At 40.2% G+C, this 56,135-nt stretch carries 60 protein-coding genes and 3 pseudogenes (2 of these 63 cut by a window edge); 30 read left to right on the top strand and 33 right to left on the bottom strand.

Features of this window, described 5'->3' with window-relative positions:
* The 4 genes from UYK_RS0107460 to UYK_RS27165 all read left to right on the top strand — a co-directional run.
* On the top strand, positions 1–335 hold the end of the coding sequence (locus UYK_RS0107460) for an ABC transporter ATP-binding protein (RefSeq protein ID WP_009458337.1). 685 nt of this gene lie to the left of the window's left edge; only the last 335 of its 1,020 coding nucleotides appear in the window; the start codon falls outside the window, past its left edge; it ends in the stop codon at positions 333–335.
* A gap of 95 nt (positions 336–430) precedes the next feature.
* On the top strand, positions 431–1,327 hold the full coding sequence (locus UYK_RS0107450; protein WP_009458335.1) for an ABC transporter permease: 897 nt from the start codon (positions 431–433) through the stop codon (positions 1,325–1,327).
* A 92-nt stretch (positions 1,328–1,419) separates the two neighbouring features.
* On the top strand, positions 1,420–1,680 hold the full coding sequence (locus tag UYK_RS0107445; RefSeq protein WP_009458334.1) for a hypothetical protein: 261 nt from the start codon (positions 1,420–1,422) through the stop codon (positions 1,678–1,680).
* Between the two features lie 539 nt (positions 1,681–2,219).
* Positions 2,220–2,447: a tRNA ligase subunit PheS family protein gene (locus tag UYK_RS27165; RefSeq protein ID WP_258002561.1), complete on the top strand. Its 228-nt coding sequence runs from the start codon at positions 2,220–2,222 to the stop codon at positions 2,445–2,447.
* On the opposite strand, the gene UYK_RS0107440 is transcribed toward UYK_RS27165, so the two are convergent.
* Positions 2,418–3,674, bottom strand: coding sequence for an FGGY-family carbohydrate kinase (locus UYK_RS0107440; RefSeq protein WP_009458333.1), 1,257 nt, complete (start codon positions 3,672–3,674; stop codon positions 2,418–2,420). The two genes, UYK_RS27165 and UYK_RS0107440, sit on opposite strands and share 30 nt — an antisense overlap.
* 164 nt (positions 3,675–3,838) lie before the next feature.
* On the opposite strand from UYK_RS0107440, the gene psaM reads away from it, so the two are divergent.
* Positions 3,839–3,934, top strand: a complete 96-nt coding sequence (psaM, locus tag UYK_RS0107435) for a photosystem I reaction center subunit XII (RefSeq protein ID WP_009458331.1) — start codon at positions 3,839–3,841, stop codon at positions 3,932–3,934.
* Positions 3,935–4,325: 391 nt separating this feature from the next.
* Positions 4,326–4,736, top strand: a complete 411-nt coding sequence (locus UYK_RS0107430; RefSeq protein ID WP_009458328.1) for a slr1601 family putative cell division protein — start codon at positions 4,326–4,328, stop codon at positions 4,734–4,736.
* 283 nt (positions 4,737–5,019) lie between these two features.
* Here the strand turns inward: UYK_RS0107430 and UYK_RS0107425 are convergent, their stop codons facing one another.
* The 4 genes and pseudogenes from UYK_RS0107425 to UYK_RS27750 all read right to left on the bottom strand — a co-directional run.
* The gene (locus UYK_RS0107425; RefSeq protein ID WP_009458327.1) at positions 5,020–5,733 is read right to left on the bottom strand and encodes a tetratricopeptide repeat protein; all 714 of its coding nucleotides are present in this window, start codon (positions 5,731–5,733) and stop codon (positions 5,020–5,022) included.
* A 551-nt stretch (positions 5,734–6,284) separates the two neighbouring features.
* Positions 6,285–6,566 (bottom strand): annotated as a pseudogene (locus tag UYK_RS0107415) (DUF2330 domain-containing protein); the annotation flags it as partial.
* Positions 6,567–6,684: 118 nt separating this feature from the next.
* On the bottom strand, positions 6,685–7,260 hold the full coding sequence (locus tag UYK_RS24100) for a hypothetical protein (RefSeq protein ID WP_009458325.1): 576 nt from the start codon (positions 7,258–7,260) through the stop codon (positions 6,685–6,687).
* Between the two features lie 35 nt (positions 7,261–7,295).
* Positions 7,296–7,450 (bottom strand): annotated as a pseudogene (locus tag UYK_RS27750) (serine/threonine protein kinase); the annotation flags it as partial.
* 217 nt (positions 7,451–7,667) lie between these two features.
* Here UYK_RS27750 and UYK_RS0107405 point away from each other — a divergent pair.
* Complete coding sequence (locus tag UYK_RS0107405) at positions 7,668–8,441, top strand: MotA/TolQ/ExbB proton channel family protein (RefSeq protein WP_009458324.1); 774 nt, start codon at positions 7,668–7,670, stop codon at positions 8,439–8,441.
* A gap of 121 nt (positions 8,442–8,562) precedes the next feature.
* Positions 8,563–9,225, top strand: coding sequence for an ExbD/TolR family protein (locus UYK_RS0107400; RefSeq protein WP_009458323.1), 663 nt, complete (start codon positions 8,563–8,565; stop codon positions 9,223–9,225).
* 131 nt (positions 9,226–9,356) lie between these two features.
* On the opposite strand, the gene UYK_RS0107395 is transcribed toward UYK_RS0107400, so the two are convergent.
* The 3 genes from UYK_RS0107395 to leuC form a co-directional block, all read right to left on the bottom strand.
* Positions 9,357–9,854: a gluconokinase gene (locus tag UYK_RS0107395; protein WP_009458321.1), complete on the bottom strand. Its 498-nt coding sequence runs from the start codon at positions 9,852–9,854 to the stop codon at positions 9,357–9,359.
* A 142-nt stretch (positions 9,855–9,996) separates the two neighbouring features.
* Positions 9,997–10,605, bottom strand: a complete 609-nt coding sequence (leuD, locus tag UYK_RS0107390) for a 3-isopropylmalate dehydratase small subunit (RefSeq protein ID WP_009458316.1) — start codon at positions 10,603–10,605, stop codon at positions 9,997–9,999.
* Between the two features lie 108 nt (positions 10,606–10,713).
* A complete protein-coding gene (gene leuC, locus UYK_RS0107385; RefSeq protein WP_009458315.1) occupies positions 10,714–12,120 on the bottom strand; it encodes a 3-isopropylmalate dehydratase large subunit in 1,407 nt (468 codons plus the stop codon).
* A gap of 392 nt (positions 12,121–12,512) precedes the next feature.
* Here leuC and UYK_RS0107380 point away from each other — a divergent pair, with 392 nt between their 5' ends.
* Entirely contained in the window at positions 12,513–13,181 is a 669-nt protein-coding gene (locus UYK_RS0107380) for a 2OG-Fe dioxygenase family protein (protein ID WP_016871187.1), read from the top strand.
* A 60-nt stretch (positions 13,182–13,241) separates the two neighbouring features.
* Here the strand turns inward: UYK_RS0107380 and UYK_RS0107375 are convergent, their stop codons facing one another.
* From UYK_RS0107375 to queA, 3 genes are all read right to left on the bottom strand, one after another.
* Positions 13,242–14,393 (bottom strand): DUF711 family protein, encoded by a 1,152-nt coding sequence (locus UYK_RS0107375; RefSeq protein ID WP_016871186.1) that lies wholly within the window; start codon positions 14,391–14,393, stop codon positions 13,242–13,244.
* A 465-nt stretch (positions 14,394–14,858) separates the two neighbouring features.
* Positions 14,859–15,815 carry a lysophospholipid acyltransferase family protein gene (locus tag UYK_RS0107370; RefSeq protein WP_016871185.1) on the bottom strand — a complete coding sequence of 319 codons (957 nt, stop codon included), beginning with the start codon at positions 15,813–15,815 and terminating at the stop codon, positions 14,859–14,861.
* 787 nt (positions 15,816–16,602) lie between these two features.
* On the bottom strand, positions 16,603–17,829 hold the full coding sequence (gene queA / locus UYK_RS0107365) for a tRNA preQ1(34) S-adenosylmethionine ribosyltransferase-isomerase QueA (RefSeq protein WP_009458311.1): 1,227 nt from the start codon (positions 17,827–17,829) through the stop codon (positions 16,603–16,605).
* A gap of 242 nt (positions 17,830–18,071) precedes the next feature.
* Here queA and UYK_RS0107360 point away from each other — a divergent pair, with 242 nt between their 5' ends.
* Positions 18,072–18,461, top strand: a complete 390-nt coding sequence (locus UYK_RS0107360; RefSeq protein ID WP_009458310.1) for a hypothetical protein — start codon at positions 18,072–18,074, stop codon at positions 18,459–18,461.
* A gap of 180 nt (positions 18,462–18,641) precedes the next feature.
* Here the strand turns inward: UYK_RS0107360 and UYK_RS0107355 are convergent, their stop codons facing one another.
* Positions 18,642–19,289, bottom strand: coding sequence for a YraN family protein (locus UYK_RS0107355; RefSeq protein WP_009458309.1), 648 nt, complete (start codon positions 19,287–19,289; stop codon positions 18,642–18,644).
* 15 nt (positions 19,290–19,304) lie between these two features.
* On the opposite strand from UYK_RS0107355, the gene UYK_RS0107350 reads away from it, so the two are divergent.
* Complete coding sequence (locus tag UYK_RS0107350) at positions 19,305–19,814, top strand: pentapeptide repeat-containing protein (RefSeq protein WP_009458308.1); 510 nt, start codon at positions 19,305–19,307, stop codon at positions 19,812–19,814.
* Between the two features lie 92 nt (positions 19,815–19,906).
* Here UYK_RS0107350 and UYK_RS24880 read toward each other — a convergent pair whose 3' ends face one another.
* Complete coding sequence (locus UYK_RS24880; protein ID WP_235182311.1) at positions 19,907–20,119, bottom strand: penicillin acylase family protein; 213 nt, start codon at positions 20,117–20,119, stop codon at positions 19,907–19,909.
* Positions 20,120–20,153: 34 nt separating this feature from the next.
* Positions 20,154–20,423, bottom strand: a complete 270-nt coding sequence (locus UYK_RS27160; protein ID WP_009458306.1) for a penicillin acylase family protein — start codon at positions 20,421–20,423, stop codon at positions 20,154–20,156.
* Positions 20,424–21,396: 973 nt separating this feature from the next.
* On the opposite strand from UYK_RS27160, the gene UYK_RS0107335 reads away from it, so the two are divergent.
* The gene (locus UYK_RS0107335; RefSeq protein ID WP_026086393.1) at positions 21,397–21,720 is read left to right on the top strand and encodes a slr1957 family protein; all 324 of its coding nucleotides are present in this window, start codon (positions 21,397–21,399) and stop codon (positions 21,718–21,720) included.
* A gap of 310 nt (positions 21,721–22,030) precedes the next feature.
* Here UYK_RS0107335 and UYK_RS0107330 read toward each other — a convergent pair whose 3' ends face one another.
* Positions 22,031–24,190 (bottom strand): serine/threonine-protein kinase, encoded by a 2,160-nt coding sequence (locus UYK_RS0107330; protein ID WP_026086392.1) that lies wholly within the window; start codon positions 24,188–24,190, stop codon positions 22,031–22,033.
* A 126-nt stretch (positions 24,191–24,316) separates the two neighbouring features.
* Here UYK_RS0107330 and UYK_RS0107325 point away from each other — a divergent pair, with 126 nt between their 5' ends.
* Positions 24,317–25,027, top strand: coding sequence for a rhomboid family intramembrane serine protease (locus UYK_RS0107325; protein WP_009458303.1), 711 nt, complete (start codon positions 24,317–24,319; stop codon positions 25,025–25,027).
* 102 nt (positions 25,028–25,129) lie between these two features.
* Here UYK_RS0107325 and UYK_RS0107320 read toward each other — a convergent pair whose 3' ends face one another.
* Complete coding sequence (locus UYK_RS0107320) at positions 25,130–26,749, bottom strand: tetratricopeptide repeat protein (RefSeq protein ID WP_026086391.1); 1,620 nt, start codon at positions 26,747–26,749, stop codon at positions 25,130–25,132.
* A 91-nt stretch (positions 26,750–26,840) separates the two neighbouring features.
* The gene (locus UYK_RS0107315; RefSeq protein ID WP_016871180.1) at positions 26,841–27,950 is read right to left on the bottom strand and encodes an S-(hydroxymethyl)glutathione dehydrogenase/class III alcohol dehydrogenase; all 1,110 of its coding nucleotides are present in this window, start codon (positions 27,948–27,950) and stop codon (positions 26,841–26,843) included.
* A 214-nt stretch (positions 27,951–28,164) separates the two neighbouring features.
* Here UYK_RS0107315 and rimM point away from each other — a divergent pair, with 214 nt between their 5' ends.
* Together rimM and UYK_RS0107305 are read left to right on the top strand one after the other, a co-directional pair.
* Positions 28,165–28,722 (top strand): ribosome maturation factor RimM, encoded by a 558-nt coding sequence (gene rimM / locus UYK_RS0107310; protein WP_009458300.1) that lies wholly within the window; start codon positions 28,165–28,167, stop codon positions 28,720–28,722.
* A gap of 369 nt (positions 28,723–29,091) precedes the next feature.
* Positions 29,092–29,430 carry a winged helix-turn-helix transcriptional regulator gene (locus tag UYK_RS0107305; RefSeq protein ID WP_009458299.1) on the top strand — a complete coding sequence of 113 codons (339 nt, stop codon included), beginning with the start codon at positions 29,092–29,094 and terminating at the stop codon, positions 29,428–29,430.
* Positions 29,431–29,473: 43 nt separating this feature from the next.
* Here UYK_RS0107305 and UYK_RS0107300 read toward each other — a convergent pair whose 3' ends face one another.
* The 4 genes from UYK_RS0107300 to UYK_RS27530 form a co-directional block, all read right to left on the bottom strand.
* Positions 29,474–29,878 (bottom strand): salt stress protein, Slr1339 family, encoded by a 405-nt coding sequence (locus tag UYK_RS0107300; RefSeq protein ID WP_009458298.1) that lies wholly within the window; start codon positions 29,876–29,878, stop codon positions 29,474–29,476.
* Between the two features lie 331 nt (positions 29,879–30,209).
* On the bottom strand, positions 30,210–30,815 hold the full coding sequence (locus UYK_RS0107295; protein WP_016871179.1) for a vWA domain-containing protein: 606 nt from the start codon (positions 30,813–30,815) through the stop codon (positions 30,210–30,212).
* Between the two features lie 88 nt (positions 30,816–30,903).
* Positions 30,904–31,509 (bottom strand): vWA domain-containing protein, encoded by a 606-nt coding sequence (locus UYK_RS0107290; RefSeq protein ID WP_009458296.1) that lies wholly within the window; start codon positions 31,507–31,509, stop codon positions 30,904–30,906.
* 270 nt (positions 31,510–31,779) lie between these two features.
* On the bottom strand, positions 31,780–31,905 hold the full coding sequence (locus tag UYK_RS27530) for a hypothetical protein (protein ID WP_258002487.1): 126 nt from the start codon (positions 31,903–31,905) through the stop codon (positions 31,780–31,782).
* Between the two features lie 25 nt (positions 31,906–31,930).
* Between UYK_RS27530 and UYK_RS0107285 the strand changes: the two genes are divergently transcribed.
* Positions 31,931–32,176, top strand: a complete 246-nt coding sequence (locus UYK_RS0107285) for a hypothetical protein (protein ID WP_009458295.1) — start codon at positions 31,931–31,933, stop codon at positions 32,174–32,176.
* Positions 32,157–32,450, top strand: a complete 294-nt coding sequence (locus UYK_RS0107280; RefSeq protein ID WP_009458294.1) for a hypothetical protein — start codon at positions 32,157–32,159, stop codon at positions 32,448–32,450. The genes UYK_RS0107285 and UYK_RS0107280 overlap by 20 nt, the downstream gene beginning before the upstream one ends.
* Before the next feature lie 224 nt (positions 32,451–32,674).
* Here UYK_RS0107280 and panB read toward each other — a convergent pair whose 3' ends face one another.
* Positions 32,675–33,451 carry a 3-methyl-2-oxobutanoate hydroxymethyltransferase gene (gene panB, locus UYK_RS0107275; RefSeq protein ID WP_026086389.1) on the bottom strand — a complete coding sequence of 259 codons (777 nt, stop codon included), beginning with the start codon at positions 33,449–33,451 and terminating at the stop codon, positions 32,675–32,677.
* Positions 33,452–33,544: 93 nt separating this feature from the next.
* Positions 33,545–34,690 (bottom strand): ligand-binding sensor domain-containing protein, encoded by a 1,146-nt coding sequence (locus UYK_RS0107270; protein WP_009458290.1) that lies wholly within the window; start codon positions 34,688–34,690, stop codon positions 33,545–33,547.
* Positions 34,691–35,339: 649 nt separating this feature from the next.
* Here UYK_RS0107270 and UYK_RS0107265 point away from each other — a divergent pair.
* The 3 genes from UYK_RS0107265 to UYK_RS0107255 all read left to right on the top strand — a co-directional run bounded on the left by UYK_RS0107265 (position 35,340) and on the right by UYK_RS0107255 (position 37,659).
* Entirely contained in the window at positions 35,340–36,770 is a 1,431-nt protein-coding gene (locus tag UYK_RS0107265) for a form I ribulose bisphosphate carboxylase large subunit (protein ID WP_009458288.1), read from the top strand.
* Positions 36,771–36,855: 85 nt separating this feature from the next.
* Complete coding sequence (gene rcbX / locus UYK_RS0107260) at positions 36,856–37,257, top strand: RuBisCO chaperone RbcX (protein WP_009458286.1); 402 nt, start codon at positions 36,856–36,858, stop codon at positions 37,255–37,257.
* A 72-nt stretch (positions 37,258–37,329) separates the two neighbouring features.
* Positions 37,330–37,659 carry a ribulose bisphosphate carboxylase small subunit gene (locus tag UYK_RS0107255; RefSeq protein WP_009458284.1) on the top strand — a complete coding sequence of 110 codons (330 nt, stop codon included), beginning with the start codon at positions 37,330–37,332 and terminating at the stop codon, positions 37,657–37,659.
* Between the two features lie 138 nt (positions 37,660–37,797).
* Here the strand turns inward: UYK_RS0107255 and UYK_RS0107250 are convergent.
* Positions 37,798–38,614, bottom strand: a pseudogene (locus UYK_RS0107250) (Rpn family recombination-promoting nuclease/putative transposase).
* A gap of 123 nt (positions 38,615–38,737) precedes the next feature.
* On the opposite strand from UYK_RS0107250, the gene UYK_RS0107245 reads away from it, so the two are divergent.
* Positions 38,738–39,985, top strand: coding sequence for a RuBisCO small subunit-like domain-containing protein (locus UYK_RS0107245; RefSeq protein ID WP_009458280.1), 1,248 nt, complete (start codon positions 38,738–38,740; stop codon positions 39,983–39,985).
* Positions 39,986–40,058: 73 nt separating this feature from the next.
* On the opposite strand, the gene UYK_RS0107240 is transcribed toward UYK_RS0107245, so the two are convergent.
* Together UYK_RS0107240 and ruvB are read right to left on the bottom strand one after the other, a co-directional pair.
* Positions 40,059–40,862, bottom strand: a complete 804-nt coding sequence (locus UYK_RS0107240; RefSeq protein ID WP_016871177.1) for a tetratricopeptide repeat protein — start codon at positions 40,860–40,862, stop codon at positions 40,059–40,061.
* A 138-nt stretch (positions 40,863–41,000) separates the two neighbouring features.
* A complete protein-coding gene (ruvB, locus tag UYK_RS0107235) occupies positions 41,001–42,104 on the bottom strand; it encodes a Holliday junction branch migration DNA helicase RuvB (protein ID WP_009458278.1) in 1,104 nt (367 codons plus the stop codon).
* A gap of 154 nt (positions 42,105–42,258) precedes the next feature.
* Between ruvB and hisF the strand changes: the two genes are divergently transcribed.
* From hisF to UYK_RS0107220, 3 genes are all read left to right on the top strand, one after another.
* Positions 42,259–43,032 (top strand): imidazole glycerol phosphate synthase subunit HisF, encoded by a 774-nt coding sequence (gene hisF, locus UYK_RS0107230; RefSeq protein ID WP_009458277.1) that lies wholly within the window; start codon positions 42,259–42,261, stop codon positions 43,030–43,032.
* Positions 43,033–43,132: 100 nt separating this feature from the next.
* Positions 43,133–43,324 carry a hypothetical protein gene (locus tag UYK_RS0107225; protein WP_009458276.1) on the top strand — a complete coding sequence of 64 codons (192 nt, stop codon included), beginning with the start codon at positions 43,133–43,135 and terminating at the stop codon, positions 43,322–43,324.
* 372 nt (positions 43,325–43,696) lie between these two features.
* A complete protein-coding gene (locus tag UYK_RS0107220; protein ID WP_009458275.1) occupies positions 43,697–44,095 on the top strand; it encodes a hypothetical protein in 399 nt (132 codons plus the stop codon).
* Positions 44,096–44,344: 249 nt separating this feature from the next.
* Here the strand turns inward: UYK_RS0107220 and UYK_RS0107215 are convergent, their stop codons facing one another.
* The gene (locus tag UYK_RS0107215) at positions 44,345–44,782 is read right to left on the bottom strand and encodes a peroxiredoxin (protein WP_009458274.1); all 438 of its coding nucleotides are present in this window, start codon (positions 44,780–44,782) and stop codon (positions 44,345–44,347) included.
* A 98-nt stretch (positions 44,783–44,880) separates the two neighbouring features.
* Here UYK_RS0107215 and UYK_RS0107210 point away from each other — a divergent pair, with 98 nt between their 5' ends.
* From UYK_RS0107210 to UYK_RS0107200, 3 genes are all read left to right on the top strand, one after another.
* Positions 44,881–45,285: an Npun_F0494 family protein gene (locus UYK_RS0107210; RefSeq protein WP_009458273.1), complete on the top strand. Its 405-nt coding sequence runs from the start codon at positions 44,881–44,883 to the stop codon at positions 45,283–45,285.
* A 356-nt stretch (positions 45,286–45,641) separates the two neighbouring features.
* Entirely contained in the window at positions 45,642–47,120 is a 1,479-nt protein-coding gene (cobQ, locus tag UYK_RS0107205) for a cobyric acid synthase CobQ (protein WP_016871176.1), read from the top strand.
* Between the two features lie 13 nt (positions 47,121–47,133).
* The gene (locus UYK_RS0107200; protein WP_009458271.1) at positions 47,134–47,373 is read left to right on the top strand and encodes a 2Fe-2S iron-sulfur cluster-binding protein; all 240 of its coding nucleotides are present in this window, start codon (positions 47,134–47,136) and stop codon (positions 47,371–47,373) included.
* Between the two features lie 51 nt (positions 47,374–47,424).
* Here UYK_RS0107200 and UYK_RS0107195 read toward each other — a convergent pair whose 3' ends face one another.
* The 5 genes from UYK_RS0107195 to UYK_RS0107170 all read right to left on the bottom strand — a co-directional run bounded on the left by UYK_RS0107195 (position 47,425) and on the right by UYK_RS0107170 (position 53,900).
* Entirely contained in the window at positions 47,425–47,871 is a 447-nt protein-coding gene (locus UYK_RS0107195) for an SRPBCC family protein (protein WP_009458270.1), read from the bottom strand.
* A gap of 47 nt (positions 47,872–47,918) precedes the next feature.
* On the bottom strand, positions 47,919–49,358 hold the full coding sequence (gene zds, locus UYK_RS0107190) for a 9,9'-di-cis-zeta-carotene desaturase (RefSeq protein WP_009458269.1): 1,440 nt from the start codon (positions 49,356–49,358) through the stop codon (positions 47,919–47,921).
* Positions 49,359–49,574: 216 nt separating this feature from the next.
* A complete protein-coding gene (locus UYK_RS0107180) occupies positions 49,575–49,745 on the bottom strand; it encodes a ribbon-helix-helix domain-containing protein (RefSeq protein WP_016867699.1) in 171 nt (56 codons plus the stop codon).
* 337 nt (positions 49,746–50,082) lie between these two features.
* Complete coding sequence (locus tag UYK_RS0107175; RefSeq protein ID WP_016871174.1) at positions 50,083–51,210, bottom strand: hypothetical protein; 1,128 nt, start codon at positions 51,208–51,210, stop codon at positions 50,083–50,085.
* Between the two features lie 1,043 nt (positions 51,211–52,253).
* Positions 52,254–53,900: a DUF6930 domain-containing protein gene (locus UYK_RS0107170; protein ID WP_016871173.1), complete on the bottom strand. Its 1,647-nt coding sequence runs from the start codon at positions 53,898–53,900 to the stop codon at positions 52,254–52,256.
* Between the two features lie 388 nt (positions 53,901–54,288).
* On the opposite strand from UYK_RS0107170, the gene UYK_RS0107160 reads away from it, so the two are divergent.
* The 3 genes from UYK_RS0107160 (at position 54,289) to UYK_RS0107150 (ending at position 55,512) form a co-directional block, all read left to right on the top strand.
* On the top strand, positions 54,289–54,648 hold the full coding sequence (locus UYK_RS0107160) for a HesB/IscA family protein (RefSeq protein WP_009458267.1): 360 nt from the start codon (positions 54,289–54,291) through the stop codon (positions 54,646–54,648).
* 112 nt (positions 54,649–54,760) lie between these two features.
* Positions 54,761–55,183 carry a tetratricopeptide repeat protein gene (locus UYK_RS0107155; RefSeq protein ID WP_016871171.1) on the top strand — a complete coding sequence of 141 codons (423 nt, stop codon included), beginning with the start codon at positions 54,761–54,763 and terminating at the stop codon, positions 55,181–55,183.
* A gap of 86 nt (positions 55,184–55,269) precedes the next feature.
* Positions 55,270–55,512 carry a hypothetical protein gene (locus UYK_RS0107150; protein ID WP_026086387.1) on the top strand — a complete coding sequence of 81 codons (243 nt, stop codon included), beginning with the start codon at positions 55,270–55,272 and terminating at the stop codon, positions 55,510–55,512.
* A gap of 81 nt (positions 55,513–55,593) precedes the next feature.
* On the opposite strand, the gene thyD is transcribed toward UYK_RS0107150, so the two are convergent.
* A protein-coding gene (gene thyD, locus UYK_RS0107145) for a thylakoid membrane protein ThyD (protein WP_009458264.1) crosses the window boundary here: on the bottom strand, positions 55,594–56,135 show its 3' portion. Its footprint extends 379 nt past the window's final position; the window shows 542 of its 921 coding nt (coding positions 380–921); its start codon lies off the right edge, out of view; the stop codon is at positions 55,594–55,596.

Genomic DNA, 56,135 nt, shown 5'->3' with positions numbered 1-56,135 from the left:
ATCGCATCACCCTGCGTATCCGCGAGTTTACACCCACAGAAGAAGCAGAAAAAGCCAAAAACTTACTTACACCTCTGGCATTTGTGCAAGAAGTAATCATCAACAGCGCTCAAGGAAATTCTCTAAACTTAGTGGTAACACCACAAAATGATGCTTTGATAACCATCCAACAAGCGCTAAATCATGCCGGATTACCCGTATTTGGGATTGCCCAATCTCGTCCTAGTTTAGACGACGTTTACCTCACCGCCACAGGACGCACCCTCATGGATGCAGAACTAGCAGCCCTGGGAAACCGTGACCCCAAAGCAGAGAAAAAGCAAAATATGAGATGAAGGTAATGGGTAATGGGTAATAGGAAAGAAAACCACCAATTACCAATTACCAATTACCAATTACCAATTATCAATTACCAACAACCAAAATAGATATGAGTGGTACTGTTATACCTCCCAAATCAGAAATTAACTGGCAGCAAGTGGCTGCACCACAAGTTTACGCTGATACAGCTCCTAATTTTGTTGGTGAGCTAGTTCAAGAAACCGTGGCTTTGACACGCCGCTTATTTATTCAATTGCAGCGCCGTCCTTCCACCTTAGTTGCAGGTATTATTCAACCTGTAATGTGGTTAGTGTTATTTGGCGCTTTATTTCAAAACGCACCCAAAGGAATTTTTGGCAGTACAACAAATTACGCCCAATTTCTCAGTGCTGGTATTATTGTTTTTACTGCCTTTGGTGGAGCGTTAAATGCCGGTTTACCAGTCATGTTTGACCGTGAATTCGGCTTTTTGAATCGGCTGTTAGTTGCTCCTCTGGCATCACGATATTCAATTGTATTGGCTTCTGCCATATTTATCATTAGCCAAAGTTTGCTGCAATCAGCCGTGATAGTAGCAGCAGCAGGGTTTCTCGGTGCAGGGGTACCCGATATAGCTGGTTTGGCAACTATTGCTTTGATTGTCTTTCTTCTAGCTTTGGGTGTAACAGCCCTCAGCTTAGGTTTGGCTTTTACCCTACCCGGACACATCGAGCTCATAGCAGTAATTTTTGTTACAAACCTGCCTCTATTATTTGCCAGCACAGCTTTAGCTCCATTATCGTTTATGCCCCAGTGGTTGCAGGTTGTAGCTACCCTTAATCCTCTTAGCTACGCCATCGAACCGATTCGCTATCTTTACACCCATCAAGATTGGGGCTTAAAGAGCGTGGTGATGCACGCCTTTTGGGGTGACGTTACCTTTGGTAGCGCCCTAGCTGTATTGTTAGGCTTTGCTCTTGTTGCTTTGTTAATCATTCAACCCCGACTGCGGCGGACTCTTTCGTAAAAGGGGTGAGAGGGTAATGCTTTTGTAGTTGGCGCTTTAGCGCTAACTACGAACATAAATTCTAAAATAATTTGGATTTAGCAGGTATAAAAATGAGAGTTTGGCTAGCTTGCTTTGTAGTGCTGTTTGCCCTAGCACAGTTATTTGATTGGGTACAAGGATTGCAATTACCGCTACCCATTTATATTTTGGGTGGAGCATTCTTAGCGGTTGCATCCAACTATGAAAAACTGTTTGGTACATATTTTAGTGATGTCACTGATACCAGCATGGAAGCATCAGTGGAACAATTTCAGTTAGACTCTCAAGGCGAAGCCACTGGTTCGATGATTTCTCCTGCAACTGAAGATTAGTACAAATCTGGTATTGCTGAATAATGCGATGATTTAGGCTGACACCCAGACGCGGTTATTATTTTTGATGCAAATTCTCAAATCACCCCGCAAATATGCAACGCCAAAAATATTAACAGAAATCGAACACCCTATAAAGTGATGAACTTGTAGAAAAATCGGTGTTCATCTGTGTTCATCTGTGTTCGTTTTTCCTCCACCAGAATTCATCGCAAACCACTATATCTTGGGTGAATCTAACACCGATACACACCGATAAACACAGATGACACAGATGGATTTTCCGTCGGTGGTTAGACGGTAGGCTACTTAGAACTCACACCACAGCGATGATGCCGGAGTTACTTTATAAAGTGATGAACTTGTAGAAAAATCGGTGTTCATCTGTGTTCATCTGTGTTCGTTTTTCCTCCACCAGAATTCATCACAAACCACTATATCTTGGGTAAATCTAACACCGATACACACCGATAAACACAGATGACACAGATGGATTTTCCGTCGGTGGTTAGACGGTAGGCTACGTTGATGGCAAATGGATTGAAGTAGGAGAATGTGGGGAAGTTCATCTTGATTTGTTGCGATCGCATTCTAGCGGTTTAGCATCAGGATGGGGACTAGATCGTTTGGTAATGCTGGTAAAGGGAATAGATGATATTCGCTTATTACGAAGTACCCTTATTTTAAAGAAAGGAGATAAACCAACATATATATTATTATCGGGTGTAAAAAGCAGTTCATTCTCTCATTCTTCGCATTGCCAATAAAGCTGTTCCATAAGCTGCTTCTGTATTCATAGAACGCATCACCGGGACTTGTAAATACCGCCCCCTAATTGTCGTCCAAGTGTCATTTGCTGCACCACCGCCGGCTGTATAAACACGAGTTAACTTATCTGCTCCCAATTCTTGCAATAACTCATATCCGCGTGTCTCAATTCTGGCAATACTTTCTAATAACCCATGTAGAAATTCCACAGGATTATCTGGACGTGGTTCTAGTCGTGGCTGTAAATTGGGGTCATTAATCGGAAAGCGTTCGCCCGGTTTCAACAAGGGATAATAATCCAAAACACTTGCTTGGCTAGTATCAATTTCCTGGCTCAAACTTTCTAATTCGGTGTTAGTAAAAAATTGCCGCAGCACAGCACCACCAGTATTAGAAGCACCTCCAGTTAGCCATAAATCCCCCAAACGATGGCTATAAATACCATATCTGACATCTTCTACACGGGTACGGCTTAAAAGCTTCAGTACGAGTGTGGAACCAACAGAAGTCACTGCTTCTCCTGGTGACTCTGCACCACTAGCAAGAAATGCTGCAATACTGTCTGTTGTACCTGCACACACCAAGCAATCTTTGGGGAAATTATATTTAGCAGCAATCTCTGGGCGTAGTTCTGCGATGGCACTACCAGGAGTTACTACTTTAGGTAGATGAATAGAAATTTGCAGTTGATCCAACCATTGTGGATATTGCAAAGTTTCTACGTCATAACCCAGTTTTAAAGCATTATGGTAATCGCTAATACCCAATTGCCCATGCAACAGAAATGCTAGCCAATCTGCTTGATGCAGAAAATATTTAGCTTGGGTGAAAAAAGCTTGCTGTGACATCCACAAAAGTTTTGCCAGGCTTGAGGTTGTACTTAAAACAGTATGATTTGGGGGTGCTGCACTCTTTAACCTATCCATCACCACAGCACCCCGTCCATCGTTGTACAGCAAGGGTGCATCTACAGGATTGCCAACAGCGTCGCACAACAAGACAGTTGAAGAGGTACCATTGATAGCGATCGCTCTAATTTCTCGCCTCAATTCCCCAGAAATTTGCTCTAGCAGGCTAAACAAAGCCATCTGCCAAATATTTCCTAAGTCAACGCGAGGGGACATCTCAAACGGGTATATCACCCGTTGTTGCATAATCCCTACTTCATCAATCACCATACCTCGTGCGCCAGATGTCCCAAAATCAATACCCAGATAAAAACCCATATTCACATCAAAATTTTCTTAACAATCCTTTATTAACAACTAACCACGAACAACCAATCCATTTGTTTTGTTTCATCTTGTAACAACCTATTCCCCATTCTTGGCAAAACAAGGAAAAGTAGTAAACGTAATCAAAATTTGTTGAGATTAGGAGGTTTGAAACCATGAGTATATCTGATACTCAAGTCTACATCGCTTTGGTTGTGGCTCTGGTTCCAGGTTTTCTGGCTTGGCGCTTAGCAACAGAACTTTATAAATAAACCATTGCAATAACCAAAACAAGTCGAAATTGGCGAGCAGCAATTCGGATAATCCTTTATTCTGAGTTTTGCCCGCCTGATTTCGATTTGTTGTATAGTTTGCACAGATTCCCCTGACAATAGCTGCCTTCTGACTTCTTCATGTACTTTTAAAATCGCATATAAAAGCCAATAAACCTGGCAATACGGGTGCATTTGCCGAAGGCTGACGGTTGGAACCGTAGTACTTGGTGTGCAGTTACGTACGTATACCAGGTTTATTTTTGACTAACTGCATACGTGTAGCAATTTCCAAAAAATGAAGTAATATGACAGCTAAATAAAACCGTAAACAGCGCCGGAGCATTGTTTACGGTGCATAAATTTCATCAGCGAGGTTCTTTTAATTATTATGAATGCGATTCAACCATCCAGACCCCCGCTACAACCAATACCAAGACGTCAAGTTGCTCCCAGACCAAAGCGGCATCTACGTCAACGTTCTTACCAAGTGATGGCGTTGGAGACAACAGCAAAGATAGGGGTTAATATTGTGATTTCAGTAGCAGCAGTAACTGCACTGGTAAGACTTTTACCTTATCACTGGTCGCAGCAAGCTAAGTTACAAGAAATTAACACAGAACTTAGGCAGGTAGAAGCACGAGTAAATGCTTTGAATGTAGAATTTAGCCGTAATTTTGATCCGCGTCAAGCTAAAAGCATTATGCAAGAGCAAGGATACCGATTTGATCCAAACCAGCGTCCTATAATGCTTATAAAGCCGAAAGCGGTAGAAGTTGAACAAGTAGAATCTTCTCCTTAAATAGAATTTCGGTTTAACATTTAGACACTTATAGGTTTATTTCTAATAACCTACGTATAAACACGTAGTATATCAAAAAAGAATTAACAGCTAATAGTTAATAGTTAGCAGCTCTCGTTTAGGAGCTACGTAGTTATCATCTATTAGCTATTAGCCGCTGCAAAAGTGATCAGTTATCAGTCAACAGTGATCAGTAAAATAAGGATGTAATTTGTATTTTGATACGATTGAATTCACTTTGTTATACCTAGTTTTCGGCTGATAACGGTTTATTGCTTACTGTTTACTGAATTTTGGTTAACTCGTTGAACCAATTTTCCACTTGTAAACGCAAGCGAGAGTTAGGAATTTCCTGTTTAGTATCAAACGACGGTAGTAAAAGCAAAGCACGACGATAATCAGCGATCGCACAATTCCAGTCACCCCAGAGATGATAAGTTCTACCGCGTTCTGCTAAAATACGACCTTCTAACTGACCAAACAGCAGCGCTACTTCAAAATTATCAATAGCTTCTTCATATTGTCCCAAGTCGCGTAAAGTAATGCCTCTGTTCAACCATGCTCGGACATAACTAGGGTTCAAATCCAGTGCTTGATCGTAGTCAGCGATCGCTGCTATTAATTCCCCATGAGCAGCATAGTAATTAGCTCGATTGTTATAAGCACTAGCCAACTTAGGATTAAGCTGCAAAGCTGTATTGTAATCGCAAAAAGCTTTTTGGCTTTCGCCGCATTGAAAATAAATTAGTCCCCGGTTGTTGTAATCAATCGCATTTTGAGGATGACGCTTGATCAGCTGACTCAACAGCGCGATCGCCTCAATGTAGTCTCCTTGTCGGGCTGACTTCAAAGCACAAGAGCGTAAGTAGCTGTCACCGAAAGCAGATTCGCCGCTACCGTTATTTTCTCGCTGCTGAAGATTTTTGGTAGTTTTTAACACGTTGTTATATCTGTGATTTTGCTGTTCACCAGATGCTAAAAATGAGTGGCTGTTCATATCTTCCTGCCTGAGCTGCTTGCTCTGTGAATCAACTTATAATAATTTGCACTGCTTGTGGTTCTGCCCCTGTGTCACTTACTAAGGTGTCTATGAGTACATAGAAAAGCACCCTGTATGAATATTACCGATCACTAGAAGATGAATAACGTCATATTTAAATTAATCCTTGAGTTTAATAGTAGATACTTCATCCTCAAGGTCAATTCCAGAAACAGCAAATATCAATCTAGTAGACTAGTCAAGTAGTAGAAGCAACAACTTGTTAGAATCCTCGGTAATTTTGATTCTGGCAACAACTGCCCTTTTAAATTGGTTTGAAGAAGGCAGCTATTTTGGAGGCAGAGGAGGCGCGGGTTCGCCACCTGTGGGCGAACAAGGAGCGCCGTGGCAGAAGGTTCCGTTTAGAAGGGGATTCAGACCCCTCCTAAACGGGAGCCACCAAATTTTCAATTTGGTGGGGGTCTTAAACCCTTGGCTCCTTTCGGTCGCCCAGAGGGTTCGGGCATTCAGGAGAAGGGATTTTCCCTTCAGCATAGCTGCCCTCTGCCTTCGATGATCTTAGGGTTACCGATACGTACTTGTTCTTTTTGGATAACAGTAGGTACAGGTACAACGATCGCAAAATCTTTCACATCACCTTGGTAGTCATTAGCCATCGTTAACACAGTGCGATCGCCACTATGCGCGATCGCCACCTGCGAAGCCTTGTTGTATAGTTTTGTATCCGCTTTTGCAACATAAAAACCGCAAAATGCCCAAGCCGTAGGTGCAAAGCAAAATATAACTGCACATATCAGCAGTAATGAAATCAGGTGTCTTAAGCGTTTCATAATTCCAGTAATGTTAGTAGTTAGTTATTTGTTTTGTGTTTCTCCCGTGTCCTGCTTGTCTCCCTTCCCTTCTAGTCCCGTGTAATTGGTATACCCAACCACTCACTCAATTCATGGGCTAACCATTGTACTTCTGCTTCTGAATTAATGCCCCCACCGATGCCACACAGTTGATATTTCCGGTTGGAACCTCAGTTTTAGCACCCAGAAAATCGGAAGTAGAATGTTTGGGAATATACACCAGTTTGGTAATTTTTTGTCTGGGTGCAGGACGATTCCGGGGAAATTTCCAACCTAATATTTCCCAGGTGAGAGTTATGTGCTTTTGATCCACTCGTAAATAAATGCCTAAAAACAAAGCAAACAGAACTGTATTTCCCATGAGAAAGCTAGCACCCCAAAAGGGAAGTGAAATTAAGGCTAAGGGTATGTTGCTAGGGAAAGGTGTCAGCATGACACCAACAGTCCACAAAAGAATAAATGAATTCCAAGCGATCGCAAATAGACTTCCCATCCCAAATAAAGGATGAAAACCAACTGGTGGGATAAAAATTTTTAAATAATTCCCATCTTTTGTTAGTCTAATTTTACTAATAGCTGGTTTTTGAATAGCAACAGGCGCAAAATCTCTTTGCAAGACAGTAATTGCTTCTTGGGCAGAAGTCAAACGTCGTTCTAAACTAGGCTCAATCATCAACCTCAACCAATAGGTGAAGGTAATACTTAAATCAGATCATCCCATTCAAAGTCATTGCTAAAGGATAGTAACTTGATCACGACTAATTCTTGCGTTTCCAAATTACGGGCTAACAAAGTACGCCTTCCAGCTTTTTTCCCAACTGTTGCTGTACTGCGTAATGCCTACCTAACACTTCACCAGCCATATCAAGCGCTATTTTTATTAAATACTCAACATTAATAGCTAGATGTTACTGATTTCAGCAAGTCTGACTCTTGCTGGAAAAAAATCTAACTACATTATTTAATTCACGAGCTAGCTATATAATTTCTAATTCAAATTCAACAAAGCCACCTTTACCACTCTAGTATTAAAATGCTGTGGGATAGTTGCTACAGGAATGGACGGAGGGAATCTCAACAGTGGAAATTATCGATATATTTCGCAAAGTTGGGCCGGTGATCTGGCCATTACTTTTGTTTTCGGTGTTGGCGTTAAGTGTGATTTTAGAGCGTCTATGGTTCTGGTTCCGAATTTTGAATCAGGAAAAAGAAACTGTTAATCGCATTCTAGAAGCTGCACGTAACAATTGGGAAATCGCTAGGGATATTGCTAGACAAGCAACTGACCAGCCTATTGGTAGGTTTTTGTATGCTCCTTTAAGCCAACCAATAAGCAATCCAGAACTATTTCGCCTCGCACTAGAGTCAACAGCAGAAACCGAGTTAGCCCAGATGCGACGGGGTGAAAAAGTTTTAGAACTTGTGATCGCTGTTTCTCCGTTGTTGGGATTGTTTGGTACAGTCTGGGGTTTGATAGGGTCTTTGGAATCAATTAAGATTGGTGATTTGGGAACAGAAGCAACAGCAGGAGTGACTACTGGTATTGGAGAAGCTCTATACAGTACAGCACTAGGAATGGGAATCGCGATCGTCAGCTTGATTTTTTACCGATTCTTTCAAGCTTTACTGGTTAATCAAGTCAAAATATTCCGCAAAGCGGGGAATGATTTGGAAATTCTTTATTTGCAATCACCGCCTGATTTAAGCAAAAGTCAATCTAACCTCGCCCAGCCCGAAGTGATTGTTCGAGATTCTACCGAAGGAAAATTCCTTCCCCCGCGCAAGCGAACTCAAAATAAGTTTTCTGAACCTCCAGAAATTTCAGATTCAGATAGATCCGATTCTGAAAATTGAGTTATGTGTTGTTGGTTGTTTGTTGTTTGTTTTTAGAACAATCAACCATCAACTACCAACTCTCAACTAATCTCAACTAATCACCAGTTCAGCAAACAATTTAATCTCAAAATACTAGCTTATGAAAGTTAATTTACATACTCCCATTGAAGATACTCAAGTTCAGCTCATTCCCTTAATTGATGTCATTTTTTGTATTTTGACGTTTTTTATCTTGGCATCTCTACAATTTACTCGACAACAAGCAATTAATGTTGACTTACCTAAAGCCAGTTCAGCAACAGGAAGTGTCAATGCAGTGCAAGGAAAAAATATTTTACCTGTAACTATTGATGCTGTTGGTCAGATCTATGTAGAAAAACAACCAATTAAACGTGAACAACTAGCAGGGATTTTAAGAAATTATTTGCAGCAAAATCCTAATGGTACTTTGGTACTAAATGCCTCTCGCTCAGCAACTTATAACGATGTCATAGAAATATTAGATTTGCTGCGACAAGTGGGAGGCGATCGCGTATCTTTGGGAATTATACCCGGTTCTTCAGACAGACCGGCTAATTCTCTACCTATTACTCCTCCATCTTTTCCAGTTAACCCTGGTGCAGCACCTCTACCCAACACTGCACCAGTGGCTCCATTAAATCCTCAAGGCGATTTTAACCTCAATTCCCCTTCAATTCCTAATTCCGTTCCCTTTCCTGCTGCACCTGGTCAGCCGAACACAGGTACTTCTCTCCAACAACCCCCAGCATCAAGCAACACTAATCCTGCTCCACCAAGATAAGATCAACAGACGTGCCATAGCACGTCTCTAAATTTCTAAACCTAAAAATAAAATAATTTTTCACTTCCGAATATTTACTCCTTCAAACCATCGTTCAATAATTAACATTTTGTCTAGATATCAAATAGATTTTAGCTTACAGTTTCTAGCCCCAAACTCTCCCGAATATTTTGCACAATTACCTCTGGCGGTGCTGAAATATCTACATACAAAGCATCAGCAGGTTCTTCAAGACTATCAAACTGACTTTTGAGGAGTTTTTCGGACATAAAGTGATTTTGACGCTGATTCAGGCGTTTTTGAATCAAATCGAACGAACCTTTGAGATAAACTAACTTGATGCGTTCATCACCGATGAAAAAATACTGACGATAGCTAGATTTAAGTGCAGAACAGGCCAGTACTACATTCTGATTGTCTTCCAAACATTCTTTGATCGCTGCTTGTATGTCTTGCAGCCAAGGTAAGCGATCGCCATCATCCAGAGATATACCACGCCGCATTTTGTCGATATTTTGAGGCGAATGGAAATTATCAGCGTCGCTAAATTCCCAATGCAAAGAATCTGCTAATAGTTTAGCGATGGTGCTTTTACCCGAACCGGAAACACCCATGACCAGAATAATCATTTATTGTTTGTATGCTTATTAATAGAAATGTACTCATACTAGTAAAAACAATTTACTTTATGAAAAAATCGACCACCGATGCACACGGATGCACACCGATGGACGCAGATAGATTTACCCTATGCATTGATGCTTTCGACTTTTAGCTGGCGGCGACTTTACTCCAACTCAAGTACGGTAATTTTGCTGCCGTTGCCCGAATTTGATCCGCGTGTGCGACCAACTGCCCGCAAGCATCCCAACTACCGGAAACAAACATATTTTTCGCAGCTTCTCCCATTGAAATTGGGGCAGAAAAATCACCAAATTGTACTTGCATAGTTTCTAAATTCACCGTCACAGACACTTGAGGATTAGTGGCAATGAATTCTTGCAGTTGTTTGACGGTAGTAGAATCAGCGGTAACACAGGGAATGCCCATTGCTACACAGTTACCAAAAAAGATTTCCGCGAAGCTTTCACCTACTAAAGCTTGAATACCCCATTTAGCGATCGCTTGGGGTGCGTGTTCCCGTGAAGAACCACAACCAAAGTTACGGTTTACTACCAAAATCTTCGCGCCTTGATACTGCACTTGATCAAAAGCATGTTCTCCTTTGAGTGCGGCGCGATCATCAGCAAATACATGCTCACCCAAACCATCAAAAGTAACACAGCGCAAAAAACGGGCAGGAATGATGCGGTCAGTATCAATATCATCACCTACCAAAGGAATACCACGACCGGAAACAGCTTTAACTTCACTTACCATAAAAAGTACTTTTTGAGGTTTTATTCACAAAATTTCCTTTGTGTCTTAGTGTCTTTGTGGTTCAAAAAATACGTTTTATTAACCACCAAGGCACTAAGACACTAAGAACTAATTCAACAACTCGCGCACATCGAAGACTTCACCCTTCACCGCCGCCGCCGCCACCATTGCCGGACTCATCAATAAAGTCCGACCAGAGGCGGAACCTTGACGACCTTTGAAGTTGCGGTTAGAAGAAGAAGCGCTGAGTTGTCGTCCTTGGAGTTTATCGGGGTTCATAGCTAAACACATCGAACATCCGGGTTCGCGCCATTCAAAACCTGCTGCTTGGAAGATTTTGTCTAGTCCTTCTGCTTCTGCTTGTTGTTTCACCCGTTCGGAACCAGGGACAACAAAAGCTTTGACTCCTTGAGCAACGTGACGCCCTTTGGCAACTTTGGCTGCTTCTCGCAAATCACTAATCCTGCCGTTGGTACAGCTGCCAATGAAGCAGACATCGACTTTTGTGCCGAGTATGGGTTGACCTGGTGTTAGATCCATGTAAACATAAGCTTCTTCGGCAATTTGGCGGTCTTCTTCTGGCAGTTGCTCGGCGGAGGGTACAAACTGGTTAATGCCGATACCTTGACCGGGTGTAATACCCCAAGTGACGGTAGGGGGAATATCGGCAGCGTCAAACACTACGACATCATCATACTCAGCATCGGCATCGCTCTTGATCGAATCCCACCAAGCCACTGCTTTGTCCCAGTCTGCGCCTTTAGGAGCAAAGTCTCTTCCCTTGAGGTATGCGTAGGTGACTTGGTCGGGATTAATGTAACCGCAACGTGCACCGCCTTCAATGGACATGTTACAGACGGTCATCCGTTCTTCCATGTTCATTTGCTCGAAGGTAGTGCCTGCGTATTCATAGGCATATCCCACACCGCCTTTTACACCAAGGGTACGAATGATATGGAGGATGACGTCTTTGGCGTAAACACCTGGTTTAAGAGTGCCGTTAACTTCGATTTTACGGACTTTGAGTTTAGACAGGGCTAGGGTTTGGGAGGCGAGAACATCACGGACTTGACTAGTACCGATCCCAAAAGCGATCGCACCAAAGGCACCATGAGTTGAAGTATGGCTATCTCCACAGGCGATCGTCATCCCTGGCTGGGTGAGTCCTTGTTCTGGTGCAATCACATGCACAATACCCTGATTACCAGAACCGATATTATGGAAGGTAATGCCATTTTTTTGACAGTTCTGCTCTAGCGCTTGCATCATTTCCTCTGCTAGGGCATCAACAAAAGGACGTGCCTGATTAGTTGTCGGCACAATATGGTCTACCGTCGCGACTGTCCGCTCTGGAAATAATACTTTTAAACCCCGCTCCCTCAACATAGCAAAGGCTTGGGGACTAGTAACTTCATGAATCAGGTGTAGTCCTATCAATAGTTGTGTCTGCCCTGAAGGAAGTGTACCAACAGTGTGTAAGTCCCAAACTTTATCAAACAATGTGCCTTTGCTCATATTTAAACCCGTTGTAAGCCGTAGCATTTTTTAGATGGTATCAAAAATTTATGAATCACCCACCGATAAGCTAAATGCCTATGGCGAGAGCTTTTTCTTACTCTTCCTAAATAGAGGGGTTGCGTCTGGTTGCACCTCTTGCCTTAATCACCACAATAAAAAAGCTGGTTAATAATGTCCAATATATTTTTGTTGTCTAACTAATACTTAAAAAATATGAATTGTTCCCTATATCTGAAGAGTTAGTTTTCCATACCATAAAATGACATTTTCTGTAGTCTACTTAACGACAATTTTATAAAAAATAGCATACACTAGGAAATGTAAGCCTTTCCTAAGGCATGAAACGCAGAAGGATATCGAGAAGATCGATATACCAGGAGGAAAATTTTATGCAAAGAGTCCTGGGATCAACAGAATTGGAATATGCCTTTTTATTTACTCTTAGAAAGGTAAACTCCATAAGCACAGAAGGTTTTCAACCATTTTTTAATAACTTACCTGTTGACCCTTACATTAAAGGTAATTATCGTACCAGGAGGCTATCTCGTTTCATAGTTTCTCAAGATAAGTTAATTAAATTGCCTCATGGTTATTTATTTCAAAGCAAAGATTACAATCCCTTAGTAGGTGATATTAAAAGAGAGTTTGCAGAATTAGATGATGCACTCATAGAACTAGATATATTTAAAAACCTAGTTTTTGCATTTAGTGATTCTTGTAAACTGCATCCAGAAGCAGAAATAGGAGTGCATCAAATTAGAACTAGTTGTTCACCAGATAATTTTGGTAATCCTGCACCTGAAGGTATCCATAGAGATGGTACTGATTTTATCGGTATCTTTTCTGTTGATAGACAAAATATTCAAGGTGGGGAAACTCATTTATACACTGCAAAAAAAGAAAAGCCTGTTTTCAATAAAATTCTCTATCCAGGAGAATTACTACTAATTAACGACCATCAATTCTTTCACTTCACTACTCCTATTAAACCTATGACTGATGGTGTAGGAACAAGAGATGTTTTTGTATTAACTTCACCAAGTTTGCTTTCTGATTAGTTGGTTGTTGGTTGTTGTTTGTATTACCAATCAACAATCAACTAACAACGAACAACAAAATTAATCAACAGCAAATATTTTGCAATCTACAAGATATGGGGAATTGAACGCAGTCATTTCCCCAGCTTTTTTACCTGGAATTGGAAATAATCTTGCAGATAAAGGTTTATCTAGTTTGATGGCTAAAGTTGCCATATCCATTAATATTGCTGCAATCTTTTCGATAGAAATATCTCCAGGTACGGGAACTGTATCAAGTCCACAACCACAAACGGCTGAATATAGTAGTAAGTTAGTAATATCGTAAGTTTGTTCATTTGCTCTGGCTGCCAAGCCTAGATCTTCGCAAACAGGAAGCATCAAACCAGAATAACCACAGATTTTCACTGGTACACTTTTTAAAACACGAGTTAACATCCCGGAAATTGTTAGTGTTCCTTGATAGCCGAATTTGCTACCCATCAGCTGTTCATAAGCAAAGGCAATACTTGTTTGTTTATCCAATGGTGGTGCTAGTGATGTATCAATCCCGTTGTAATTAATACCCAATTTTGCTGATATTTTTTCAGCATGATCTGCTAATTTTGTTAATTCTTCTGCTAGAAGCGATCGCAAACTTTTTTCTGCTATTTGAATATTATTATTAGCGATAGCAAAACTTTGCATTACCAAGTCGCTACACTCTATCCCAAGAGCAAAAGATGTATTACCTTCATGGTAGGCAGTGGGGAAAAATGGTATACCGGAATTGCAGTTTGCCCAAGCACAAAACCGAAAGTTTCCATAACCATTTTCAGTTTCTTGGGAAATACGTTTAATCGCTTTTGCAGATTCTAAAGTACTCTCAAAGTTAATACCTGTTTCTTTGTCAGCAATCTTTGAAGAAGAATAAATAATAGACGTGCTTTTGTTAATTTCTGGAATGACAGCTATATTTTCAGGTTTGCTGGCATATCCAATGTTGAAAAAACTTATATTAAGGTCTTCACATAATTTTTCTATCTTTTGAAAAATATTAACTATCTCGTTTATATCAAAGTTTTTGAGATATTCTTCCCATGAATTTGTAGTGATTCTTGTTGTTTGAACTTCGTGACCAAATTGCTCAAATAAATTTTTTGCTTGCCGATTCAATTCTGCTGCTTGCTTGATTTTTTCCCTCTCATGAGGATAGTCTAAGGAAATACCTGTAGTAATCGCTCTAATTATCATATTTAAATTAAGTAGGTCGTCACAAATAAAGGTAACTATTCGTCATTTGTTATTTGTCATATCATGTCCGTTTTTAGACTTATCATATCTGTGAAGACCGGTAATTGGTAATTGGTAATGGGTAATGGGAAAAATCTCTTGCCCAATGCCCAACTGCATCAGAATAATATCGTAAGTAATTAGCCGGACTTGATATCATTTGTCATTGGGTAGAGTCACAGCATTTGTATTGGTACATTCTATTTTGATTCAAGATACGCATACAAATACTTTGCCATTAAAAACATGTTTATTTCCAATTACATACTTGTGAATCCACGAAGTTGATAATGGGTAATGAAGAAAACCAAAAATTTATTAGCAGTTGCTAATTACTACTTTAGCTACCAATAGGCAATTTATCTGTATATCAGTGTTTATCCTCCCTCTGTCGGAGGGAGGAATGAGACATAAAAACATTTAAGTTTACCAAAACATATGATTGAGAAAGTGGTGTAATAACTTCGGTTCCTTTGGTTCTTGATAGTCTTTTGGTAATAAATCCGTTAGCGCCGCTTGTAACTCATCTAATAATGCTTGTACTTGCTGTGCTTTAGGACGTCCAGATTGGGAGAAGATAATCGGATTACCAAAACGAACGGTTAATTCTTTACGGAGATACAGGTCTTGTGTACCAATCAAGGCTACAGGTAAAATTGGTACTCCAGCACGCAAGGCATAAATAGCAACACCACGTTTGAGGGGAATAGATAACTGAGCTTCAGTATTACCTAGTCTTCCTTCTGGAAACAGAATAACGCTTTCTCCACGGGCAAAAATGCCTTGAACAATCCGATCTAGTCGCCGCATAATTTCTATAGAGTTCCCTGTGGGAACATGTTTTTCTATAGCATTTGCTAATTCAGCTAGCTCTTTATGTCCAGTCTTCGCCGCTTGGATTACTGCTAATTCTTCTTTCCAAATCCGTTCTACTGGTATGACTCCTTTAGCAAAATGCAGAAATTGCCGTTTCCACCACTGGTTGTAAAGGGTACGAGCATCGCCCAATATATGGCAGAAGGGACATGGTGGTAATTCTGATAGTAACAAAAATGGATCAATATGATTTAGATGGTTAGCTGCAATTAATACTGGTTGAGCAGGAATCCGTTCTGAAAACTCAACTTTCACCCGAAATAAAGTATGAATAAGAGTCCGCAGTACGTTACGCCTCAAATCACCACTAACTCTGTGTTCTGAACCACCTTCCGCAAATGCTTCCGCCGACAGTAGCGCTTGGCGGATCATTTCATTTGCGTGGCGATCGCGTGCGTAAGCAACACCTTCTTTTGCACGTTGAATTGTGGCTTCTGTTAGTGGTGGCAAAACAGGTTCTTGTGCATCATGAGAATCTAGGTGAGGAATAAGCGGACTGTGGGACATGAATTTTATTAGCAATTCTTTATATTTAACCCAATAACTAGGGTTTGGAGAGTAGGGACACACAGCTATGCACTCCTACAAACCACAAATACTTAATGTGGTGAGTCTTTAAGAAAAAATGTGAAATGGCATGTTGTTATTACTCTATGCTAAAGCTTAGCTTAGTGGTAATTTGATTTGGGCAGTTATTTCTATGTCCTAAGGTACTTATTGACAACAGGCAAGAATCAGACCCTTAGGTATGAATTTTTCGTAGACAGTTAGCCTATTGTCACAATTACAAGCATCATAACCAAGAAAAAAGCTCTCTTGCCTTTAGCACACAAGAGAGCAGCGGTGTGGTGTGAGGAGCAAATTTAATGTTTGCTACCAGCAATTCTACCAGATTTTATCGGAATAATTAATGACAAGGGTATGAAAATTATGTGTAGATACGTAGCAGTTTGTTACAAGACATTATCTGGAATAATCTGCATAGTATGTCTCTGGGCGATCGAAGTAAGTTTCTAAATTCTGCTACTGTATTTTTATTTGTCAGCAAAATTAATATGTAATTCTTTTTGCAGTTTTGACTTGTTAATTAAGGTGAGCTTTGTGTAAAATCGTAGTCTTGGAAACGCAAACTGAAAACGTGGTTCAAGAATCCATCCCGATTTTATGCAACGCCCTTTTTCTTAAACCGTAAGTTCTGCAAAATCCACCCTCTTCTGAAAGCACTGGAGCGATCGCAATTTTTCAAACTATAAATTTTGGGACGATCTAGACAATTCATCCCACAAAAAAGCCACTATATCCTTGCTTCTGGCAAAATCAACATCGCATCACCAAATGAATAAAAGCGATATCGAGATACTATTGCTTCCTGATAGATATTCAGCAACCGTTGCCTACCAATTAAAGCACTCACCAACATCAACAAACTGGAACGCGGTAAATGAAAGTTAGTAATCATACCTTCCACTACCCGCCATTGATAACCAGGATAAATAAACAAATTAGTCTTACCACAAAATGGTTGTAATTCACCTGTTGTGGCAGCTCCTTCTAAAGCACGGACTACCGTTGTACCTACAGCAATAATGCGACCACCAGCTGCCTTGGTAGCACGAATTTGTTCTACAGTACTTGGGGGTACCTCTATCCATTCTTCATGCATTGTATGGGTAGTGACATTTTCTACTTCTACCGGACGAAATGTCCCTACACCTACATGCAACGTCACAAAAGCTTGATTAATATTTTGCTGACGTAACTTTTCTAGTAATTCTGGAGTAAAGTGTAACCCTGCTGTGGGAGCAGCAACCGCTCCCGGATTTTGAGCATATACTGTTTGATACTGTTCGCTTTGGGCTTCAGTGTTTGTGATGTACGGCGGTAGAGGTACTTCACCAAATACATCTAGCAATTGCAGCAAAGAAACTCCTTGTGGCAGATCAAATTGCAGCAAACGTCCTCCAGTTGCTGCATCAGTTTCTAGAACAGTTGCAGTCAGTAGGTGATGGGGTGGTGGGGCTTCTGTGATAGGGAGGTGGGGTGGTGGGGTGGTGGGGTGAAAATTTTCTCCCCATCTCCCAATCTCCCCATCTGTTTTACCCTTGGCTGTAAAAACAATTTTCGAGCCGTGCTTGAAACGTTTCCCCGGCTTGACTAAGGCTAGCCAACAGTTATGCTGTCTTTCCTCTAACAGCAAAACTTCTACCTCTGCTCCTGTTAATTTTTCACCGTATAACCGTGCTGGGATAACTCGTGTATTATTCATCACTAGTAAATCCCCAGGTCGTAGGATTTCCGGTAAATCTCGGAAGATGCGGTGTTGAAGCGTATCGTCTTTATCGACATTCGCAGAACTTACTACTAGGAGTCTAGAACTATCTCTGGGAACTGCTGGGTTTTGGGCTATTAGTTCAGTTGGTAATTCATAATCATACCCAGCCAATGAGAGATCAAGTTCTGAGTTTTCTATCTTTTGTTTAGATGTTAAATGAGAATTTGTTTTTGCGAGTTGTTCTTGCATTGAGATTTTAGACTTTCTTAAACAAGCTGGTTGAGAATTGTGTGTTCTAAAAGAACTCTAAAGTATTACCTACCAAATTGATGATTCGACTTTAAGATAGATAGCATTAAGTACCACTGAAGCAACTATATAAAAATTGGGTAAACCTCCCTATCCAAAAACGGGGGCTTTTACCCTAGCAGGTTGTGATTCATTCTACCAATAATAGAAATGTAGGATTGGCTTTGATCCCAAGCACCAAGATGGAATACTTGTATTATCTGGCAAATGCCAGTCTCACTCTGAGGGTTGTTCAATTCTTGCACGCCAAACCCCAAATACCTGTTTCCTTCGTCACCGTAATTCATCAAATTGATGGTTGGGTGGTTAGAGTCAAACTTAGAAAACAGGTATCGCCCCAGGAAGATGGTGACATTCGGGCTTTTTTAAATGAATTAGGAATAAGCTACGAGCCGCCAATGCGGGTACAGATGGCACTTTGGAGTTTAGAAGCAGGTCAGTGTCCTGTTGATGTTATGCGTCGCTATCAAGTAGCAATTGTCTCTCATGGTAGCCCAGAAAAAGAAGAAATTGAGGCATTTAGACAACAATTTGTTAGGGGATTAGGTTACTGCCCAGAAACTTTAGCCTAACCGAAGCAGTAAACAGTTATCAGTTATCAGTTATCAGTTATCAACTTTAAAAATGATAGCTTAGCCTTTAAATATAATTAGACCGAAAAACAAAGATGTAACGGGGTAATTGGTAATTGATAACTAATCGTTGCTTATTGCTTATTTATAAAACATAAAAAAAACAATGAGCAACAGCTATTACCCAATATCATTAACTAAATCAAAAGCCCCAGTAATGTATTCTTGTAATGTCAGTGTGTACCCTGCTACATATGTGCTAATTAAGTTTTTTTCTTGAAATTTATCTCCACCAAATTGTGTTGATGTTTGCTGATAACTAACAATAGCAACGTCAAATCGGCAAAGATAATCTGCTTTGTCAGGGTGTGCTACTAAAAACATCTGTGCTGTACGCCAAAGTTTGACTTGTTTTGATGATGCGATCGCATTTCTTCCGCCCGCATCCCAATTCCTGGGACTGCGGGTTTTTACTTCGACAAAAGCCAAAGTCGGAGATGGGGAACTCGGGGTTTCCACTCCCCCAAGGGAGTGGGGATTAGGGGCAATGGGGAGATGGGGTGATGGGGTGTAGACGCGCTCTGCGAGGCTTCCCGTAGGGTAGGGGTGATGGGGAGAATCTATAATCAAGCTCTCCCCATCTGCGGTTCTCCCCACCTCCCCATCTTTTATTTGTTCAGCATAAAGTGCAACAATATCGATTTCTCCCCAACGGCAACGCCAGCGACGATCAAGGATGCTCCAACCTTGGGATTGTAACCAATGTGCCACCAGGTCTTCTCCTGCGTTGCCGATATCGAGATAATGGTAAGGAGAATAGTTCGTCATTGGCTAAAAGTTACAATGAGTTCTAAGTTAAGCGATCGCATGAGAATAAGCATACTAAGTGTGTTGTTTTTGACTGTGATAGCTATCACAGTTGCTCTAGCTTTCCCAGAAAGCGCTGTAGCAATTAACTATAACAACCGAACCCTAGAAGCGGCAGATTTTTCAAAGCAGGACTTAACAGATTCCAGCTTTGACCATGCCAATCTTCGCAATAGTAACTTCAGTAATTCTAACTTACGTGGTGTTAGATTCTTTTCGTCAAATTTGGCCTCAGTAGATTTTACTGGAGCAGACCTTAGTTATGCCGATTTAGAATCAGCGCGGATGACCAAAGCCAATTTGACGAATGCAATCCTAGAAGGCGCATTCACCACCGGCACTATGTTTGATGGGGCAATCATTGATGGTGCAGACTTTACTGATACTTATATCCGTGAAGATACACTCAATAAATTATGTCAGGTAGCTAAAGGCACTAATCCAGTCACAGGTCGGAATACCCGTGATACTTTGGCTTGTCCTTAACTACTTTTTGATGTAACTTGGAGTCTTAGTGTCTTGGTGTTTTAACCACTAAGACACTAAGACACTAAGACAATACTTTTGGGATAGCTAGCTTAAGGCATCAACATCAAACTTTTAGTAGCACTACTTGCCACCTTTTCTTGTTGCCAAAGCATGAGGTGACGATGAAAAGCATGACCAGATTGTCCAGTGGTTTGGATGGCAACTGAATTATCCCAATTTGCTAAATCTACAATCATCCGCATTGATGGCAAAGAAACAACAGTGTAGTCTTTAGCTGTATTCCAGCCAGTCGCGTTGACAATAGAGCTACCACCAGCACTAGGAAAAGAACCACGGTTAACAAGGTTCAGGTTTATAGTTGGGGTTGAGCAGTTTTAAAACAGTGTATTCCAAACTTAAGCGACTGTCTTGGTGATTAGCAAGATAAGTATTAATTCCATGAGCGTAGGCTTGCAAAATATTTTTGGTTTCTGTATCCATCTGCTGTATTTCTGTTTGAGCTACTCGCGCCCATCCCAAGGTACGCAGGAATTTATCAGTATTCAGCTGCGACTGACCAAACATTTCTGCTAAGCGACCAGAACCTATGTGCCGCCAAAAATCCATACTGGCCGCGTTGCACTTCTACCTGTGCTTGCAATCCTGGTAATATAATTTTGCCGCTTTCTTGCGGCCAGGAATGGCAAATAGTGTAAGCGATCGCACTACTTATTATCAAAGTTATAACTAGGATGCTGATGCTAATCAATTTAAGGATTTTGCTTTTGAATAGCTTCTGCATGATTTATTCCGCAGATAAGAAATTTTTAGAATTGTAACATTGTTGATTTTTAGATAATTTTTATACATATATGTGTTTATAAGTAGCCCAATATAAATATTTCTCGTTGGCTTAAGGCAGATGGCAGATGGGAAGAGGATTTTGAATTCTTAATATAAGTTAATATACTTCTGTTTTTTGCACCTTTCTACTTAGTTTTTTTAAATGAGTGAACAGGCATATGCTGGAGGATTTAAACCCAAGTGAATATGCACTCCTTACTGATACTGATAATTGTGAAAATATCCTTCTCTAGCAGGGTTAAGTTTGCTTAACTAAACTTGTATCTTAAATAAAGAAAAAATTAAAATAAATGCTATAAGTAATTATACTTAATTCATTAATATGTAGAGTAAATACACAGCAAATGAGCAGCAAAAAAACTAATCATTTATAGTTGCTAAGAGCTATATATCAAAGTGAATTTGAGCTTTAGTAATCAATTTAATTAATCTTTACAATATACTTTAAAAGTATATACTCACTCGATTGTCGCAAATTATTGAGTTGCCAATTTCTAAGTAAAGTTTATTTTCATTTGATGCAGGAACAATGAAAGTACTGTTAGCCTGTTTATGTAAGATAAGGCAAGCTTGGAATTTATTAGAGGTAGATTTTTATCTTAACAAAATTTCAAAATTGCCACAGTTAATTAAATTAAAAGAGATTCACTAATTATTAAGATTAAACGAAAATATTTATTTTTTGATTTTCTAATTATCTATGTTGAACTTCTTGAAGCGAATTGGTAGTGGAAATATGAAACATTACTCTGATGCATGGATTGAGGAATGGTGTCAAGAAAATGGCTGGACAGATTTATTTATTGAACGTTGTAATAGTTACTGGGCTTTTCCTCCTGGTGCAGTAATGCCTGAACCAATTCCGATGCAAGTTCTCAGAGTCATTAAAGCTCAAAAGGGATTAACCTGTGAAGAACGTTTTTGGTCAATCACAGCAGTGATTGCAACCATGATTGCAGCTTTTGTTACCTATTGGCTGAGATGTCCGATACCATTAGTTGCTGCTTTCGCTTTTAATGCAGTGACGGTGGCTCAGCTTGAGGTTGAGGATGCGTATTAAAGTAGGGGAATGGTTAAAGGGTAAAGGGGAAAAGAAAAATTTATTTTTGATCTTATGCTCAGAGGAGGTGCTGCGATTGCAGCGCCTTTTTTGATTGTGCAAGTGAGTAGGGAACTAACTCTTCCCCCTCTTTTACGAGGGGATTGAGGGGGGTTTTAGAATTCATGCAAGAAGTCTAATGACGAATGACGACCCTCACGAGTAGAGACGTTGTACTGGATTCTGTGCATTCTAGGACAGGATGTCACATTGTTGCAGGTGCTAGGCGTTGTGTTTATCGGGTTTCTTGTTCAGTTTGACAGCCTATAAACTAACGTAGAAGTTTTCGCAGAATCAACGGTGTTGAATTTGTTGGTTGGGTTGGTGCTACACCAGGTTTTGGCGAAGTTAATATTATTGGATTTGGTTTGATAACTGATAACTGACTCTGCGCTTTGTCGCGTGCTTGGATAGCTTGCTGATTGTCTGGTTTGATTTTTATCGCTTGGTTGTAAGAGGCGATCGCTTCTTGATAACGTAGTAAGTTAAATAGGGCATTACCTCTAGAAAACCAGCTTTCGTAGTGTTGGGGATTGTAGCGTACGGCGCGGTCATATGAAGCGATCGCTTCTTCATATTTTTGCAAATTGTATAGGGAATTACCCCGGTTATACCAAAGCTGATAATCGTTTCGTTTCAATTCAGCCGCTTGATCGTAGGCTGCTAATGCTTCGTTGTATCTTTGCATTTGATGTTGCGACCAACCCTTAGCGTACCATGCTTGATAATTCTGAGGATTAATTTGAATAACTTGATTCAATGATTCAACTGCTTCAGGATAGCGTTGCAAACTAATCAGAATATTACCTCTTGATAACCATGCTTGGTAATAAGTTGGATTAATCTGTACAGCTTTATCATAGGCTGTAAATGCATCTTGATAGCGTTGCAAATTAACTAGAGCATTGCCGCGATTATACCAAGCTTCGGCATAACTTGGTTTGATTTCCACAGCTTTATCATATGCTCTTACTGCTTCTTCGTAGCGTTTTAAATTTTGTAATGTCAGCGCTTTATTGTACCAAGCTGTGTAATCATCTTTTTTGAGATTAATTGCTTGCTCATAAGCTGATATTGCTTCATCGTATCGCTTTAAACTGCTTAAAACTTCTCCTTTTGTAGTCCAGAGTTGAGGAGAGTTGGTGTCTAGTTGTAAAGCTTTATCAAAAGAGGCGATCGCCTCTTGATATCGTTGTAAATTTTTTAATACAAAACCTCTACCTATCCAAGCTTCTAAATAATCCGGCTGAATTTGAATTGCTCTGTCATAGGCTGTAAGCGCTGCTTTGTATTCTTTTAATTTACTCAGCGTACTACCTTGTCCATTCCAAGCTTCAGCATAATCGGGTCGAATTTTGACTGCTTTTTCAAATGCAGATAAAGCATCTTGATAGCGTTGTAATTCATAAAATGTGTTGGCTTTCTTATATAATTCTGTAGCATTTACAGAATTAATACTATTTATGATATACAAAGATGCTCCTATTGCTAACCCTAATATTATTGTTCCAGCTAAGATTTTTTTTGTAATATTTTTTTTGCGTTTATTATTTGTAATTGATGGTTGATTGGTAACAGAAACGCTTAATGCCAGTGTTTGAAAATTCGGATTATGTAAATCTTTTAAAGCTTGTAAAGCTAAAGTTGCTGATGCGTAGCGTTCACGAAAATCATAGCGCACCATTTTGTCTAAAAATTGAGCAAATTCTTGAGTTACTTCCGTATGATTTTGCCAAATTATTTCGTTAGTTTCTGCGTCTTGATCAAATTCTTCAGGAGATAAACCAGTAAGTGCTTGAATACCAAGAATACCGACAGCATAGATATCACTACTATATTTTGGGTTTCCTTGGGCTTGTTCTCCAGGAATATATCCAGGAGTTCCAATCGCAACCGTAAATTTAGTTTTAGCATTAGGATTAATTACCTGAGTTGTAATTTCTTTAACAGCCCCAAAATCAATTAAAACTAACTTACCATCTAGTTCTCTTCTCAGAATATTATAAGGGTTGACATCACGATGGATAACTTTTTGTTGATGGACAAAATCTAAAATTTGTAAAATTTCTTGCAACAGAGAAATAACTTGACCTTGGCTGAGGGGCTTTCCTGGTATGATTTCCTGGCTAAGATTATGACCTTCAATAAATTCTTGGACAAGATAAAATTCTTCGTTTTCCTCAAAATATGCCAAAAGTTGGGGAATCTGATTGTGTGTACCTAATTTATACAAAACCTGGGCTTCCGTATCAAATAAACGTCTAGCTGTTTGCAAAGTTGTTGGATCTGTTGCTTGGGGTTTAAGTTTCTTAACAACACATTTGGGTTTACCAGGTAATTGAGTATCATAAGCGACGAAAGTTTCACCGAAACCTCCCCCTCCCAAATGGCTGATAATTTGGTATCTTCCAACAAGCATGTTTCCCAGCATTTGGTTTACCCAGTTGAATACGCTACGTTCTGATTCCGATCTTGCCACAGTTTTCTGACGTTGGTTAGTGGTTATTGTTAAATAACCAACAGCTAACAAATAACAACTAATAACTAACAACTAGCAATGATTCCTATCAGTGATAACCTTTTCATTAGTACGCGTAAAAAGCCGATAATTATTTACTGGTTGCTTGTCATTAATATTCTTCTTTTTGTATGGGAATTAAAGCTAGAAATTAGTGGAGAATTAGGACTTTTTATTTATAATTGGGGTCTAATTCCAGCACAAATATATGATGCGATCGCTAATTTATTAGCTGGTAATTCTGCTGCTGGAATTTTTGTGTTGTCACGTTCTCTCTCTCTATTCACAGCCATGTTTCTACATGGCAGTTTTAGCCAAATTTTAGGTAATCTACTATTTTTATGGGTTTTTGGCAGAAATTTAGAAAATATTCTTGGACATGGACGATTTTTAGGATTTTATCTGATGTGTGGTGTTTTGACAGGCATAATACAAATTCTTGCTGACCCCAGCTTGACCATACCATTGATTGGTGCAAATGGCGCGATCGCATCTGTTTTAGGGGCATATATCTTCAAGTTTCCTAAAGTGAAAATTGATACTGTTATGCCTCTTTTAATTATATTTATACCTATGCAAATCCCAGCTATTTTCTATACATTTTGGTGGTTTGTACAACAATTATTCTATGGTATTGGTAGTTTAAATATTCCTGGTAGTGTCAACCCACTTAATAGTATTAATTACTGGGCGCAGATTGCAGGCTTTATTATGGGCATAACCACAATGCGACAATTACAAAAACGATAAAATTATAATGAATCCAAAAACTTTGCTACCTGGTGCGCTTACCTTTGTGTTCAAAAAATAATTATTTAATGCGTAATGAATAATATAAATAATATCCAAAAACTAGAAATTTAAAATATCCAAAGACTCTTCTATTTCTAAATCTAAAATACTTTCTTTGACTTTTTTATATTTTGCTAAATTACCTTCTGTATAATAAATTGATGTAGCTTTATGAAAATCTGCGATCGCTCCTTGCTTATCTCCTAAACAACAACGAGCGTTACCACGATTATAATAGGCATCAGCATCATTGAAATTAATTTTGATCGTTTCCGTATAATCTGCGATCGCTCCTGCGTAATCTCCTAGATCATAACGAGCATTACCACGATTATAATAAGCATCGGCATCGTGAGAATTAATCTTTATTGCCTGTGTGTAATCTGCAATTGCTCCTTCGTAATCTCCTAAGTCTAAACGCAAGTCACCACGATTCTTGTAAGCAACAAAATCATGACACTTTAACTCACTTGTTTGCAGAAAAACATCACCTTCCCCCTGATAATCTCCAATTTGCATATTTTTTAAATTTAGATCAGCTTCTGGATGGGGATACATTTGGCATACTTGGGTGTAATCTTCAATTGCCCCTTGCTTGTCTCCTAGATAATAACGAATATCAGCACGATTTTTGTAAGCAACCACATCATTTGGATTAATTATAATTGCATGAGTATAATCTGCGATCGCTCCTTCGTAATCTCCTAACTGATAACGTGCTAAACCACTTTTATTGTAGGCTTTGATATAGTTAGGATTTATTGTAATTGCCTGTGTATAATCTGCGATCGCTCCTTCGTAATCTCCTAACTGATAACGTGCTAAACCACGTTTATAGTATATATCTGCATCATAAGGATAAAGTTGCAATGCTTGATTGTAATTGATGATAGCAGCATGATGCTGTCCTTTTTCACTGCATTCATCACCCAGTTTTATGTAAATTAAATTTAATTCTTCACTGGGAGAACTTATTTTTGCATTTTTTACTGAATATAAAGAAGATTTTGTTAATGAATTATGGGGTACTTGATAAATTGATTCTGAATTCGATGTCTGTTTGTCTTGATAATTTGGAGAGCATTGCAAATTTTCTAAATACCCACGTAAACCACCACCATAGAGTAATTGTTCTATTCCAAAAGAAATTCTCCCAGTTTTCAGCTTAATCATTTGCGTGGGCAGAAAACCAGCTAAAAATAGGTGATACTCAGATTGTGCCTCATTCACTTCCTCTTGAATCAAAACGCAGACTACTGCTGAATTTTTTTCAACTTCTTCTGCACTAATAGACCATCTGACTTTATCAATGCTACCGTAACGAGATTTGACTTCGATACCAATTCCTGGATTACTCGTCATCGTAAAATCTGTTTTACCATCTCCGCCAATTCTTTTTTCGTAATCTACTTCCGTAATCAAATCAGCTAAACGTTCTTTAACAACTTCTTCTCCTAATTTTCCTTTCAGGTAGCTGATAAAAACATCACGGACTGGGGAAACACGTTTATACTTTTCTGCCATCTGCCAACAAAATTCCCTGAGAATTTTTAGCCTTTCTCCAGAGATTATTGTTATTTCACTATATTGCCCCTCTGTTTGACAATGCAGCAGACAACCAGATGTTAACCTTTTGATGAAGTCTGATTGAAGCGATCGCAGTACGGTTATCCAATCCATTGAGATTTCTGTGAATCTTTATGCTCAGGTTATTTTATTTTGCCGCAAGTATAAAAGTAATTCTGATACAAGTCGCGGCAGATAAATTTATTCAAAACGTCACTACAGAGCGAATTGATTCACCTTTATGCATTAAATCAAAAGCATTGTTAATCTCTTCAACTGGCATTACATGGGTAATCAAATCATCAATGTTGATTTTACCCTCCATGTACCAATTAACTATTTTCGGTACATCTGTGCGTCCCCTAGCACCACCGAAAGCTGTACCTTTCCAAACACGTCCGGTTACAAGTTGAAACGGACGGGTGCTAATTTCTTCACCTGCACCAGCAACACCAATAATTACACTCACACCCCAACCTTTATGACAGCATTCCAATGCTTGGCGCATGACTTGTACATTGCCAATACATTCAAAACTGTAGTCAGCACCACCTTTGGTTAAATCTACCAAGTAAGCAACTAAATCTCCCTCCACTTCCTTGGGATTGACAAAATGCGTCATCCCAAATTTTTCTGCAAGGGGACGTCTATTTGGGTTTATATCTACCCCCACAATCATATTTGCTCCCACCATCCGCGCTGCTTGGACGACATTCAAACCAATACCACCCAAGCCAAAAACTACTACATTTGCTCCTGGTTCTACTTTTGCTGTATTGATAACTGCACCAATACCTGTTGTGACGCCGCAGCCGATGTAACAAACTTTATCAAAAGGCGCATCTTCACGAATTTTGGCAACGGCTATTTCTGGTAGCACCGTATAGTTAGCAAAGGTAGATGTACCCATATAATGATGAATCATCTTATTATCAACACGGAAGCGACTTGTACCATCAGGCATTACACCCCGCCCCTGGGTAGCACGGATGGCTTGACAAAGATTGGTTTTGAAGCTAAGACAGTATTCACACTGACGACATTCAGGGGTGTACAAGGGAATAACATGATCTCCTGGTTTGACACTGGTAACGCCTTCTCCCACTTCAACAACAATACCAGCGCCTTCGTGTCCTAAAATGGCTGGGAATAATCCTTCCGGATCTTTGCCTGAAAGAGTGTAAGCATCTGTATGGCAAACTCCACTGGCTTTAATTTCTACCATCACTTCCCCAGCTTTGGGGCCTTCTAGTTGCACAGTTTCAATAGTCAAAAGTTTACCAGGTTCGTAAGCTACTGCTGCTTTAACTTCCATGATTGCTCTCCTGTTTTGCTTGCTCAACCAGCTGATCTGAGTGTATTGCAGGACGTATAACTGTATAAGGGTAAGTGTACAAGCGATCGCCTGTTGGTGTTTAATTTGAATGAACCACAAAGACGCAAAGAACGCGAAGAAGAGTATGAAAGAAAAGGGGAAAAGGAGAAAAGGGGATAGAAAAAAATCCGACTCTTCATCTTCTTATCCTTCCATGTCTGCTTTTGTCACTCCCCAATTGGAAAATTGGATAGAAATTGGTACGATTGTTGCGCCTCAGGGTTTGCGTGGGGAAATGCGAGTTTATCCTGATTCGGATTTTCCGGAGAGATTTGAGGTTCCGGGAAAGCGTTGGTTGTTACGTGCGGGAGAAACAGAACCGCAAGAAGTAGAATTACTGACGGGGCGTATAATTGAAGGTAAAAATTTATATGTAGTTAAATTGGCTGGTGTAGATGATCGCAATCAAGCAGAGGAATTGCGTGGTTCTAAATTATTGGTTTGTGCCAGCGATCGCCCACAGTTGGGAGAGGATGAATATCATGTATTGGATTTAATTGGTTTGTCAGTGTTTATGCAGGAATCTGGCGAACTTGTTGGTACAGTGGTTGATGTAATTGCTGCTGGTAATGATTTGCTAGAAGTCAAGTTACACCAACAACAAACAGCTGTTTTGATACCCTTTGTGAAAGCGATCACACCAACGGTAGATTTAGAAGCTCGCAGGATTGAAATTACACCACCACCCGGACTGTTGGAAATTAATAGTTAGAGTTATGTAGAGATGTTGCATTGCAACGTCTTGCTTCAGAATTTGGCGATGTTTCGAGATAGCAATCAGCGATCCTATCCTGTGGGCGATCGCTAATTTTTTGTACTATATGATACTGTTTAATGCCCAATTCTTTAATAAGCAGACATAGTATAGATAATGATTACTTATGATTATCCTTGGTTCTTAGCTAAGTCTGCTGTTGTCCTCCTACCTCAAGGAGGACTGGCGTAGACGCCCAGAGAGCGGCTTTCAAGTAGAGTAGGGTGGTTCATTCTTCACCCTTAGGAGGTTCGGTAATCCAACGACTGGAAGTCATGGGTAAAATAAAAAACATAAAAACTCATCTTCCCTAGCTCCCAACAAATTATGAAAGCTGAAGCCGAAAATTCCAACAGATTGACGTGTGAAGTGGAAACTACGCTGAAGGTAATTGGTGGACGTTGGAAAGTACTGATTATTAGAGAGTTAATGTTGGGGGTAAAGCGCTTCGGTGAATTACAACGAGCTTTACCTGGAATCACACAAAAAATGCTGACGCAGCAACTTAGAGAAATGGAAGAAGATGGGATTATTCATCGTCAGGTTTACGCCCAAATTCCGCCCAAGGTGGAATATTCACTGACACCTTTAGGGGAGAGTCTCAAACCAATTCTCTATGCTATGCATGATTGGGCGGTTCAACATTACGGTAAAGTTACTAGATAATTGTTGTTGGTTGTTGGTTGCTGGTTGATAGTTGTTTCTACCACTAACTTTCCTCATTAGCTTGTAGATAATCTATAGCTGCTTCTAATTTTGATGAATATCTTTCAGCAAACCTTTCAAACCATAACCCCTCTGGTGATAAAGAATCTAGCTTAGCTAGCCAATCTTGAGCGTGTTGTTTTAAAGCCTCTGTGCGCTGAGCTTTTATTTGTTCTTGTCTAATTCGCTTTTGTTCTAATTCTTGCTGTATCCTTAATTTTTCTGCTTGATCTAGTTCTTCAAAATCGCTCTTTACTTCTTCTAATAATTCATCTATTAAAGATGCTGATTTTGAGGATTGTGGATGAATATTTGGTGTTGCTATGCGTGGCTGTTGCTTGGGCTGTTCATTGTTTTTTTGCTGATATTCGGCTTGCAGTTCAGCCAATAGTTTATCAATAGAGTCCATGTTATTTAACCCCTGGTTTACTGCATTTACAATATGATTTTTATATGGCAGTTAAAATACTAAATATTTAGTTAGGTGTTGTGTAAAATAAACTATGCTTGAAACGCGATCGCATATGCACAATTAATTACATTTTTCCCCACTCTTTCCTCTGTTGCGTGGTACAGAGGAAGGGAAACACCTATAGACACAGATTAGATTATGCGCTAGATAGTGATGTCATTTGTCCAGCTTTATTTTTTTTAATAAAAATTGAATATTTACTACAATCTATGTTGTAGGTGCAGGAATTGGCATTTAGACGTTTATTTTGGATATTGATGATTAGTAGTTAATCATTAATCGCATTTAAAAGAACTTCAGATAAACTCATATCTTCCATATCATCCATTGTGATCGTGTCACAAATATCAAACTTTGCACCAGCAGTTTGTAATTCGTCATCTAATACTTTGAGAAAACGGCTTGCATGGGGGTCTTTACCCACTTGAATAAAAGAAATAGCTAATTCTTCATCTCTGTCCATACGCCGAGAAGCTTCAATAATGACCTTCATGACAGCTTTACGGTCATCTGGCTCACCATCAGTTACAACTAAGATTGTTTCGCCATTTGGTTTAGTTTTACCAGCTGTTTTTCGTTCAAAATAATTATCAGTAGCGTGTTTTAACACTGCTGCTAAATCAGTGGTTCCTGCTGGATCATTTTCTTGGAATATTTGTGATACTTTACTTGATGTCACATTTTCGTAGCGTTTGAATCTACCTGAAAACAAATAAACAGTAATACCATCAGGATCAAGTTGTTCGCATTTGCTTGCTAAAGCAAAAGTAGATTCTTGTGCAGCTAACCATCTGCTTCTACCACCTTTTTGATCTGGTGTAGCCATACTGCCGCTTTTATCAATAATCAAAGTGTAGTCACGATTTTCCAGCATTTTTTTATTCTCCAGTTATTAATTAGTAGTTAGTAGTTAGTGGTGAATGATTACAACCAACAACCAACAATCAACAAACAACAAATCATTAATCAGTTACCGCATTCATCAAAACATCTGCAAGGCTCATGTCTTCCATGTCATCAAGGGTAATTGTGTCGCAGATATCAAACTTTGCACCGACACTTTGCATTTGATCATCTAAAGCTTTCAAAAATTTGGTTGCTTGTGGATCAGAACCCACTTGAATGATAGAAATTCCTAATTCTTCATCCCGTTCCATCTGGCGAGTTGCACTAATAATGACTTCAAATACGGCTTTGCGATCATCTGGTTCACCGTCGGTGATGACTAAAATTGTTTCACCATTCGCTTTGGTTTTACCTGCTGCTTTGCGTTGAAAGTAATTATTAATGGCGTCTTGAAGTACACCTGCTAAATTTGTTGTGCCAGCTGGGTCATTTTCCAAAAATATCTGTGCTACTTTGGCAGAGGTAACATCATTATAGCGTTTAAATCTCCCAGAAAATACGTAGACAGTAATTCCGTCTGGGTCAAATTGCTCACATTTTCTTGCTAAAGCGAGGGTCGATTCTTGAGCAATCTCCCATCTACTTCTACCACCGGCTTGGTCGGGAGTTGACATGCTACCGCTTTTATCAATGATTAAGGTGTAGTCGCGATCGCTCACCATACATTTCCTCTGATTGTTACTCAACGTTTCTAGTCTAGTCCAGGCTTCTCCAGTATTGCTTAGCTATTCAAGCTTCTTTACGAGTTTTGATACTCATTTGCTACTTATCAGCAGATTTCAATAAGCGTGAGATACACAAGAATTCCACCCCTCCTCGCTTGCAGCTACGGTGTACTCCTTCTAGATGCAAAACGCTATATCTATGACTGTAGTGAGGAGCCTGCTCATAAGAAAAAGCCGTAAGTTTAAATTCTTACACTCCTTTTCAAGCTAGCTTAATAGTAAGCGATCGCTCTCCAAGCTTTTCCGTAAATCTGCTGATTCTCTAATTTCCTCTTCAGATAAATTCAGCAAAAACACTGTTACGCAAATTTGCGGTTCTGATCGAAACTGCAATTATCCAGTTTATTAGGGTAAATATATGACAAACCCTGCAACGACGGTAATCCGAGTCAATCTGGAGATGGCAAAAGAAGTAGCTCAAGAGTGGGAACGAGCTTCATACCAAGAACTCAGTGCTTATTGTTTGGAAATCTTAAAGGAAATAGGATTTTCCACTACCGAACTCCCAGAAAACTTGCAATCTCGTGAGCAGCAGCTAAACTTCATCACAGGATTTGCGTCTTACGCTTTTGGAGAGGTGCTAAATGTCCAAACCATTAGTTGAAGATAGCTTTGATGAGCCAGAACGAGAAAAAGAGACTTCTTTACCTGCAACCGATGCGGATTTATTGAATTTAATCCAAAAATTTTCAGGATTTGAAACTCCCACTAAGGTTGTCTTACAGGCTATAGCCATTGCTTCTTACGATTGTGCATCTGCTTTTCGCTACGCTGATAACTATTTGAATATCTTGAAGAATCAAAAGCGGCGGAAAAAGTTACTTCTGCTAGAGTCTGAACTGAAGTTTTGCATTAATCCCAAATACGTAGATTTTTGATATTAAATTTTCGATTGGTTCACCAGACGATTCAGATTTACCGGAAAAGGAAGAGTTCAGTCTACTTTCAGTTCAGTAGAGTTGGACTATTAGCCCGCAGTTTACCTGCGGGCTAGTTAGTTAATTACTCTGAATAATATTTATCGAACTCGCGTAGTACAGCACAGTGGAAAAAGCTTTTTGTCTTTTGATTTTATAACTTCTGCGTAGCGGTATGAGATTTTTTATTTTTGTGGAAACTTCTGCTGTCTGACTTCAAAGCTATAATCCTGCACAGCTTTTGTTATCGTCTCACGTAAATTTGCATACGCCTTGGCAAATGGCGGCTGTTTTTCCGAAAGACCGAGTACATCAGAAGTGACGAGTACTTGCCCGTCACAATGCGGTCCTGCGCCAATTCCAATCGTAGGAATACTGAGTTTGTCTGTAATTTCTAATGCTAAGTCACTAGGGATATGCTCTAAGACTATAGAGAACACACCTGCTTGTTCAAGTGCGATCGCTTCTTGTAGAATCCTCTGTCTGTCTGTTTCTGTCTTCCCTTGTTGACGCAAACCAATTTGATGGACTGATTGCGGTGTTAAACCCACATGACCCATCACCGGAATTCCCGCTTGCACCAGACGAGCAATAGTTTCTACCATTGCTGGGTATCCACCCTCTAGTTTGACAGCTTGCCCTCCTGCTTCTTTTAGGACCAGTCCAGCAGAGTGCATAGCTTGCTGAATGCTTTCTTGATACGTCAAAAATGGTAAATCTACGACCATCAAAGCATGTCTTACCCCACGCCGTACAGCTTTGGCATGGTGTAGTGTTTCTTCTAAGGTGAGTGGTAATGTTGTATTATACCCTAATATGACTGACATAGAATCGCCCACCAAGATTAAATCTACACCAGCTACATCTAAAAGTTGGGCGATCGTATAATCCCAAGCAGTCAACGCCACAATTGGACGTCCTTGTTGTTTGTACTGAATTAATTGTCGAGTTGTAATTGCCATTTTGGTTGTTGATTGTTGTTGATTGTTGGTTGTTGGTTGATGGTTGGTAGTTGTGAAACAAACAACTATCAACGATCAACTACCAACAAAACTTCACTTCACGGCGCGAGTAAAAGCAAGATGGGGTTTTGCACTTGTCATTTTTGGCATCAACCAAGCTAGACCTTCGCTAGTACCAATCCACAATTTATTACCAACATCAGGGGCAAGGGCAAGTACACGACTAGAAGGAAGACCAGGAACTTCATCTAGCACAGCACCAGTATTTGGATTCAATCGTAACAAACCATTGTTTGTACCGACCCATACACTACCATCTTTAGCAAAACGTATTGATTTGACGTCACGTCCTCTCAGAGGAGTAACTGATCTGAGTACAGCACTAGTTTTTGGGTTAATTACTAGCAAATTATTTGGCATCCCCGCCCAAATTAATCCATCTGAGCTAGTAGCTAAAGCTTGTACGGTCGTACCAGGTAAATTGTCAATTCGCTTCATAATCAAAGCACTAGCGGTATTAACTCGGACTACTCCATCCAGTGTTCCTACCCAGAGTTGACCTTCCACATCTAAAGTTAGAGCGTTAGCACTAACACCAGGTAATTTTTTTAACGTGGTCATTATCAACCCTTGATCGGGACTGATTAGCGATAAGCCGTTATCTGTTCCTGCCCACAAATAACCCCGCTTGTCAACTAACAAAGATAAGACTCTCTTGGAAGGCAAAAATAAATTTTGAGCTGTAATTTCGTTACTACGAGGATCAACTCGCTTTAATCCTTCATAAGTTCCTACCCACAAGCGTCCGACTTTATCTTGGGTTAAAGCAGAAATAGCAAGATTTGGTAAACTAACGCGGGCTAGTATTTTACCAGTATTGGGGTCTATGCGCGATAATCCCCGCCAAGAAGCTACCCAGAGATTGCCAACATAATCTGCTTGCAATGCACTGACTCGATAATCAGTTTCTTGGACTCTGTCAATGAAATTTCGCTCATCAGGTAAAGGATCTACTCGTCCTGGTGGGGCGATCGCTGGGTAAGAGGGAGTTAATTCAGATGGATCAACATTCAGGATTTTGGGCGTAGGAGTATTGTTATTTTCTGCTGGATTTGCTAGCACCACAGTATCGAAAATTGTTAGGGCTACTAACCCCAGCCAGATAGAACTGATGAATAAACCACCACATTTGCCAAACAACAAGGCGATCGCATTTGCTTTGAAGAGAGTTTCTTGCATCACTTCACACCGAAAGGCTTAAGGATAAGTTCAGTGTTCCCTAATGGTATGAACATTTATCAGTTATCAGCGATCGCTAGTAGTTTGAAAAATCACTACTGAGAGCTTTAGTCTGCTTCATATAACTGCTTATGTCTTTCTGTAAAGTATCTGTAATATAAAGTTGAAATTATTCTTTAATAAGAAATTTAAATGTAAAAGTTAAAAACTTCCAAAGAATAACTTATTACATTCTTGATATATTGTGAAACAAGTTACAAATTACGTGGTGTGCAATTAAAGTGTCTGGCTCACCACTCCCTTAAATAAAGAACAAACTTAGGGGAGTGCGAGCAACAGATAAGTAAACAAAAGTTTATTCCTGGGAAAAGGGAAACGTGACAGCGTACAATAGTGCGTGCCTACAACGCAAGTACACTGGTGAGAAAATTTCCCCACAGTCCTTAGGGGTGAAGGCTCCAGTCCAGACTTAAGAGGGTTTCTACCAAGTCTTCTAAGTCAAAAAACCACTAACTCTAGTCAAAGACAACCTCATAAAAGAAGATGTTCCGCATCTTCATTTCGTCCTTGAGGAAAACAGACAAGGTTAGAGGAAGTTGCACGCGGCGTGGTTTGTAAGTAGAAAGAGTGACTTCTTGGAAGGAAATTTATGTCTTACGCTCAAACGAAGACTCAGACTAAAGCAGGGTATCAAGCTGGGGTAAAAGATTACAGACTAACTTATTACACCCCTGATTACACACCAAAAGACACGGATATCTTAGCAGCATTCCGTGTTACACCCCAGCCAGGGGTTCCACCCGAAGAAGCTGGCGCTGCTGTGGCGGCTGAGTCTTCCACTGGTACTTGGACAACCGTGTGGACGGACTTACTGACCGACCTAGACCGCTACAAAGGTCGTTGCTACGATATCGAACCAGTTCCAGGCGAAGACAATCAGTATATTTGTTACGTTGCCTATCCCCTGGATCTGTTTGAAGAAGGTTCTGTAACCAATATGTTGACCTCAATTGTAGGTAACGTATTTGGTTTCAAAGCTCTACGGGCACTGCGTCTGGAAGACCTGCGGATTCCAGTTGCTTACCTCAAGACTTTCCAAGGGCCTCCCCACGGTATCCAAGTTGAGCGTGACAAATTAAACAAATACGGTCGTCCTTTGTTGGGTTGCACCATTAAGCCCAAACTCGGTTTGTCTGCGAAGAACTACGGACGCGCTGTATACGAGTGCTTGCGCGGTGGTTTGGACTTCACCAAAGACGACGAAAATATTAACTCTCAGCCTTTCCAACGCTGGCGCGATCGCTTCCTGTTTGTAGCTGATGCAATTCACAAAGCCCAAGCAGAAACAGGCGAAATCAAAGGCCACTACCTAAACGTTACCGCTCCCACCTGCGAAGAAATGCTCAAGCGGGCTGAGTTCGCTAAAGAACTCAAGATGCCCATCATCATGCACGACTACTTGACCGCAGGTTTTACCGCCAACACTACATTGGCTAAGTGGTGTCGTGACAACGGTCTATTGCTCCACATTCACCGGGCGATGCACGCTGTTATTGACCGTCAAAAGAACCACGGTATCCACTTCCGCGTTTTGGCTAAGTGCTTGCGGATGTCTGGCGGTGATCATATTCACACTGGTACGGTGGTCGGTAAGCTGGAGGGTGAGCGCGGTATTACCATGGGCTTCGTTGACCTGCTGCGCGAAAACTATGTTGAGCAAGACAAGTCTCGTGGTATATACTTCACCCAAGATTGGGCTTCTATGCCTGGTGTAATGGCAGTTGCTTCTGGTGGTATTCACGTATGGCACATGCCAGCATTGGTAGAAATCTTTGGTGATGACTCCGTACTGCAATTCGGTGGTGGTACTCTTGGTCACCCCTGGGGTAACGCTCCTGGTGCAACCGCTAACCGTGTGGCTTTGGAAGCTTGTATTCAAGCTCGTAACGAAGGTCGCAACTTGGCTCGCGAAGGTAACGACGTTATCCGTGAAGCTGCTAAGTGGTCTCCTGAGTTGGCTGCTGCTTGTGAACTGTGGAAGGAAATCAAGTTCGAGTTCGAGGCAGTTGATACAGTCTGACGATTTTAGATTTGCGATTTTGGATTTTGGATTAATCTAAAATCCAAAACTCACAATCTAAAATTCACAGGGGCTGGGGTCAAGCATGAATATTAAACAAATTGCGAAGGACACAGCCAAGACGCTGCAAAGCTACCTGACATATCAGGCAGTGAGGGCGGTGTTGGCTCAACTCAGTGAAACCAATCCTCCCTTGGCACTTTGGCTGCATCGGTTTTCCGCACAAGACAAAATCCAGGATGGAGAAGCTTACATAGAAGAACTTTTCCGGGAAAAGCCGGATTTGGCACTGCGGATTATGACAGTCAGAGAACACATAGCGGAGGAAGTTACCGAATTTCTACCAGAAATGGTTCGTGCTGGTATTCAACAGGCTAATACGGAACACCGCCGTCAGCATCTTGAGCGGATGACGCAGTTAAATCAATCAAACCCCAGTTCTGAGTCAGAACAGCAAGCAACCTCAGATCCAAACAATGAAAAGTGAGCAGTTAGCAGTGAACAAATCATCACTGATAACTGAATAACTAATGTCAACCGCTACCATTTTGATTTAGCTATGCAAACCCTACCAAAAGAGCGTCGTTACGAAACCCTTTCCTACCTTCCTCCTCTCACTGATGCTCAAATTTCCAAGCAGATCCAGTACATTCTCAATCAAGGCTACATTCCGGCGATCGAGTTCAACGAAAATTCAGAGCCTACAGAGTACTACTGGACAATGTGGAAACTGCCTTTGTTCAGCGCTAGAAGCACTCAAGAAGTATTAAGCGAAGTACAAGCTTGTCGTTCTCAGTATGGCAACTGCTTCATCCGTGTTGTTGGCTTTGACAACATCAAACAGTGCCAAATTCTCAGCTTTATCGTTCACAAACCCGGCAGATTCTAAAACTGGTGAGCTGTGAGTAATTAATATTATTCCCTCAACTGGAGAGGTAGATCACTCTACCTCTCTTATTTACTGGGAAGTTGTTAGTTGTTTGAACTACAACAATCAACCATCAACAAATAACTCTTAATAAAGCTTTCAGGTATTTGTATCGTCACTAGAGACTTTTTCACTAGCAACCTGCCGAACTAGTTCAACTTCTATACCCAAAGCTTTAGCAATTTGCTCTACAGTTAATCCCAGTGTTAGCAACTGAGGTATTGTTTCTAACTTACCCTCTAACTTACCCTCTAACTTACCCTCTAACTTACCTTCCTGAAAAGCTTCCTGATATACCCGTGTTTGCTTTAATTCACCCAGTCCCAACATTTGCTCTATCTCCTCCCGACTCAGGCGCGGAAATTTATAGACTATGATCGTTTCTATTAATTGTATGAGTTCTCGTTGAGTAACTTCATTTGCTATCTGTTGTTGAGCAGAAGTTATTAGCTTCCTAGCTTTTGTTGTTGCAGTGTCTTCTGGTTCTACAATTAATTTAACAGTTTCTATTCCAAGAGATGGCTCTGTTAGTTGATCTAGATAAACACGATTTACCCGTTGAGAATTGAGTAATTCAATGTAGCGTTGTGTTTCTCCTGTATCTACATTGCTATTGGGGAATATAACTACACCGCGCCAATTATTTGTTAATTCAGTTTTATCAAGATAATTCAAGACTTCTGTAAAGAAGCGAGAATAGAATTTTTTATCAGGTTGAAACTGAACTTCACTAAAATATATAGGTAGTTCAGTAGAATTGGGAAGAAAAACGCCATCTATTCTAAATGACAGTTGTTTAACTTCAACTGATGAGAATTGATAAACATTGGCAAGTTGAGGTGGTTGTTGGATGAGTTCAAAGAAAATGCTAGGAAAGCTTTGGAAAAGGCGATAAAAAAATACTATCAGTTTTCACAAATGAAGACTTTTAACAAGTAACAGTGAAAAAAATCAACTTATCTATCTCTAAAGAAGAGTGACTATTTGTCACTAAAAAATTTAACATGATTTTAAGATATTCGATCTATCCCCAAGGTTTATGAGTTACTACATCTCTCCTCGCTTTCTGGACAAAGTTGCTGTTCACATCACCAAAAATTTTCTTGATCTCCCTGGTTTAAGAGTACCTTTGATTTTAGGTATTCATGGACGCAAAGGTGAAGGTAAATCCTTTCAATGTGAGTTAGTTTTTGAAAAAATGGGTGTGGAAGTAACTCACATTTCGGGAGGAGAATTAGAAAGTCCAGATGCAGGAGATCCAGCACGTCTAATTCGTCTGCGCTATCGGGAAACCGCAGAATTAATTAAAGTGCGCGGTAAAATGTGCGTACTCATGATTAATGACTTAGATGCGGGTGCAGGACGTTTTGATGAGGGTACACAGTACACAGTAAACACCCAGTTGGTGAATGCCACACTGATGAATATTGCTGATAATCCTACTGATGTACAGTTGCCTGGTAGCTATGACCCTACACCATTACATCGCGTACCAATTATTGTCACAGGAAATGATTTCTCTACTCTGTATGCGCCATTAATTCGCGATGGTCGAATGGAGAAATTTTATTGGGAACCAGACCGAGATGACAAAATAGGAATTGTTGGTGGAATTTTTAGTGAAGATGGACTTTCGCAACGGGAAATAGAACAACTAGTTGATACTTTTTTGAATCAGTCTATCGACTTTTTTAGTGCTTTGCGATCGCGTATTTATGACGAACAAATCCGCGACTTCATTTATGAAGTTGGAGTTGAACGCGTTTCTAGGCGGGTTGTCAACAGCTTAGAAGGACCACCACAATTTAGAAAACCAAATTTCAACCTATCTCATTTGATTGAGATGGGCAATGTTATGGTCACAGAACAACAGCGTGTTCTGACTTCTCAGCTAGTCACCGAGTACAATCGTGGTCTATATTCCCGTAATCTATCCCAACCTACTGCTACACCAACACAAGCTAATCAACCTGTTAACAATGGTGGTAACGGCTATCACAAATCACAGTCGTCAAACACTCATCTCACCCTAGAAACTCAAGCACAGATACGCGAACTCCTAGCACAGGGTTACAAAATTGGCATTGAACACGTAGATGAACGTCGTTTCCGCACAGGTTCTTGGCAAAGTTGCGCTGTTGGTCAAATTAATGGCGAGTCTGATGCTATCTCTACTCTCGAATCTTGCTTGGCAGAATACAGTGGCGAGTATGTGCGCTTGGTAGGAGTTGACCCCAAAAATAAACGCCGGGTTATGGAAACAATTATTCAGCGTCCGAATAGTTGATTGTTGATTGTTGATTGTTGGTTGTTGGTGGTTGCTGTTCCCAAGCACCAAACAACTAAAAACTAACAACAAATTACTGGAGTTTCAGAAACTTATCCAAAGCAGCTACCATACTCGGAGGCCAGCGACGGATATTTTTTACCCAGTTAATATCCTTGTAGCGAGGATCCAGTCCGTAGGCTGCTACCCAGTTACTTTCAGCTTCACCTTTTTGTCCGTTTACCCAAAGGGCGGCTGTAAGTGCAGCACGTGTATCGGCAAAATTGGGGTATTTGCGGACTATATTTTTCATCTCTCGGATGGCTTGGTCTATTTTACCAGTTTCATACAAAACCAAAGCATAGTTACCACGGGCAATCACTAAATTTGGAGCGATCGCCATTGCTTTTTGGTAATCTGCTATGGCTTGTTGCCATTCACCCAAACCTGCTTTGGCAGTACCACGATTGTTGTAAGCCATCGCATCGTTGGGATTGACTTCTAAGACATGATTATAGTCTGCGATCGCTTCTTCCCATCTTCCCAAACCTTCCAGCGCTGTACCACGGTTTAGATAAGGATCTGTAACATCAGGGGCAAGTTCTATAGCTTTGTTAAAATCTGCTAGTGCCTGTGGCAATTTGTTCTGACTTACCCTGGAGTTTCCCCGATTACTCCAAATCGCCGCATTATCTGGGAACCTTTCAATAATTTCTGTCCAGTACTGTTCAGCCTTGGCAAAATCTCCTTTACTTGTTGCTGCAAAAGCTGATTTTGCCAAGTTGTCCCATTTTTGTATTTCTTCCGGCGTGAAGTTTGGTGTTTGGGGTTGGGCGATCGCTGCTTGACTCGAGCCAAACAGCAGTAGCAGACTCAACAGAATTACAAATAATCTCATTATTCGGGTCGGGAATCGGGAGGAGACAGGAGGAGAAGGGGAGACAAGGGAGAAGAGGGAGACAAGGGAGATAGGGGAAAATCTATTAAAAATATTTCCTGTGTTCCCATGTTTTCTGTGTCCCTCGTTCTCAGTTCCTCATAACAACGATAACTGTTCATTCGGTGGCTTAAAGCCCATATGCTTATAAGCTGCTGTTGTCGCTACTCTACCACGGGGCGTCCGGCTTAAATAGCCAATTTGCATCAAATAAGGTTCATAAACTTCTTCTATGGTTTGGGTATCTTCACCTGTTGCAGCTGCGATTGTTTCTAATCCTACTGGCCCACCGTTGAATTGTTCAATAATTACAGTCAACATCCGGCGATCCGTCCAATCTAAACCACAAGGATCGACTTGGAATAATTTTAATGCTTCGGCTGCAACGTTTTCGCAAACTTGATCAAAGGATTTTACTTCCGCATAATCACGGACTCGCTTGAGTAGTCTATTAGCTATCCGTGGTGTGCCTCGCGATCGCCTAGCAATTTCTTTCGCACCATCTTCAGTGATAACAGTATTGAGTAACTCAGCACTGCGCTGCACGATCAAGCTTAGTTCTTCTACCTCATAAAACCTCAATTTTTGCACTAAGCCAAAGCGATCGCGCAGTGGAGAAGTTAGAGCTCCCACACGGGTTGTTGCCCCCACTAAGGTAAATTTTGCTAAGGGTATACTACGAGTTCGAGCGCTGGAACCCTTACCAATAGTGATATCTAATCTATAATCCTCCATCGCCGGGTATAAAATTTCCTCACTCATCCGCGATAATCGATGAATTTCATCGATAAATAGAACATCCCCTGGCTTGAGATTTACCAATAGCCCAACAATATCTCTAGGACGTTCGAGAGCTGGGGCGCTAGTAATTTTATAGTTCACTCCCATCTCAGCTGCTAAAATCATTGCCATTGTGGTCTTACCCAAACCAGGAGGTCCATACAATAGCAAATGATCTAGCACTTCTCCTCTGGACTGAGCTGCTTTAATAGCTATTTCCAATACATCTTTTAAATCTTTTTGACCAATATAATCGGCAAACCGTTGTGGTCGAATACTTTCTTCCTGTTTACCTTGTTCATCAATTGCAGCTTTGGGTTGCAAAATATTCTCTTCTGGAGATGTTTTTGCCGACTCCCGGCGCTGTTTTGGTTGCTTATCGCCTGATTCGTGAGGCTGTTTTTTTGAGGAGATAATCGCCATATTTTAGCTATTAACTTTTACTTCTACACTGATTGAGGGCAAGTGGTAGCGGCACCAACGCGTATAAATACGGAGGAAAATTTTCTTTGGATAAATACGCTTGCCAATTTAAAATTTAAATTCCGGGGAACTACTTAGGAGGACAAAGATTGTCATGCTAGCTAAGAGAATCTTACCGTGCTTGGATGTGAATGCGGGACGAGTTGTAAAAGGAGTTAACTTTGTTAACCTGCAAGATGCAGGCGATCCTGTAGAACTAGCAAAGGTTTACAACGAAGCTGGAGCAGATGAAGTAGTGTTTCTGGATATTACGGCTACTCATGAAGACCGCAATACCATTATTGACGTCGTTTACCGCACTGCTGAACAAGTTTTTATTCCCTTGACTGTTGGTGGTGGCATTCAATCCTTAGAAAATGTTAAAAATCTGTTACGAGCTGGAGCGGACAAGGTTAGTATTAATTCTGCGGCGGTACGCGACCCAGATTTTATTAATCGGGCTAGCGATCGCTTTGGTAATCAATGCATAGTTGTTGCTATTGATGCCAGACGCAGAAAAGATCCTCGCAACCCTGGTTGGGATGTGTATGTGCGAGGTGGACGGGAAAATACAGGCATAGATGCTCTCAAGTGGGCGCAAGAAGTAGAAAAACGAGGTGCAGGAGAACTATTAGTGACTAGTATGGATGCCGATGGTACCAAGGCTGGCTATGACCTCGAATTGACAAAAGCGATCGCCGAAACTGTACAAATTCCAGTCATTGCTTCTGGTGGTGCAGGTAATTGTCAACATATCTATGAAGCACTAACAGAAGGTAGAGCCGAAGCCGCCTTACTAGCTTCACTACTACATTACGGGGAATTAACTGTGGAGGAAATTAAAAATTATTTGCGCGATCATCACTTACCAGTACGAATGTACCAGTAACTTTAGCATAACTCTTGTCTGAAGATACATCTAGTACTCAACACACTTCCTGAAAAGGATGTTAAACTTGGTAAAGAAGCATTAAAAAATATTAATAAATATGTTGATTCCTATATTAGTTTTTGATGTGGCGCTGGTAGCCTGGTCGCTGCATTTGATGGAAAGAGCTTACGAAAGCAAGGAATTCTCCCTCATGTTGGCAGGTTTGTTAGTTGCGTTAGCCGCAGCTGCAATGATGGTAGTGTACTTTTTGATGGGTCATTGTATGAGCTATTTGCTGCATGTTTCTTAATAAGTAAAGATACTTAATTAAATAACAAGGCAAAACCAAAATCGCTTTGTGGCATTATTCATTACCCAATACTTTTAATGACCAACAAATAAAAAAATAAACTACCAATATTACATTCAGCCACATGTGAACTGAGAGTAAAAAGTTGGCAAAGTTTTTAGAAGCAAAGGTATTAGAAAAACCTATTCTAAGTATTTCTATTTATTATCGATAATAAATTCTCTATATATTTAATTAGCAGTAATTCTTAAAACCAAACCATATTTATCTAAAGCTGTCAAGCAAACATCCGGGAGATGGTTTAGCATGTCGTTCCAAGTTATTTAAAATAGAAGCATTGTTAACTTGAAATCATGTGTGGGGTAAATCTGCATGAAAGTCTCGTTTCTGCCGCTCAAACTTATCGCTGTAACTACTTTGGCGGGAATCGGCTTGGCTTCCTTATTAATGCAACAACCTAGCCTTGCTGAACCTAGCCAGATACCGAACTTGCCAAATTACGATCCGCAGAACAATACAGACGACCCATACAACAACAACAATAATCCTTTTTCTAACACTAACACCAGTGATGGTTTTAGTGTGTTCAACTTAATTCATCGTGCCAATTTAAGTGTGCCGAATCTAGATATCAATGCCCAAAACCAACAACTTGATGAAGAAGCAGAAGCTTTTAAAGCCAGACAACGAGCATTAACACAACAAAATCAACAGCAAACACCTAGTTTACAGATCATTACTCCAGGTGTGAATACTACTCCAAATCGATAACGTTATTTGTTGTTTTTAAGGCAAGTCAAACAATTTTCGATTTTAGATTTGCGATTTTGGATTCACTGCAAGCCACTTTCGCGATGCAGCTTGGAGATTTGAGATTGACAGTTTTAGTTTTTTTGCCCACAAGGGCGTGGGGCTTGAACCGAAAAAATAATCTAAAATCCAAAATTTAAATTTGGCACAGTCAAGAGTCAATAATTTGGATTATTGACTCTTTAACTCTTGATTGTGTGCAAGCTGAATTTACAATCCCAAGGTAGCTAAAATATCTCTGGCATGGGTAGAGGTGTTGACACTAGAGTCAACATGAATAATTTTGCCATTGCCATCTATTACGTAGGTAACACGCTTAGCATAACCACCACCATCGACATCGTAGGCTTTAATTAACTCACCTTTGGTGTCAGCTAGTAGTGGAAAGTTAAGATTATATTTTTGGGTGAATGCTTGGTGTGAAGCTTCATCATCTGCACTTACACCCAGCACCACAATATCTTTACTTGTGTATTGTTCCTTAGCATCACGGAAACTACAAGCTTGCTTTGTGCAGCCTGGAGTGTCGTCTTTGGGGTAAAAATACAGAACCACTGTTTTACCTTTGAAATCAGATAAAGAAACAGTGTTGCCGTTAGTATCTTTAACGGTAAAAGCAGGTGCATCTGTCCCAACTGCTAGAGGCATAATTTACCTTCCTAAATTTGAAATTATTGATGCACTTGAAATTTTACAATAATTTACAATAATTACAGGAAAATAAAACTGAATAACTGGAAACCAAAATGCCTGCTGTTAACGCTCAAAATCAGAAAAACCTGACATACCCATCTAAAACTGTAGAAAGAGCCAAGCGATCGCTGCTTTGTTCTCCTTTTAATTTTGGTTTATTTGCAGCGATGCTTTCAGAGCGGGTAGCAATGAGTGAAATTGTTGGCAATTCCGGTGTTAACAAAGGCTACACCAAAGCTGCTTTGTCTGAATTAAGAGCAGACAACTCTTTGGTATGGTTGATAAGAGTAGGTGTACTGCGACGCGAAGTTGATGGTCAAGGAATTACAGATAGTTTTCGCCTCACACCCCTTGGTCGTCAGATAGTAGAACAATTGCAGCGCCAAACTTTGCCGACTATAACATGGCGCGATCGCTTTTTAGATATTGTAGCTCGTTGGTTCACGCTACCATTTTAGAATTTGTTGTTAGTTGGTACTTAGTTGGTAGTTGGTAGTTGCTTGGTAGTTGGTGATTTACCAATAACCACTAACCAATTTTTAATTAAAAAGTTAAGAGTCGCTTGGAAGCGGGAACAATATATACGGAAGTCTCAACTGCATTTATGAAGTCTTTACTATGGCTTGGTGACTTGATGTGAGATGTTACGTAAGGTCATTGTTTATCCTGACTCATTTATCATTTATCCAAAGCTAATGATAAATGATGAATAATCAATGACTATTTAACGAGTAATCTGATCACTCAAACAGCATTGCTATATTACACTTCATGCTTTTAATATTATCATTCCTGATCGGAAAAACAGTTGAATATGAAAGCAATTATGGTGGTGGGAACAACATCCCACGCGGGGAAATCACTGTTGACGGCGGCTATTTGTCGCATTTTGTCGCGGCGTGGCTGGCGGGTGGCTCCCTTTAAAGGTCAGAATATGGCTTTAAATGCTTATGTCACAGCTAATGGTGGAGAAATTGGTTATGCACAAGCAGTACAAGCCTGGGCTGCGGGGGTTGTACCTTGGGTAGAAATGAACCCGATTTTACTCAAACCCCAAGGTGATATGACTTCCCAAGTAATTATTAAGGGTAAAGCCATAGGAAAAGTGAGCGCTGCGGATTATTACGAGCAGTATTTTGAACTGGGATGGCGGTCAATCGAAGAGTCTTTACAGCATTTGTCAACAGAATTTGATTTGCTGGTTTGTGAAGGTGCTGGTAGTCCGGCAGAAATTAACCTTAAGCACCGTGATTTAACTAATATGCGAGTGGCAAAACATTTGAATGCTTCGACTTTACTGGTAGTTGATATTGATCGGGGTGGTGCTTTTGCCCATGTAGTTGGAACCTTAGAATTACTCGAACCAGAAGAACGGGCTTTGATTCGGGGTGTAGTTATTAACAAGTTTCGGGGACAGCGATCGCTGCTGGAACCTGGGATTAAATGGTTAGAAGAACGTACGGGCATTCCGGTACTTGGTGTAATTCCTTACTTAGAAACTATTTTCCCGGCGGAGGATTCTTTAGATTTATTTGAACGTAAATCGCATAAATCCAGTGCAGATCTCCATATCAGTGTGATTCGATTACCCAGAATATCTAATTTTACCGATTTTGACCCATTGGAATCAGAATCAACAGTGATGGTAAAATACTTAAGTCCCAAGCAAGAATTAGGACATCCAGATGCCGTAATTCTCCCAGGTACGAAAACATCAATTGCTGACTTGCTGTTACTCCAAAGAACTGGTATGGCAGAGGCAATTCAAAACTATGCAGCAGCAGGTGGTACAGTTTTGGGTATCTGCGGTGGTTTTCAAATCCTTGGTCAAATGATTGCCGATCCAGAAGGTATTGAAGGGCAAGCAGGCAGATTTCAAGGCTTAGGACTATTACCGATCAAAACAGTCATAACGGGACAAAAAATTGCCCGCCAACGTCAAGTGACTTCTAATCATCCCCAAATGGGTTTACCTGTGACTGGATTTGAAATTCATCAAGGGCGATCGCGTATCGAAACCCAAGGAATAGATTCCCAATCCTACTATCCTCTATTTGACGACCCGAATTTAGGCTTAGTGGATAGTTGTCAATCAGTTTGGGGTACTTATCTCCACGGTATATTTGACAATGGGCCTTGGCGTCGTGCTTGGTTAAATCGCCTGCGTCAACAAAGAGGTTTAAAATCTCTGCCTACAGGGGTTGCCAACTATCGAGATCAGCGCGAAAACCTTTTAGATTCCCTTGCCACAGAAATTGAACAGCACTTAGATTTGACTCCTTTGTTGTCGTAGTAAGCTCAAAATTATGACTGTGCGTGTCCATTTCTTACCAGATGATGTTACAGTTGACGCCCAAGTGGGAGAACCCCTGCTAGATGTTGCTGATCGAGCAGAGGTAATTATTCCCACTGGTTGTCTGATGGGTACTTGTCACGCTTGTACAGTGGAACTAGACGATGGAGAAATCATTCGTGCTTGTATTAGCTCAGTTCCAGACGGATGTGAAGAATTAACGATAAATTTGTTTAGCGATCCAACGTGGTAAAAAAAGATGAAGTATCAAGGATGTAGACTTCCCTGAGGGCGGCTACAACCTTTAGACTTCAGCCTTTTTTTGTAAGGCATATTGCTTAAATCGCTCTAAATCCGCGTGTAAAGTTGATTCAACTAATCGTCCCAAAAACAGACTATCCATGATTTTGCCCAGGATACCAGGGATAGCATAGGCAACAGTCAGTTTAACGATACTACTGGTATGGCGATCGTAAAAGCGAATAGCTCCCCGATTCGGTAAACCATCGATAGATTCCCATTGGATGATTTGATGAGGAATGACTTTGATAATCCGGGATTTCCAGGTAAATTCAAAACCACCAGATTTCAATTTCCACAATGAGATATCGGGGTTATCTTCAGGAACCGTCACCGAATCTATCCACTTCATCCAGCGGGGCATTTGCTCCAAATTAGACCAAAGACTCCATACTAAATCTATAGGAGCCTCTACTTCCATCTGCACTGTATGTTCTAACCAATCAGACATTAGATTTTGGATTTGAGATTTTGGATTTGAAATTTTGGATCAGCAAACTATTTTTTCACAGTTTCCAAAATAGCTTTTGCCGCAAGCATTCCTGAAATAGTTGCTCCTTCCATGCTATCGATGTAATCCTGCTGTGTATAACTCCCTGCGAGGAAGAAATTAGCCACAGGGGTTTTTTGACGAGGACGATAAATATCCATCCCCGGTGCTTCTCTGTACAAAGACTGAGCTAGCTTAACTACACTGTACCAAGTCATGTTTAATTCCCTTGATGATGGGAACAACTCGTGTACTTGTGCCAAAACGTGCTGGGCAATTTCTTCATTGCTTTTTTTAATAAACGGATCTCCTGGTGTCAGCACTGCCTGCAACAAAGAACCCTGCCCTTGCCGATAATAATCAGCAGGGCTAGTCAAAGCTAAATCAGCAAAACAAGAAAAATCGGCATCAGCAGTATATAGCAAATTATCAATCCCTGCTGAGTGATTTAGCTGTTTGCGTGCTTCTGCATCTTGCAGTTCTGTTACCCAACCATCAAATCGTAGCTGCACCGTTGCCACAGGAACTGCATCCAACTTGTAAATATTGTCAAATTCTGTCCACTTACGCCATTGTTGAGGCAAGAGGCGCTGAATTCCCGGCACATCACAGGCAGCTACATACGCATCAGCAGTAATGTTTTCTTCTGTGTCACCATGAGCAATTACCAAACCAGTGACACGGGTTTGTTCTCCTTCCTCAGCAAATTGAACTTCTCGTACTCTCCGGCGAGTATAAATTTTTGTTCCTCTCGCTTCTAGATACTCCAAAATCGGTTTATGCAAGTATTCATAGGGTGAACCTTTAAGCATCCGCAGTTTTGATGCTTCTGTTCTTACAGCGAATAACTGAAAAATTGTCAGCATACAACGGGCGGATATGTTCTCGCAATCAATAAAACCCAAAGCATAGGCAATAGGGTTCCACATCCGCTTAATACTGCCATCACTACCACCGTGACTACGGAACCATTCAGCAAAGCTAACTTTGTCTAAGTTACGAATATTTTGCATCGCACCCTCAAAGTCTACCAAACCCCTGACAACTGGACTTGTAGAAAGTGCTATAGCGTTCTGCAACTTATCTAGCCATGAGAGTTGAGAGGTAGTAAAAAAGGCCTTTAAACCATTGAAAGGCGCACCCATAAAGAAACGAAAATCAAGCGCACCAATCTGTCCTCCCTTATTGATGAAGGTATGAATGTGTTCTTTAGGAAGCAGGTTTTCAAAGGCTCCCATCTTCTTCATCAATTTCAACAACTGATTGTAGTTGCCAAAGAAGACATGCAACCCCATTTCAATATGGTTGCCATCTTCATCTACCCAGCTGCTAACTTTTCCACCAACAAACGGACGGGACTCAAAAATCTGGACTTCACAGCCAGCATCAGCTAAATCTACAGCGGTTGCTAGCCCAGCCAGTCCCGCACCAATGATTGCAACGCGCATTCCGCCCTTCCTTTTCAATTTCTTTACAAATTGTAACTGGGTTGGTGTCGGAATTTGCTATTTGTATTCCATCCACAGTCCAAGGATTCAAAACACCCAGACAAATCAGTAAAAGAGTCAAATAAAGTAAAAAGTTGAAAGCAAAAACAAATTTTTCCTTTCTTCTTTTCTTCTTTGTTTCTTTTTCTTTGTACTCTTAATTTATTGTCTGCCTCCTTATCTGTTACTATCATTGGTGTCTTCAGCTACAGACAATCCTCGGATCAATTCCCGAATCACGTCAGTTGCTGGTCTACCAGTTTGCTGACAATACTTTTCCAATTTTTCGGCCTCCTGTGCTGCTAAATTCACAGTAATACGTTTTACAGCCCATTTCTTATTAGTCATTTGATTATGCTATTTGCTGTATATCAACATCATTGACAAAATGTTAGTGAGGATGAAAGAGATAAGAATATCAGAGTTTTTGTCAGGGAACAAGCAATCGTTGATGTAAAAAATTTGGTTTGCTTGAAGTATCCTTTATTTTCTAATAGAATCAAAAAACAAATGAATAAAGTGTTGTTGTGACAGAAACAATAGCGTATATTGGTTACTACACAACAGGAACCTGCTGAGGAATAATCAAGCTTGACCAAAAATTTTATAGCTTAGCAAAAATGATTGCTGCTAACTAAATAACTATTTGTTAGAGGATAGCAATATACAAGAAACTTAGCTACCTCTACAATATGAGTTCGCCAAATACTTTTGGTGAAAACATGTGCCACAAAACTTGTAAATAAGGCATCAAGGTATTAGCTTGTTGACTATTCAGATGCTGACATATTTCTTGCTGTAGTAAGTGGAGCATACAGCGAATAAGCTGCCATTCAACTTTTAATCTTGGGTAGAGCATTGCACACAATGGGAATAATTCTTGTTGAATTGCATTCACACTTCCCTCTAAGCTACAAACCCAAAGATAAACTTGGAACATTTCTACATCCCTGATACTGGAAACTCTGACTAGCGGTTCACTTAATAAACCAGACTGGGAATGATAATTAGGGTAAAGGTCAATAATCTTTTGGCAAATTTTATTAGCTATTTGTGTACTAATAGGTAAAAGTTTCTGCACTGCTGTTAAAACATGAGAATTATAGTCATGATCTGCTGCTGCATCATAAACTCGCTGTAATGGCATATATAAGTGGTCATCTATGACTTTTAAGTAACTGCCAAGTACAGTTTTTTCCAAAGGTGAAAGAGTTTGTAGTAAGCCAAGGTTAGTATAGTGAAACTGCATACTCACAAAGCCAATCACTCTGGGATCATGTTGTGTGTATTTCTGCCGTAGCAAACCAACATTTGTGCTAATGATTGTTGCCATTTGAGTAGAAACAAAATGTTGTGCTTGCATCTGCTGAATTCTTTCAGACAGTGAACTTTCTGTATTTGCTGGTGGGATTTGTGTAGATAAGTTGTGACTTGATTGTTGCTGGATGTATAGATGCAATGCTTGTTCGTATATCTCAAAAGAATCTGCTGTTATTTCCCAAGGATTGATTAATTTTGGATCAATACGATGCCTTTTGATTTCCTCTGACAACAATGCTTCTGTTTTGTTCCAAGCTTGTAAACTCACAGTACGCAGTGAATTCATTAGCTTTTGCACTGTTCTTTTTCGTCCTTCGGGAGATACTACTTTTTTGAAGTTTATAGCATCTTGCTTATGTTCATAGAAGTAGTTCAGTTCAACATTCTGTAAATACTTCTTTGCCCATTGTTGAGCTAAATATGAAACAGCAGATTGTTTTTCCAATTGTAGTAAACCCTCTGAATCATTATCTGGGTTTTCATTCATCTCCATATATTAATACTGTAAATATTGCCGTATAAACACCCTGTTTATTGATGTTCCTATTGTATATGTTTTCTAATTGAATTGGTTGCCTTTACTTAATCTTCACTGAATTTGTACTTAAGTTTAGATTTTTATTTTTGTGAAAATTTTAATAAGCAATAGTAAAAAAATTACATTTGATTGTGTTGTCATTATAAATATCTATAAAATTTCCAAAATACACATCATGTAAAAAGTGTATTTTTTTAAACTAAATTGAGCTTAGATAATATCAGCCCGTGGAATGTTTTGTAGTCGTTTATACTTCTTGTTTTGAGAATGGATTTATTTAATAGTTAGCGAGCAATATAAAATGTAAAATAAGTTACTTGTAACCTACGAATAAGTTATGTCAAAAATATTAGATGTTTACACAAAAACTTGCATATTACATAAATAAAAAAATCAAAAAAATTAATAATTTTCAAACTAGATAGTAAATTTTTTGTGAATTACCATTACCAAAAATTCATTTTTAATTTTTGCAATCTTTAAATAAAAAACTTCCCAAAAAGTAAGTAAAATAAAATTTACGAAAAAGTTTACAGATTGAACAATTAACAAATTCTGTCTTGAAAATGGGTGTAGGAGGAGTCAAATTTTCATGCCCTCTTGTGGGCATAATTGTCAGTGGAATCTTGCACTTGCCTAAAATCTTGCCCTCAAATAAATTTGGGGCTAAGAGCTTAAGTTAGCTTGTAGCTAACTATGACAATGGTTGTAAAGAGTTTTAACTCCTTTAAGGTTTGACCCAAAACTTTAGTTTCGGTCATGATCCAAGATAAGGGGACAAGGAGGACGACTTGGGGGAATTTATGTCAAGAATTTTGTGAAGAAATAATAGGTAATTGATCCATTACCAATTACCAATCACATTTAGATGTGATCTGACCACTAGCAGCGAATACCTCCGACACGCACTCGCGTTCGCTAATAGCAACAGATGAAAGAAACACAATCTTTCTCCTAAAGTCTCATACCCTATACCCCCTGTGTTTCTTCAGCGGTTGTTATTCAAATTGCAGTTGCGGCATTAGCTGGAGAGTGCCAATACCTAAGTCCTTGGGTGACAGCGATCGCGCCTCAAATAAAGCCATCATATCTCGTAACTGGGGATTACCACGAGCAGCACCAGTAAGTCCTTTGGCAATGATCAAACCGCAATAGCCTTTGGTATTTTTACAACGCTGATTCCATTTTTTTCTGGCTTCAACGTGAACAGGATCATCATCTAAGAACTCCCCAAATAAGAACAATTCGCCATTTTGAGTTTGCAGTAAACCCAGATCATAGCGATCGCCACCAAAAGGATCAGCACCAGGATTGAAGCAAATTGCTTTCAGACCTCCTGCTTTTTCTATATTTTCAATTACGGTTTTAGCCTTGGGGCGCGAAGTTTGAATTAGAATAACTGGCAGACCATCACCTACTGGCTGAATTTCTCCTGCTGGATGGTAATTAACTCCTTGACGTAAGTACTCCAACATCTCCCAAGACACTACACCCAAGCTGAGAAAAGAGTCTTCCGGGATTAAGTCATCTCGCAATGACCTAAACATGGGTGTAGGTTCAGATTCTATCTCCTCCTCGTCTTCTTCATCCTCATAGCCAGCCATTTCCTCTAACTCTGCTGCCAATTCCGGCATACTAGAGACAGTTATAGCTACTGATTTTGTCTGTTCATCACAAGAATCAGGTAAAGAAATGCGGTAGCGACGACTCAAAGTTGGAAAAGAATCGCTCCCCAAATGACGACGATGATCGCGAATAAAACGGTTAAGGCTTTCTAGGGCAACGTATACTATCAGTGCTTCTTCATCGTATAAAACCGAGCGTAGTCCCTCGAGAGGATGAATATTACCAAAGGTGGGTTCAATTTCTGATAGTGGCAGTTTCGCTAAATCCTCAAATTCTTCCTCTTCGTCTGTTTCGTCAACATGTTCAAAAGTCAGAAATAGACAATCTTGCTTGAGGAAAGCTTCTTCTAAATGTCCTTGGGATTTGTCTTCTCTTAAAATTGTGGCCCGAAAATGCTTGAGTGAATCTTCTGAACGATACAACAGTACTCCATACTCCATACCCAGCATCCCCATCATTGAGGCGTAGAGTGTACCAACATCCCATTTATTGATCTCGATTGATAAAATCTGCTGTTCTTCTAATAATTCCCAAGGAGCAGCTTGCCAAATTGCTAATGCTTTTTCTCGCAAAGCCTTGGCATACTGTGGAGGTAATTCGGGAACTTGAGAGTCGAGAATTTCGGCAAACCCACGAAATAGCTCATCAATTAGAGGTAACTCAGATGAATAATCAATAGCAATATCTAAATCTTGCAGGACTCCACGTAAGTAAAATTGTATTTCCCTGTCTCTGACGACAATTCTTTGGGGACGAGCAGGTTTAGCAGGACTGTGGGGATTCTCCATTGCTCGCATCAAAGTGCGAACAATTGCTTCTGGCCCACTTTCTGGAGGTACTACGTCCATTCCCCGCACAATGCCTTGTGTACCATCCACCCAAAGAATACATTCGCCCTTTGTTTCGGAGTCTGAGTGCTGGGTTGGTGATGACAATGGACGGCGATCGCCCTCCCATACAGAAGGAATTTGAGTTAATTTCCGTAAACGACGGCTGGTAGAGCGATTAAAACTTGTCATAGAGTAAGTGAATCAAAACAAGGGATTTGTAAATACACTTTTGAGTCAGGGCTAGTCTCCAATGAAAACTCCCTTGGCTGTTGAATTAAGAGTAATCGTAACTGTGGGCTGCCAAAGGCTAAAACTCCAAAAATAGCGAATCTCTAAAACACATTGAATCTCTCAATTCTAGAATAAAAATCTTTGCGTGCTTTTGACGGAGTATTTACAATTTGGCAACCTAGAACATCAATATCGTTAAAATGGATAAAAAAGCTTTTATAGACGCGTGGTCGGAAGGCGTCTGTGAAAATTTTCGGGGCTACCCAGTGACAAAACTTTTGGGTTAAAGGTTCCCGCTTTGCTTGTCTATGGTAATCGATAACCACATAAGGAGTTAAAAAAGCAGATGACACAGGCAACTCAGTCTTCACAACGGGGAATTCAGTTAAGCGAAGCAGCATTGCGGCAAGTGAAATTATTGCAGGAAAAACAAGGCGGCAAAGACTTGTGTTTGCGGGTAGGAGTACGTCAAGGGGGTTGCTCTGGAATGTCTTACTTGATGGACTTTGAAGACCCTAGTAAGATTACCGCAAATGACGATATTTTTGATTATGACGGCTTCAAAATAGTTTGCGATCGCAAGAGCCTATTATATCTCTATGGCTTAATGCTTGATTATAGCGATGCCATGATTGGTGGAGGCTTTCAATTCACCAACCCTAACGCCAGCCAAACTTGCGGATGTGGTAAGTCATTTGGTGTTTAGTCAAGTGTCAAGTGCCCATTGTCAAGTGTTCACAGTTGTAAAAACGCTTCAAACAGCGCCTCTATACATTTAGTTTATTGACCATTGACAATTGACCATTGACCAATTCACTATGACTCAAACAGTTGAATCCTTGTTTGATACAGGTTTAGAACGCTATAAAGCTGGGGAATCACCAGAGACTTTGATTCCTGTTTTTAAAGAGGTTTGCGATCGCGCTCCTAAAAGTAGTGCTGCTTGGACTTGTTTAGCGTGGCTGTATCTTTTGGATAATAAACCCAACTCTGCTTTCAAGGCTGCACAAAAAGCAGTAAAGTTAAATCCACAAGATCCACAGGCAAGAGTAAATCTCGCTGTTGCCATGTTGGAAACAAATCAAAAAGGCTTACGCCAACATATTGATGCTGCTAATCAATTATTGACCCTTAGCCCCGAATGGCAACAGGAAATCAAAGACAGCATTGAAGATGGTTTTAAGAGAAAACCGGATTGGCAGAGTTTGGCAAAAGTCAAAAATTGGTTATTTGAAAATTAGGAGTATTGTTGTTTGTTGGCTGTTGATTGTTGGTTGTTCCAAACAATAAACAACCAACAACTACCAACATTATTCATTTTGAGCTTATGAAAGAGAAATTTTTAAGTTGGCTTAACCTAATTTTAGTAGTCGATGTCTTTCTTGTTCTGTTTGCTTTTGGGTGGTTAGCGATCGCAGTGATTGGGAAAGCATCAGGAGTACCCTTAGGCTTAGATTTATGGTACAAACTCTGGCAACCCGTTTTTAACCCAGCAATTGGCATTCTGATGGGTGGTGCAATTCTCAGTGGTATCATCAATTGGATTTCTAGGAAATTCCAATCTAGTTAGTTGTTAGTTGTTAGTTGTTAGGGAATTATCCCGAAACAACAATCAACAATCAACAATCAACAATCAACCATCAACCATTAACTATTTCAAAATTGTTTCTAGAGCTGGTTGTAAATCAGGATATTGAAATTCAAATCCACTTTCAAGGGTGCGTTTAGGAAGAACTTGTTGTCCCTCTAAAACTACTACAGCTCCCTCTCCCAGAAGAGCTTCAATTGCAAAGTCGGGAACAGGTAACCAAGAAGGACGATGCATGACTTTGCCCATAGTCGTAGATAGTTCTGACATGCGGACAGGATGAGGAGCTGTAGCATTATATACACCAGACATCTCTGGTTTAGTTAAAGCTTGGATAATCAAGTTAACTAAATCATCAATATGAATCCAGGAAAACCATTGTTTGCCGCTACCAATAGGCCCGCCAGCAAACAGCTTGAAAGGTGTAATCATTTTACCCAAGGCTCCACCCAGACCTAAAACAATACCGAATCGGAGAATTACTAATCTAACACCCGCTTGTGTCACTTTTGTTGCTTCCGCTTCCCAAGCTTGACAAACTTGGGCGAGAAAATCATTACCAGATGGACTTGTTTCGTCGAAAGTAGCAGTTTCGCTAGTGCCGT

This window comes from Fischerella thermalis PCC 7521 (assembly GCF_000317225.1).
Taxonomy (GTDB): Bacteria; Cyanobacteriota; Cyanobacteriia; order Cyanobacteriales; family Nostocaceae; genus Fischerella; species Fischerella thermalis.
The sequence above is the reverse complement of the archived record's forward strand: the minus strand, read 5'-3'. Positions and strand labels throughout refer to the sequence as shown.

What these genes read in the sequence shown, in the direction of transcription:
- UYK_RS0107395 (WP_009458321.1), bottom strand. Translation starts at nt 9,854, where the DNA reads ATGATTATTCTGGTCATGGGTGTTTCCGGTTCGGGTAAAAGCACCATC.
- UYK_RS0107450 (WP_009458335.1), top strand. Translation starts at nt 431, where the DNA reads ATGAGTGGTACTGTTATACCTCCCAAATCAGAAATTAACTGGCAGCAA.
- UYK_RS0107315 (WP_016871180.1), bottom strand. Translation starts at nt 27,950, where the DNA reads ATGGAAGTTAAAGCAGCAGTAGCTTACGAACCTGGTAAACTTTTGACT.
- UYK_RS0107325 (WP_009458303.1), top strand. Translation starts at nt 24,317, where the DNA reads ATGATTCCTATCAGTGATAACCTTTTCATTAGTACGCGTAAAAAGCCG.
- UYK_RS0107225 (WP_009458276.1), top strand. Translation starts at nt 43,133, where the DNA reads ATGTTGATTCCTATATTAGTTTTTGATGTGGCGCTGGTAGCCTGGTCG.
- UYK_RS0107245 (WP_009458280.1), top strand. Translation starts at nt 38,738, where the DNA reads ATGAGTTACTACATCTCTCCTCGCTTTCTGGACAAAGTTGCTGTTCAC.
- ruvB (WP_009458278.1), bottom strand. Translation starts at nt 42,104, where the DNA reads ATGGCGATTATCTCCTCAAAAAAACAGCCTCACGAATCAGGCGATAAG.
- UYK_RS0107305 (WP_009458299.1), top strand. Translation starts at nt 29,092, where the DNA reads ATGAAAGCTGAAGCCGAAAATTCCAACAGATTGACGTGTGAAGTGGAA.
- UYK_RS0107335 (WP_026086393.1), top strand. Translation starts at nt 21,397, where the DNA reads ATGAAACATTACTCTGATGCATGGATTGAGGAATGGTGTCAAGAAAAT.
- UYK_RS0107255 (WP_009458284.1), top strand. Translation starts at nt 37,330, where the DNA reads ATGCAAACCCTACCAAAAGAGCGTCGTTACGAAACCCTTTCCTACCTT.
- UYK_RS0107440 (WP_009458333.1), bottom strand. Translation starts at nt 3,674, where the DNA reads ATGGGTTTTTATCTGGGTATTGATTTTGGGACATCTGGCGCACGAGGT.
- UYK_RS0107180 (WP_016867699.1), bottom strand. Translation starts at nt 49,745, where the DNA reads ATGACTAATAAGAAATGGGCTGTAAAACGTATTACTGTGAATTTAGCA.
- UYK_RS0107195 (WP_009458270.1), bottom strand. Translation starts at nt 47,871, where the DNA reads ATGTCTGATTGGTTAGAACATACAGTGCAGATGGAAGTAGAGGCTCCT.
- UYK_RS0107400 (WP_009458323.1), top strand. Translation starts at nt 8,563, where the DNA reads ATGAAAGTTAATTTACATACTCCCATTGAAGATACTCAAGTTCAGCTC.
- cobQ (WP_016871176.1), top strand. Translation starts at nt 45,642, where the DNA reads ATGAAAGCAATTATGGTGGTGGGAACAACATCCCACGCGGGGAAATCA.
- UYK_RS0107295 (WP_016871179.1), bottom strand. Translation starts at nt 30,815, where the DNA reads ATGCTGGAAAATCGTGACTACACTTTGATTATTGATAAAAGCGGCAGT.
- UYK_RS0107170 (WP_016871173.1), bottom strand. Translation starts at nt 53,900, where the DNA reads ATGACAAGTTTTAATCGCTCTACCAGCCGTCGTTTACGGAAATTAACT.
- UYK_RS0107215 (WP_009458274.1), bottom strand. Translation starts at nt 44,782, where the DNA reads ATGCCTCTAGCAGTTGGGACAGATGCACCTGCTTTTACCGTTAAAGAT.
- panB (WP_026086389.1), bottom strand. Translation starts at nt 33,451, where the DNA reads ATGGCAATTACAACTCGACAATTAATTCAGTACAAACAACAAGGACGT.
- UYK_RS0107280 (WP_009458294.1), top strand. Translation starts at nt 32,157, where the DNA reads ATGTCCAAACCATTAGTTGAAGATAGCTTTGATGAGCCAGAACGAGAA.
- UYK_RS0107150 (WP_026086387.1), top strand. Translation starts at nt 55,270, where the DNA reads ATGAAAGAGAAATTTTTAAGTTGGCTTAACCTAATTTTAGTAGTCGAT.
- UYK_RS0107360 (WP_009458310.1), top strand. Translation starts at nt 18,072, where the DNA reads ATGGAATACTTGTATTATCTGGCAAATGCCAGTCTCACTCTGAGGGTT.
- hisF (WP_009458277.1), top strand. Translation starts at nt 42,259, where the DNA reads ATGCTAGCTAAGAGAATCTTACCGTGCTTGGATGTGAATGCGGGACGA.
- zds (WP_009458269.1), bottom strand. Translation starts at nt 49,358, where the DNA reads ATGCGCGTTGCAATCATTGGTGCGGGACTGGCTGGGCTAGCAACCGCT.
- UYK_RS0107330 (WP_026086392.1), bottom strand. Translation starts at nt 24,190, where the DNA reads ATGCTGGGAAACATGCTTGTTGGAAGATACCAAATTATCAGCCATTTG.
- UYK_RS0107320 (WP_026086391.1), bottom strand. Translation starts at nt 26,749, where the DNA reads ATGGATTGGATAACCGTACTGCGATCGCTTCAATCAGACTTCATCAAA.
- UYK_RS27160 (WP_009458306.1), bottom strand. Translation starts at nt 20,423, where the DNA reads ATGGATTTTTGGCGGCACATAGGTTCTGGTCGCTTAGCAGAAATGTTT.
- UYK_RS0107290 (WP_009458296.1), bottom strand. Translation starts at nt 31,509, where the DNA reads ATGGTGAGCGATCGCGACTACACCTTAATCATTGATAAAAGCGGTAGC.
- UYK_RS0107240 (WP_016871177.1), bottom strand. Translation starts at nt 40,862, where the DNA reads ATGAGATTATTTGTAATTCTGTTGAGTCTGCTACTGCTGTTTGGCTCG.
- leuD (WP_009458316.1), bottom strand. Translation starts at nt 10,605, where the DNA reads ATGGTAAGTGAAGTTAAAGCTGTTTCCGGTCGTGGTATTCCTTTGGTA.
- UYK_RS0107220 (WP_009458275.1), top strand. Translation starts at nt 43,697, where the DNA reads ATGAAAGTCTCGTTTCTGCCGCTCAAACTTATCGCTGTAACTACTTTG.
- psaM (WP_009458331.1), top strand. Translation starts at nt 3,839, where the DNA reads ATGAGTATATCTGATACTCAAGTCTACATCGCTTTGGTTGTGGCTCTG.
- leuC (WP_009458315.1), bottom strand. Translation starts at nt 12,120, where the DNA reads ATGAGCAAAGGCACATTGTTTGATAAAGTTTGGGACTTACACACTGTT.
- queA (WP_009458311.1), bottom strand. Translation starts at nt 17,829, where the DNA reads ATGCAAGAACAACTCGCAAAAACAAATTCTCATTTAACATCTAAACAA.
- UYK_RS24100 (WP_009458325.1), bottom strand. Translation starts at nt 7,260, where the DNA reads ATGATTGAGCCTAGTTTAGAACGACGTTTGACTTCTGCCCAAGAAGCA.
- UYK_RS0107425 (WP_009458327.1), bottom strand. Translation starts at nt 5,733, where the DNA reads ATGAACAGCCACTCATTTTTAGCATCTGGTGAACAGCAAAATCACAGA.
- UYK_RS0107355 (WP_009458309.1), bottom strand. Translation starts at nt 19,289, where the DNA reads ATGACGAACTATTCTCCTTACCATTATCTCGATATCGGCAACGCAGGA.
- UYK_RS0107445 (WP_009458334.1), top strand. Translation starts at nt 1,420, where the DNA reads ATGAGAGTTTGGCTAGCTTGCTTTGTAGTGCTGTTTGCCCTAGCACAG.
- UYK_RS0107175 (WP_016871174.1), bottom strand. Translation starts at nt 51,210, where the DNA reads ATGGAGATGAATGAAAACCCAGATAATGATTCAGAGGGTTTACTACAA.
- UYK_RS0107375 (WP_016871186.1), bottom strand. Translation starts at nt 14,393, where the DNA reads ATGATAATTAGAGCGATTACTACAGGTATTTCCTTAGACTATCCTCAT.
- UYK_RS0107370 (WP_016871185.1), bottom strand. Translation starts at nt 15,815, where the DNA reads ATGTCCCACAGTCCGCTTATTCCTCACCTAGATTCTCATGATGCACAA.
- UYK_RS0107350 (WP_009458308.1), top strand. Translation starts at nt 19,305, where the DNA reads ATGAGTTCTAAGTTAAGCGATCGCATGAGAATAAGCATACTAAGTGTG.
- UYK_RS0107300 (WP_009458298.1), bottom strand. Translation starts at nt 29,878, where the DNA reads ATGGACTCTATTGATAAACTATTGGCTGAACTGCAAGCCGAATATCAG.
- UYK_RS0107270 (WP_009458290.1), bottom strand. Translation starts at nt 34,690, where the DNA reads ATGCAAGAAACTCTCTTCAAAGCAAATGCGATCGCCTTGTTGTTTGGC.
- UYK_RS0107380 (WP_016871187.1), top strand. Translation starts at nt 12,513, where the DNA reads ATGCAAAGAGTCCTGGGATCAACAGAATTGGAATATGCCTTTTTATTT.
- UYK_RS0107265 (WP_009458288.1), top strand. Translation starts at nt 35,340, where the DNA reads ATGTCTTACGCTCAAACGAAGACTCAGACTAAAGCAGGGTATCAAGCT.
- rcbX (WP_009458286.1), top strand. Translation starts at nt 36,856, where the DNA reads ATGAATATTAAACAAATTGCGAAGGACACAGCCAAGACGCTGCAAAGC.
- UYK_RS0107210 (WP_009458273.1), top strand. Translation starts at nt 44,881, where the DNA reads ATGCCTGCTGTTAACGCTCAAAATCAGAAAAACCTGACATACCCATCT.
- UYK_RS0107155 (WP_016871171.1), top strand. Translation starts at nt 54,761, where the DNA reads ATGACTCAAACAGTTGAATCCTTGTTTGATACAGGTTTAGAACGCTAT.
- UYK_RS0107285 (WP_009458295.1), top strand. Translation starts at nt 31,931, where the DNA reads ATGACAAACCCTGCAACGACGGTAATCCGAGTCAATCTGGAGATGGCA.
- UYK_RS0107430 (WP_009458328.1), top strand. Translation starts at nt 4,326, where the DNA reads ATGAATGCGATTCAACCATCCAGACCCCCGCTACAACCAATACCAAGA.
- rimM (WP_009458300.1), top strand. Translation starts at nt 28,165, where the DNA reads ATGTCTGCTTTTGTCACTCCCCAATTGGAAAATTGGATAGAAATTGGT.
- UYK_RS0107160 (WP_009458267.1), top strand. Translation starts at nt 54,289, where the DNA reads ATGACACAGGCAACTCAGTCTTCACAACGGGGAATTCAGTTAAGCGAA.
- UYK_RS0107200 (WP_009458271.1), top strand. Translation starts at nt 47,134, where the DNA reads ATGACTGTGCGTGTCCATTTCTTACCAGATGATGTTACAGTTGACGCC.